Source organism: Streptomyces sp. NPDC091292, assembly GCF_044757265.1.
Taxonomy (GTDB): Bacteria; Actinomycetota; Actinomycetes; order Streptomycetales; family Streptomycetaceae; genus Streptomyces.
Window position 1 is genome coordinate 528,349 of record NZ_JBIVUQ010000003.1, and the last position, 57,671, is coordinate 586,019.

General features: G+C 71.7%; 47 protein-coding genes (2 of these 47 only partly in view). 19 read left to right on the top strand and 28 right to left on the bottom strand.

The annotated features are described in order from the left end of the window. Positions 1-160, top strand: the final stretch of a protein-coding gene (locus tag ACIQNU_RS13725) for a Clp protease N-terminal domain-containing protein (RefSeq protein ID WP_401365454.1). 434 nt of this gene lie to the left of the window's left edge; only the last 160 of its 594 coding nucleotides appear in the window; its start codon lies off the left edge, out of view; the stop codon is at positions 158-160. 85 nt (positions 161-245) lie between these two features. On the opposite strand, the gene ACIQNU_RS13730 is transcribed toward ACIQNU_RS13725, so the two are convergent. Then, positions 246-1,322 (bottom strand): helix-turn-helix transcriptional regulator, encoded by a 1,077-nt coding sequence (locus tag ACIQNU_RS13730; protein ID WP_401365456.1) that lies wholly within the window; start codon positions 1,320-1,322, stop codon positions 246-248. 1 nt (position 1,323) lies between these two features. Beyond that, positions 1,324-2,211, bottom strand: coding sequence for a DUF4097 family beta strand repeat-containing protein (locus ACIQNU_RS13735; protein WP_401365458.1), 888 nt, complete (start codon positions 2,209-2,211; stop codon positions 1,324-1,326). A gap of 247 nt (positions 2,212-2,458) precedes the next feature. Here ACIQNU_RS13735 and ACIQNU_RS13740 point away from each other — a divergent pair, with 247 nt between their 5' ends. Further along, positions 2,459-3,301 carry a hypothetical protein gene (locus tag ACIQNU_RS13740; protein WP_401365460.1) on the top strand — a complete coding sequence of 281 codons (843 nt, stop codon included), beginning with the start codon at positions 2,459-2,461 and terminating at the stop codon, positions 3,299-3,301. A gap of 50 nt (positions 3,302-3,351) precedes the next feature. On the opposite strand, the gene ACIQNU_RS13745 is transcribed toward ACIQNU_RS13740, so the two are convergent. The 5 genes from ACIQNU_RS13745 to ACIQNU_RS13765 form a co-directional block, all read right to left on the bottom strand. Beyond that, positions 3,352-3,534, bottom strand: coding sequence for a DUF6104 family protein (locus tag ACIQNU_RS13745; RefSeq protein ID WP_362778931.1), 183 nt, complete (start codon positions 3,532-3,534; stop codon positions 3,352-3,354). A gap of 138 nt (positions 3,535-3,672) precedes the next feature. After that, positions 3,673-7,536, bottom strand: coding sequence for a multifunctional oxoglutarate decarboxylase/oxoglutarate dehydrogenase thiamine pyrophosphate-binding subunit/dihydrolipoyllysine-residue succinyltransferase subunit (locus tag ACIQNU_RS13750; RefSeq protein ID WP_401365462.1), 3,864 nt, complete (start codon positions 7,534-7,536; stop codon positions 3,673-3,675). A gap of 295 nt (positions 7,537-7,831) precedes the next feature. Continuing rightward, complete coding sequence (locus tag ACIQNU_RS13755) at positions 7,832-9,028, bottom strand: sensor histidine kinase (RefSeq protein ID WP_401365464.1); 1,197 nt, start codon at positions 9,026-9,028, stop codon at positions 7,832-7,834. Next, entirely contained in the window at positions 9,025-9,756 is a 732-nt protein-coding gene (locus tag ACIQNU_RS13760) for a response regulator transcription factor (RefSeq protein WP_401365466.1), read from the bottom strand. The genes ACIQNU_RS13755 and ACIQNU_RS13760 overlap by 4 nt, the downstream gene beginning before the upstream one ends. Positions 9,757-9,869: 113 nt before the next feature. Beyond that, positions 9,870-10,574, bottom strand: coding sequence for a spermidine synthase (locus ACIQNU_RS13765; protein ID WP_401365467.1), 705 nt, complete (start codon positions 10,572-10,574; stop codon positions 9,870-9,872). 133 nt (positions 10,575-10,707) lie between these two features. On the opposite strand from ACIQNU_RS13765, the gene ACIQNU_RS13770 reads away from it, so the two are divergent. Then, entirely contained in the window at positions 10,708-11,496 is a 789-nt protein-coding gene (locus ACIQNU_RS13770) for a rhomboid-like protein (protein ID WP_401365468.1), read from the top strand. A 340-nt stretch (positions 11,497-11,836) separates the two neighbouring features. On the opposite strand, the gene ACIQNU_RS13775 is transcribed toward ACIQNU_RS13770, so the two are convergent. The 3 genes from ACIQNU_RS13775 to ACIQNU_RS13785 form a co-directional block, all read right to left on the bottom strand. Next, positions 11,837-13,186, bottom strand: a complete 1,350-nt coding sequence (locus ACIQNU_RS13775) for an MFS transporter (RefSeq protein WP_401365469.1) — start codon at positions 13,184-13,186, stop codon at positions 11,837-11,839. A gap of 67 nt (positions 13,187-13,253) precedes the next feature. After that, entirely contained in the window at positions 13,254-14,909 is a 1,656-nt protein-coding gene (locus tag ACIQNU_RS13780; RefSeq protein WP_401365470.1) for an amidohydrolase, read from the bottom strand. A gap of 111 nt (positions 14,910-15,020) precedes the next feature. Further along, positions 15,021-15,938 carry an Lrp/AsnC family transcriptional regulator gene (locus ACIQNU_RS13785; RefSeq protein ID WP_401365471.1) on the bottom strand — a complete coding sequence of 306 codons (918 nt, stop codon included), beginning with the start codon at positions 15,936-15,938 and terminating at the stop codon, positions 15,021-15,023. 126 nt (positions 15,939-16,064) lie between these two features. On the opposite strand from ACIQNU_RS13785, the gene ACIQNU_RS13790 reads away from it, so the two are divergent. The 3 genes from ACIQNU_RS13790 (at position 16,065) to lon (ending at position 21,901) form a co-directional block, all read left to right on the top strand. Beyond that, positions 16,065-17,033 (top strand): C-terminal binding protein, encoded by a 969-nt coding sequence (locus ACIQNU_RS13790; protein WP_401365472.1) that lies wholly within the window; start codon positions 16,065-16,067, stop codon positions 17,031-17,033. Positions 17,034-17,076: 43 nt separating this feature from the next. Continuing rightward, a complete protein-coding gene (locus ACIQNU_RS13795) occupies positions 17,077-17,868 on the top strand; it encodes a class II aldolase/adducin family protein (protein ID WP_401365473.1) in 792 nt (263 codons plus the stop codon). Between the two features lie 1,621 nt (positions 17,869-19,489). Next, positions 19,490-21,901, top strand: a complete 2,412-nt coding sequence (gene lon / locus ACIQNU_RS13800) for an endopeptidase La (protein WP_401365474.1) — start codon at positions 19,490-19,492, stop codon at positions 21,899-21,901. An 86-nt stretch (positions 21,902-21,987) separates the two neighbouring features. On the opposite strand, the gene ACIQNU_RS13805 is transcribed toward lon, so the two are convergent. Further along, positions 21,988-22,836 carry a lysozyme gene (locus ACIQNU_RS13805; protein ID WP_401365476.1) on the bottom strand — a complete coding sequence of 283 codons (849 nt, stop codon included), beginning with the start codon at positions 22,834-22,836 and terminating at the stop codon, positions 21,988-21,990. A gap of 276 nt (positions 22,837-23,112) precedes the next feature. Between ACIQNU_RS13805 and ACIQNU_RS13810 the strand changes: the two genes are divergently transcribed. Beyond that, positions 23,113-23,616, top strand: coding sequence for a MarR family winged helix-turn-helix transcriptional regulator (locus ACIQNU_RS13810; RefSeq protein WP_401365477.1), 504 nt, complete (start codon positions 23,113-23,115; stop codon positions 23,614-23,616). A 149-nt stretch (positions 23,617-23,765) separates the two neighbouring features. Here the strand turns inward: ACIQNU_RS13810 and ACIQNU_RS13815 are convergent, their stop codons facing one another. Next, entirely contained in the window at positions 23,766-24,554 is a 789-nt protein-coding gene (locus ACIQNU_RS13815; RefSeq protein ID WP_401365479.1) for a protein phosphatase 2C domain-containing protein, read from the bottom strand. Positions 24,555-24,912: 358 nt separating this feature from the next. Here ACIQNU_RS13815 and ACIQNU_RS13820 point away from each other — a divergent pair, with 358 nt between their 5' ends. The 5 genes from ACIQNU_RS13820 to ACIQNU_RS13840 are packed head-to-tail and all read left to right on the top strand — an operon-like array spanning position 24,913 to position 30,376. Beyond that, positions 24,913-27,588, top strand: coding sequence for a nitrate- and nitrite sensing domain-containing protein (locus ACIQNU_RS13820; protein WP_401365481.1), 2,676 nt, complete (start codon positions 24,913-24,915; stop codon positions 27,586-27,588). Beyond that, positions 27,585-28,064, top strand: a complete 480-nt coding sequence (locus tag ACIQNU_RS13825) for a roadblock/LC7 domain-containing protein (RefSeq protein ID WP_401365483.1) — start codon at positions 27,585-27,587, stop codon at positions 28,062-28,064. The genes ACIQNU_RS13820 and ACIQNU_RS13825 overlap by 4 nt, the downstream gene beginning before the upstream one ends. Then, a complete protein-coding gene (locus tag ACIQNU_RS13830) occupies positions 28,061-28,516 on the top strand; it encodes a DUF742 domain-containing protein (protein ID WP_401365484.1) in 456 nt (151 codons plus the stop codon). The genes ACIQNU_RS13825 and ACIQNU_RS13830 overlap by 4 nt, the downstream gene beginning before the upstream one ends. Then, positions 28,497-29,123: a GTP-binding protein gene (locus tag ACIQNU_RS13835; RefSeq protein WP_401365486.1), complete on the top strand. Its 627-nt coding sequence runs from the start codon at positions 28,497-28,499 to the stop codon at positions 29,121-29,123. The genes ACIQNU_RS13830 and ACIQNU_RS13835 overlap by 20 nt, the downstream gene beginning before the upstream one ends. 20 nt (positions 29,124-29,143) lie before the next feature. Next, positions 29,144-30,376: a styrene monooxygenase/indole monooxygenase family protein gene (locus ACIQNU_RS13840; RefSeq protein WP_401365487.1), complete on the top strand. Its 1,233-nt coding sequence runs from the start codon at positions 29,144-29,146 to the stop codon at positions 30,374-30,376. Positions 30,377-30,403: 27 nt separating this feature from the next. On the opposite strand, the gene ACIQNU_RS13845 is transcribed toward ACIQNU_RS13840, so the two are convergent. After that, positions 30,404-31,543: an NlpC/P60 family protein gene (locus tag ACIQNU_RS13845; protein WP_401365489.1), complete on the bottom strand. Its 1,140-nt coding sequence runs from the start codon at positions 31,541-31,543 to the stop codon at positions 30,404-30,406. Positions 31,544-32,065: 522 nt separating this feature from the next. After that, positions 32,066-32,350 carry a hypothetical protein gene (locus ACIQNU_RS13850; protein ID WP_401365491.1) on the bottom strand — a complete coding sequence of 95 codons (285 nt, stop codon included), beginning with the start codon at positions 32,348-32,350 and terminating at the stop codon, positions 32,066-32,068. Positions 32,351-32,604: 254 nt separating this feature from the next. Between ACIQNU_RS13850 and ACIQNU_RS13855 the strand changes: the two genes are divergently transcribed. Next, positions 32,605-33,285, top strand: coding sequence for a carbonic anhydrase (locus ACIQNU_RS13855; protein ID WP_401365649.1), 681 nt, complete (start codon positions 32,605-32,607; stop codon positions 33,283-33,285). Between the two features lie 36 nt (positions 33,286-33,321). On the opposite strand, the gene ACIQNU_RS13860 is transcribed toward ACIQNU_RS13855, so the two are convergent. Together ACIQNU_RS13860 and ACIQNU_RS13865 are read right to left on the bottom strand one after the other, a co-directional pair. Further along, the gene (locus tag ACIQNU_RS13860) at positions 33,322-34,047 is read right to left on the bottom strand and encodes a TetR/AcrR family transcriptional regulator (RefSeq protein ID WP_401365493.1); all 726 of its coding nucleotides are present in this window, start codon (positions 34,045-34,047) and stop codon (positions 33,322-33,324) included. 81 nt (positions 34,048-34,128) lie between these two features. Continuing rightward, complete coding sequence (locus tag ACIQNU_RS13865; RefSeq protein WP_401365495.1) at positions 34,129-35,058, bottom strand: diiron oxygenase; 930 nt, start codon at positions 35,056-35,058, stop codon at positions 34,129-34,131. A gap of 219 nt (positions 35,059-35,277) precedes the next feature. On the opposite strand from ACIQNU_RS13865, the gene ACIQNU_RS13870 reads away from it, so the two are divergent. Beyond that, positions 35,278-35,913, top strand: a complete 636-nt coding sequence (locus ACIQNU_RS13870; protein WP_401365497.1) for a Uma2 family endonuclease — start codon at positions 35,278-35,280, stop codon at positions 35,911-35,913. Here ACIQNU_RS13870 and ACIQNU_RS13875 read toward each other — a convergent pair. The 5 genes from ACIQNU_RS13875 to ACIQNU_RS13895 all read right to left on the bottom strand — a co-directional run bounded on the left by ACIQNU_RS13875 (position 35,867) and on the right by ACIQNU_RS13895 (position 41,446). Next, positions 35,867-37,360 carry a peptidoglycan D,D-transpeptidase FtsI family protein gene (locus ACIQNU_RS13875; RefSeq protein WP_401365499.1) on the bottom strand — a complete coding sequence of 498 codons (1,494 nt, stop codon included), beginning with the start codon at positions 37,358-37,360 and terminating at the stop codon, positions 35,867-35,869. The genes ACIQNU_RS13870 and ACIQNU_RS13875 overlap by 47 nt on opposite strands. Next, complete coding sequence (locus tag ACIQNU_RS13880) at positions 37,357-38,712, bottom strand: FtsW/RodA/SpoVE family cell cycle protein (RefSeq protein WP_401365500.1); 1,356 nt, start codon at positions 38,710-38,712, stop codon at positions 37,357-37,359. The genes ACIQNU_RS13875 and ACIQNU_RS13880 overlap by 4 nt, the downstream gene beginning before the upstream one ends. Before the next feature lie 89 nt (positions 38,713-38,801). Then, entirely contained in the window at positions 38,802-39,239 is a 438-nt protein-coding gene (locus tag ACIQNU_RS13885) for an SH3 domain-containing protein (RefSeq protein ID WP_401365502.1), read from the bottom strand. 126 nt (positions 39,240-39,365) lie between these two features. Beyond that, positions 39,366-40,643: an ATP-binding protein gene (locus ACIQNU_RS13890; protein ID WP_401365504.1), complete on the bottom strand. Its 1,278-nt coding sequence runs from the start codon at positions 40,641-40,643 to the stop codon at positions 39,366-39,368. Further along, on the bottom strand, positions 40,640-41,446 hold the full coding sequence (locus ACIQNU_RS13895; protein WP_401365506.1) for a hypothetical protein: 807 nt from the start codon (positions 41,444-41,446) through the stop codon (positions 40,640-40,642). Before ACIQNU_RS13895 ends, ACIQNU_RS13890 begins: the two co-directional genes overlap by 4 nt. Positions 41,447-41,685: 239 nt before the next feature. Here ACIQNU_RS13895 and ACIQNU_RS13900 point away from each other — a divergent pair, with 239 nt between their 5' ends. Then, the gene (locus ACIQNU_RS13900) at positions 41,686-42,495 is read left to right on the top strand and encodes a nuclease-related domain-containing protein (protein WP_401365508.1); all 810 of its coding nucleotides are present in this window, start codon (positions 41,686-41,688) and stop codon (positions 42,493-42,495) included. Between the two features lie 688 nt (positions 42,496-43,183). Here ACIQNU_RS13900 and ACIQNU_RS13905 read toward each other — a convergent pair. Together ACIQNU_RS13905 and ligD are read right to left on the bottom strand one after the other, a co-directional pair. Beyond that, the gene (locus ACIQNU_RS13905) at positions 43,184-43,918 is read right to left on the bottom strand and encodes a phosphotransferase family protein (protein WP_401365510.1); all 735 of its coding nucleotides are present in this window, start codon (positions 43,916-43,918) and stop codon (positions 43,184-43,186) included. Positions 43,919-43,937: 19 nt separating this feature from the next. Then, positions 43,938-44,831, bottom strand: a complete 894-nt coding sequence (gene ligD, locus ACIQNU_RS13910) for a non-homologous end-joining DNA ligase (RefSeq protein WP_401365511.1) — start codon at positions 44,829-44,831, stop codon at positions 43,938-43,940. A gap of 71 nt (positions 44,832-44,902) precedes the next feature. Between ligD and ACIQNU_RS13915 the strand changes: the two genes are divergently transcribed. Continuing rightward, positions 44,903-45,868, top strand: a complete 966-nt coding sequence (locus ACIQNU_RS13915) for a Ku protein (protein ID WP_401365513.1) — start codon at positions 44,903-44,905, stop codon at positions 45,866-45,868. A gap of 21 nt (positions 45,869-45,889) precedes the next feature. Here the strand turns inward: ACIQNU_RS13915 and ACIQNU_RS13920 are convergent, their stop codons facing one another. The 5 genes from ACIQNU_RS13920 to ACIQNU_RS13940 form a co-directional block, all read right to left on the bottom strand. Then, positions 45,890-47,125 carry a damage-control phosphatase ARMT1 family protein gene (locus ACIQNU_RS13920; protein WP_401365515.1) on the bottom strand — a complete coding sequence of 412 codons (1,236 nt, stop codon included), beginning with the start codon at positions 47,123-47,125 and terminating at the stop codon, positions 45,890-45,892. A gap of 3 nt (positions 47,126-47,128) precedes the next feature. After that, positions 47,129-47,944, bottom strand: a complete 816-nt coding sequence (locus ACIQNU_RS13925; RefSeq protein WP_401365516.1) for an ABC transporter permease — start codon at positions 47,942-47,944, stop codon at positions 47,129-47,131. Between the two features lie 46 nt (positions 47,945-47,990). After that, positions 47,991-48,917, bottom strand: a complete 927-nt coding sequence (locus tag ACIQNU_RS13930) for an ABC transporter permease (RefSeq protein WP_401365518.1) — start codon at positions 48,915-48,917, stop codon at positions 47,991-47,993. Positions 48,918-48,924: 7 nt separating this feature from the next. Beyond that, the gene (locus tag ACIQNU_RS13935; RefSeq protein WP_401365520.1) at positions 48,925-50,127 is read right to left on the bottom strand and encodes an ABC transporter substrate-binding protein; all 1,203 of its coding nucleotides are present in this window, start codon (positions 50,125-50,127) and stop codon (positions 48,925-48,927) included. Positions 50,128-50,191: 64 nt separating this feature from the next. Next, positions 50,192-51,244, bottom strand: a complete 1,053-nt coding sequence (locus ACIQNU_RS13940) for an ABC transporter ATP-binding protein (protein ID WP_401365522.1) — start codon at positions 51,242-51,244, stop codon at positions 50,192-50,194. Positions 51,245-51,765: 521 nt separating this feature from the next. Between ACIQNU_RS13940 and ACIQNU_RS13945 the strand changes: the two genes are divergently transcribed. The 3 genes from ACIQNU_RS13945 to ACIQNU_RS13955 form a co-directional block, all read left to right on the top strand. After that, complete coding sequence (locus ACIQNU_RS13945) at positions 51,766-53,712, top strand: BTAD domain-containing putative transcriptional regulator (RefSeq protein ID WP_401365524.1); 1,947 nt, start codon at positions 51,766-51,768, stop codon at positions 53,710-53,712. Positions 53,713-53,818: 106 nt separating this feature from the next. Next, a complete protein-coding gene (locus ACIQNU_RS13950; RefSeq protein WP_401365526.1) occupies positions 53,819-56,155 on the top strand; it encodes a TOMM precursor leader peptide-binding protein in 2,337 nt (778 codons plus the stop codon). Next, positions 56,145-57,671, top strand: partial view of a TOMM precursor leader peptide-binding protein gene (locus ACIQNU_RS13955; RefSeq protein ID WP_401365527.1) — the 5' portion only. The gene runs 471 nt beyond the window's last position; the window shows 1,527 of its 1,998 coding nt (coding positions 1-1,527); it begins with the start codon at positions 56,145-56,147; the stop codon falls past the right edge of the window. The genes ACIQNU_RS13950 and ACIQNU_RS13955 overlap by 11 nt, the downstream gene beginning before the upstream one ends.

Sequence of the window (57,671 nt, forward strand, 5' to 3'; positions counted from 1 at the left end):
CGGCCGGCGCCACCGCTCCATCGGCGACGAGCATCTGCTGCTGGCGCTGGCCTCGCGCGGGGGAGTGGTCGCCGAGATCCTGGCCGATCACGGCGTGACCGTGGCCTCGGTGGACCGGGTGCTGCACGGCACCCCGGGCGAGGGCCGGGCGGCGAGCTGACCGCACTTCGACGACAGGCCCTGGGTGGGTCTCCCCCCGCGAGACCCACCCAGGCCTGTCCGGTCGAGGGCTGTCCGGTCGAGGCTCAGTGCCTCGGCATACGGAGGACCACGCCGATATGGGCCGCCGCCTCCGACAGACGGCGCCGCGTCTCCCGCAACTGGTCTTCCGTGACACCGCCGTCCCGCGCCGCGTCCCTGATGTCGTCGCGGAACCGGTCCAGGAGTCGGTCCAGGTCGCGCGACGGGTTGCCGGTGGAGTCCTCATGGGCCCATGACGGCTCATAGCTCGCGGGGAAGTCGTCCCGGGTGACCGTGAACTCCGGCGCCGGAGCCGGCCGCTCGCTCCCCTTGGACGTGTCCGTGGATGCGGATGTGTCCTTGGGGGTGTCCTTGCCGAAGAACTTGCCGAAGTCGCCGAACTCCTTGGCCAGTTCGGACAGGCCCTCCCGGACGCCCGTCGGCCAGTCGCCGCGCTGGAAGTGGTCCTGCACCTGGTCCTGGACCTGCTTGGCGATGCGCTGCATCTCGGCCTGGGCCTGGACCCGGGCGTTCTCCGTGGCCTCCTTGGCCTGGCGGCGGGCCCGCTGGGCCTCCTCGCGGGCGCGGCGGCTCTCGTCCTTCGCCCGCCGGGCCTGCTCCTTCCACTCCTGCTTGGCGCGCTTCAGCTCCTCCTTGGCCTGGCGCCACGACTCCTTGTCGGTCCAGCTCCCGTCGACGTAGTCCGAGGCGTCCGGGTACGGAGTGTCCGCGCCGGCGCCTGCTCCGGACCGGGTGCGTGCCGCCTGGGCCGCCGCCCGCATGTCGCGGCGAAGATCGCCGGCCGCTCCGCGCACGTCGTCCCGGATCTCGGCGGCCAGCTCCGCCACGGACTCGCGGATCTCCAGCTCCAGATCGGCCAGTTCACCGCTGCGGTCGGCCAGTTCGGCGCGGCCCGCGTCGGTGATCGAATAGACCTTCCGGCCGCCCTCGGTGGTGTGGGTGACCAGACCTTCCGCCTCCAGCTTCGCGAGCCGGGGGTAGACGGTGCCGGCCGAGGGTGCGTAGAGCCCCTGGAAGCGCTCCTCCAGGAGACGGATCACCTCGTACCCATGGCGGGGGGCCTCCTCCAGGAGCTTCAGGAGGTAGAGGCGGAGGCGGCCGTGGGCGAAGACGGGAGGCATGTCAGAGCACCTTCCTGTCGGACGGGCCGGTCGGGGCGTCCGTGGTCGTGGGCGGCTCGGATGGCGGGGCGTCGTACGGATCGGTCTGCGGCCTGCGCAGGAGCGCGATCGAGCCGGAGACCGTGGTGGCCTTCAGCTTGCCGTTTCCCGAGCCGAGGCGGCCCGTGATCCGCTTGGCGCCCCACTGGCCGCTCACCCGCAGGTCCTCGAAGGCGTTCGAGACGCTGCCGCTCGCGGTGTTCGCCTCCACCTCGGCGTCCGCCGGGTGCGGCAGCCGGATCGCGATCTCACCGGAGACGCTGGTCAGGCTGATGTCGGTGGGGCCGATCGTCGGGTCCAGGTCGACGATCATCGATCCGCTCACCGAGTCGGCCCGCACGGACGAGCCCGAGCCCTCGACGACCGTGAGATCCCCGGACACGGAGTTGAACCGCAGATCGCCCATGACCGCCTGTGCCTCGATGTTGCCCGAGACCGTGTCGGCGCGGACCGGGCCCGAGAGGCCGACCAGGGTCGTGTCCCCGGTGACGCCCTTGACCTCCGCGCGGCCCTCGATGCCCGAGAGCATGGCGCCCGCGCCCACCACGCCGACCTCGACGCGTGTGTCCGCCGGAACGGCCAGCGAGACCACCGCGCTGCGGCGCCAGCCCTTGCGGTCCAGCCACTTGAGGAAGCCCTTCCAGGGCAGGTCCTCATAAGCCACGGTCAGACTGCCGTCCTCCTGGGTCACGATCAGGGGCGGGCCCTCGATCTGCGAGATCTCCAGCCGGGCGGAACTCTCGTCCGTACCCACCACGTTCACCGTTCCGTTGACGATGCGCACATGGAGTGCCGTCACCGGGGCGTCGAAGGTGAGCTTCCTCGGCTCTGCGACGGACCACTCGGACATGGTGCGACCTCCCTGTGCGGCCTGGATGGCGTGTCGAAACGGCTGACGGATCGGGACGGGATCGGGATCGGGTCGGCCGGGCGACGCGGCATATCGCGTCTCCTGAGATACACGATATATCGCGGATACGGGAAGTCAAGACATATCCGGGACCCGCGCCCCACTCGCGCCCCACCCACGCCCCCCTGGTGCCCGCCGTGGACCTGATCTGCGCGCCGATCGTGCCGATTTGTCCTAGCGTGGGGCCATGTCGTCCGACGCCACCGCCACCTCCCGCAGCGCATCGGCGCGTAACGCCGGCGCACTGCTGCTGTGCCGCGCGACCCCCGCGACGGTCACACCCGCCGCGCATCTTCTGCGGGAGCGGATGCTGGTCGCGCCGGCGGGCCCCGAGTGGACCGCGCTCGTCCCCGAGGGCAGGCCCTGGCTGGACGACGGCGAACCGGTCGACCGCGTCCTCACCGGCTGGGCCACCGCGCTCGCCGTCGGCGCCTCCTGGCCCGTACTCGCCCTGTGGTGGGACACCGGCCACAGCGGCTACACGCTCGCCTCCGGCTTCCGCCGCACCGTCGGCTACGTATGGCTGGCGAACGGCACCCCTGTCGGCGAGGACGAGGCCATGCGGACCTTCGCGGCCCGCCTCGGCCTGGACCCCGTACTCGACATGCAGTCCCTGGACGCGCTGACCCGGCCCGACCCGGACGCCGACGCGCGCGCCCGGCTGGTGGCCCTGCTCGCCGTCCTCGCCCGTACGGGCCTGCTCCTGCCGCCCGGACTGGCGCCCGGCGAACCGGCCGGGCGGATGCGCGAGGCCGCACGCACGCACGCGCACGTACGCCAGGTCGAACGGTCCGGCCGGCGGGACAGCGTCCGCGCGGACTTCGACGCCGTGGCCCGTACCACGCTCGGCCCCTGGCTGTGCGGCCCCCGGGTCCGCGCCCTGTCCGCCGCCCAGCTCGCCGTGGGGCTGCCGCTCACCGTGTGGGGCGCCCGCCGCCGCAGCCCCGGCTGGGCGGTCGCAGGGCTCGTCCTCGTCGCCCAAGGGGTGCTCGGTCTCGCCTACGACAGGTTCCGCGAGCGACGCGGCTGACACCTCACCTACGCGTCACCCACGCGCCCGCGCGCTGACCGTCGTACGCGCTACTCCTCGTCGTCCTCGTCGTCCAGCCGTGCCAGCCAGGTGGCGAGCCGTTCCACCGGGACCTCGAAGTCCGGGTTGAGGTCGACGAAGGTGCGCAACTGCTCGGCAAGCCACTCGAAGGTGACCTCCTCCTGGCCGCGCCGCTTCTCCAGCTCCTCGATGCCACGGTCGGTGAAGTACAACTCTCGCTCCTGATACGCGACGGATCTTCCCCTCAGGGTAGGCCGAAACGCCGGAGGCCCGGCACCCTCCCGAGAGGAGAGGGCACCGGGCCTCCGTAGGACGACGCAGGACGACGACCCCCGCGCGCGGGGGACGCCTTACGCCTCGAACACCTCGTTGAGAAGCTGTTCCTGCTCCGCCTGGTGGCGCTTGGCCGAGCCGACCGCCGGGGACGAGCCGTGCGGGCGCGAGATGCGCCGCAGCCGCTCGCCGTGCGGGATGTCGGCGCCGACCGCCAGGTCCAGGTGGTCGATCAGGTTGAGCGCGATGAACGGCCAGGCACCCTGGTTCGCCGGCTCCTCCTGCGCCCACAGGTACTTCTCGGCGTTCGGGTACTTGGAGATCTCCGTCTGCAGCTCCGCACCCGGCAGCGGGTACAGGCGCTCGATGCGGATGATCGCCGTGTCCGTGATGCCGCGCTTCTTCCGCTCGGCGTCCAGGTCGTAGTAGACCTTGCCCGCGCAGAAGACGACCTTGCGGACCGCCGCCGCGTCCACGCTGTCGTCGCCGATCACGGGGCGGAAGCCGCCGGTGGTGAACTCCTCGGCCCTCGACGCCGCCGCCTTCAGACGCAGCATCGACTTCGGCGTGAAGACGACCAGCGGCTTGTGGTGCGGGTTGTGGACCTGCCAGCGCAGCAGGTGGAAGTAGTTCGACGGCAGGGTCGGCATGGCGACCGTCATGTTGTTCTGCGCGCAGAGCTGGAGGAACCGCTCCGGGCGGGCGGACGAGTGGTCCGGGCCCTGGCCCTCGTAGCCGTGCGGGAGCAGCAGCGTGACGCCGGACGTCTGGCCCCACTTCTGCTCGGCCGACGAGATGAACTCGTCCACGACCGTCTGCGCGCCGTTGACGAAGTCGCCGAACTGCGCCTCCCACATCACCAGCGACTCGGGACGGGCCAGCGAGTAGCCGTACTCGAAGCCCATCGCCGCGTACTCCGAGAGCAGCGAGTCGTAGACGTTGTAGCGGGCCTGGTCGTCGGACAGGTACAGCAGCGGGGTGTAGTCCTCGCCGGTCTTGCGGTCGATGAGGACCGCGTGCCGCTGGCCGAAGGTGCCTCGGCGCGAGTCCTGCCCGGACAGCCGGACCGGGGTGCCCTCCATCAGCAGCGAGCCGATGGCGAGGGTCTCGCCCATGCCCCAGTCGATGGTGTTGTCCTCGACCATGGCCGCGCGCCGCTGGAGCTGCGGCAGCAGCCTCGGGTGCACGGTGACCCGCTCGGGGATGTTCACCTGGGACTCGGCGATCCGCTTGACGACCTCCTGCGAGACCGCCGTGGTCACCGCGACGGGGAACTCGGCCTGCGGGTCCGGGCTGTGCACCTCGGACGGCTGCGAGGTGGCCTCACGGACCTCCGTGAAGACCTTCTCCAACTGGCCCTGGTAGTCCTGGAGCGCCTGCTCCGCCTCTTCCAGGGTGATGTCGCCGCGACCGATCAGGGACTCGGTGTACAGCTTGCGCACGGAGCGCTTCTTGTCGATCAGGTCGTACATCAGCGGCTGCGTGAACGCCGGGTTGTCCGACTCGTTGTGCCCTCGGCGGCGGTAGCAGATGAGGTCGATCACGACGTCCTTGTTGAACGCCTGACGGAACTCGAACGCGAGGCGTGCCACGCGTACGACGGCCTCGGGGTCGTCGCCGTTGACGTGGAAGATCGGCGCCTCGATCATGCGGGCCACATCGGTCGCGTACATCGACGAACGCGACGACTCGGGCGCCGCCGTGAAGCCGACCTGATTGTTGATGACGATGTGGACCGTGCCGCCGGTGCGGTAGCCGCGCAGCTGCGACATGTTCAGCGTCTCGGCGACGACACCCTGGCCCGCGAAGGCCGCGTCACCGTGCAGGGCGACCGGCAGGACCGTGAAATCGGTGCCGCCCTTGTTGATGATGTCCTGCTTGGCGCGGGCGATGCCTTCGAGGATCGGGTCGACGGCCTCCAGGTGCGACGGGTTCGCCGCCAGGGAGACCTTGATCTGCTCGCCGTCCAGGCCCGTGAAGGTGCCTTCGGCGCCCAGGTGGTACTTGACGTCGCCGGAGCCGTGCATCGACTTCGGGTCGAGGTTGCCCTCGAACTCGCGGAAGATCTGCGCGTACGACTTGCCGACGATGTTGGCCAGGACGTTCAGCCGGCCTCGGTGGGCCATGCCGATGACGACCTCGTCGAGGCGGGACTCGGCCGCCGAGTCGATGACCGCGTCGAGCAGCGGGATGACGGACTCGCCGCCCTCCAGCGAGAACCGCTTCTGGCCGACGTACTTCGTCTGGAGGAACGTTTCGAACGCCTCAGCGGCATTCAGCCTGCGGAGGATGCGCAGTTGCTCCTCGCGCTCCGGCTTCGCGTGCGAACGCTCCACGCGGTCCTGGATCCACTTGCGCTGCTTCGGGTCCTGGATGTGCATGAACTCGATGCCCGTGGTGCGGCAGTACGAGTCGCGCAGCACACCGAGGATGTCGCGCAGCTTCATCATCGCCTTGCCGGCGAAACCGCCGACGGCGAACTCGCGCTCCAGGTCCCACAGGGTGAGCCCGTGCTCGGTGATGTCCAGGTCGGGGTGCTTGCGCTGGCGGTACTCCAGCGGGTCCGTGTCGGCCATGACATGGCCGCGCACCCGGTAGGAGTGGATCAGCTCGAAGACGCGGGCGGCCTTGGTGACGTCGTCGTCGTGCGAGGCGTCGATGTCCTTGAACCAGCGGACCGGCTCGTAGGGGATGCGCAGCGCCTCGAAGATCTCGTCGTAGAACCCGTCCTGGCCGAGCAGGAGGTTCGCCACGACGCGCAGGAACTCGCCGGACGCGGCGCCCTGGATGACGCGGTGGTCGTACGTCGACGTGAGCGTCATGACCTTGGAGATGCCGAGCTTGTTCAGGGTGTCCTGCGAGGTGCCCTGGAACTCCGCCGGGTAGTCCATCGAGCCGACGCCCATGATGACCGACTGACCGGGCATCAGACGCGGGACCGAGTGGACGGTGCCGAGGCCGCCGGGGTTGGTCAGCGAGACGGTGACGCCCGTGAAGTCGTCCATCGTCAGCTTGTTGTCGCGGGCGCGGCGGACGATGTCCTCGTACGCCTGCCAGAACTCGAAGAAGTTCAGCGTCTCGGCCTGCTTGATGCCCGCCACGACGAGCTGGCGGTCACCGTTGGGCTTCACCAGGTCGATCGCGAGACCGAAGTTGATGTGCTCCGGCTTGACCAGGGTCGGCTTGCCGTCCCTCTCCGCGAAGGAGTGGTTCATCGACGGCATGGCCTTGATGGCCTGCACCATCGCGTACCCGATGAGGTGCGTGAAGGAGATCTTCCCGCCCCGGGCGCGCTTGAGGTGGTTGTTGATGACGATGCGGTTGTCGAACAGCAGCTTCACCGGGACCGCGCGCACGGACGTCGCCGTGGGCAGTTCGAGCGAGGCGTTCATGTTCTTCGCGACGGCCGCGGACGGGCCGCGCAGCGTCACGTACTCCGGGCCCGCGGCGGGCTCGGTCGCGACGGCCGGCGCGGTGGCCGGGGCGGCCTTCGCGGCGGGCTTGGCGGGCGCGGCCGGGCGTGCGGGCGCCGCGGGGGCGGCCGGGGCCGCGGGTGCGGTGGCGCGCGCGGCGGGGGCCGCGGGTGCGGGGGTGCTCGCCGGGGCCGGTGCGGCCGGTGCGGCCGGTGGGGCCTGGGGGGTCGGAGGGGCGGCGGGGGCCGTGGTGGCCCCGCCGTTCGCCGAGGCGCCCGTAGTGGTGCCCGTGGTGTCCGCGGCCCCCGCGGCTGCGGCACCCGGCTTGGCGGGGGCGACCGCGCCGCCCGGCTTGTAGTCGGCGAAGAAGTCCCACCAGGCGCGGTCTACCGAATTCGGGTCCTGGAGGTACTGCTGATAGATCTCGTCGACGAGCCACTCGTTGGGACCGAAGGCGGCGGCAGGATCGTGGCCCTGGCCCGCTCGGTCGGTGGAGACGCTCGAATTACTGGGGGACTGTGGCGACACGGCGGCAACCGCCCTCTTCCGCTTCACAAGGTGATGGACAGCGGGAATCAAGGCTACGCCCACCTGGCCTGCGGATGCAGACCGGGCCGGTCATCCGTCGCGTAAGTCACATCGGATCCCGTGTTTCGCGCCGGGAATTGGCGGGAAACAAGCGGGGTTCCGTGTCACTCGGGCGCGTCGGGGCGTGCCAGGACACCGCCGGACGTGGGTTCACGGACCGTCCACGGGCACCCTACGGCCACCGGGTGTCGGCCCGGCGTCAACCTTGTGTACGCGGTCAACCTCGTGTGCGCGGTCAACCTTGTGTGCGCGGCAGACGCGCCAGGCCGGGCAGGAGTACCTGGATCCGGCACCCCTTGGGTGATTCGGCCACGCCGATGTGGCCGCCGTGCAGGTCGACCGCCCACCGCGCGATGGCGAGGCCGAGTCCCGTACCGCCGTCGCTGCCGGGGCCGTGCGGATACTGGGCGGCGCCCGGTGCCGTGTTCGAATGGGTGCCGCGGTTGAACCGCTCGAAGACCCGGTGCCACTCCGACTCCGGGATGCCGGGACCCTCGTCCAGGATCTCCAGGTCCAGCGATTCCGGGTGGGCGCCCCGGCGCGCCTTCACGGTGACGCGGCCGTGCGGAGGGCTGTGCTTGACGGCGTTGTCGATGAGGTTCGCGACGACCTGGTGGATGCGCTCCGGGTCGGCGTGCGCGGTCAGCTCGGGCGGCGACACGTCCAGATGCAGATGGACGTCCGTACGGGTGTGGCTGCCGGAGCCCGACGCCATCCCCGCGCGCGCGGAGGCGACCATGTTGGCCTCCTTCAGGACGCCCGACAGATACGGCCACACCTCGAAGCGGCGCGCCTTCAGGGGCACCACACCGTTGTCGAGGCGGGACAGGTCGAGCAGGGTCTCGACCAGGCGGCCCAGGCGCTCCGTCTGCTTCAGCGCGGTCCGCATGGTCTCCGGATCGGCGGCGGAGACTCCGTCCACGACGTTCTCCAGGACCGCCCGCAGCGCCGCGATGGGGGTGCGCAGCTCGTGCGAGACGTTCGCGACCAGTTCCTTGCGCTGCCGGTCCTGCGCCTCCAGGTCGTCGGCCATGCGGTTGATCGTGATCGCCAGGTCGCCCAGCTCGTCGCGGCGGTCGGCGCCGAGCACCCGGCGCGTGTAGTCGCCGTGCGAGATGGAGCGCGCCACCGTGGTCATCTCGTCCAGCGGCGCCGTCAGCGAGTGCGCGACGAACTGCGTGATCAGGAGGGTCGCGATCACCGAGAACACGGTGATGAACCGCAGCTCCGTCTCGGTGCGCAACGCGATCATCAGCAGGCCCGTGGTGATGAAGACGGACACCACGACGAGCGTGCCGAGCTTCGTCTTCACGGAGAACGGCCGCAGACCGTGCGGGCGGCCGGGCGGGGGTGTGCCGGCGCGCGCACCGGGGGGTCCCCAGGCGCCGGTCGTGTTCCGGGTGCCGTCGGGCCCGGCGCCCTGCCCGCTCATGGCGTCGGTGTCTCCAGCGCGTACCCGACACCGTGGACGGTACGGATCCGCTCGGCGCCGATCTTCCTGCGCAGGGCCTTGATGTGGCTGTCGACGGTCCGGGTGCCGGACGCGTCCGCCCAGTCCCACACCTCGGCGAGGAGCTGCTCACGCGAGAGCACCGCGCGCGGGGTGTTCGCCAGGCACACCAGGAGGTCGAACTCGGTCGGCGTCAGGTGTACGTCCTCGCTGCGCACCCGTACCCGGCGCTGCGCGTGGTCGATCTCCAGCTCGCCGAGGCGGAGGATGCCGCTGCGCGGGGTCGTGGCGGCGAGCGCGGCGCGCTCCACGCGGCGCAGCAGGACGTGCACCCGGGCCGCCAGCTCCCGCATCGAGAACGGCTTCGTCATGTAGTCGTCGGCGCCGACACCGAGGCCGACCAGCATGTCCGTCTCGTCGTCGCGGGCCGTCAGCATCAGGACCGGGACCGGGCGCTGTGCCTGGACGCGGCGGCAGACCTCCAGGCCGTCGAAGCCCGGCAGCATCACGTCGAGGATGAGCAGATCGGGCTGCCACGCCTCGGCGGTGTCGACGGCCGCGGGGCCGTCTCCGGCCGTTTGCACCAGGAATCCCTCGGCGCGCAGCCGGGCCGCGATGGCGTCCACGATCGTCGGGTCGTCCTCGACCACCAGGACCCGCCGTTGCGCGCCCGCCGTCGCCGTAGACGTACTGGTGTGTGTCTGCTCCATCGCCCCGCCCCTACTGTGCTGTCCGGAATCCGTGGGGTGATCCCATGGCTGCGCACGGCACGGGAGTGATCCGCGCGCCGGTCAGCAGCGTAAGGGCAGGGAGCGTGCGGAGGCTATCCAGGTCTTACCGCGAGATGCACGACGTCCGGTACGCCCCGGGCAACCGCGATCTCTTCGGTACGGACCCCTTGGAAACCGGCATTCCGCAATGTTCTTTCGAAAAGAGACGAGGGCTGCGCGGACCAGACCGCGAGGACACCGCCCGGGGTGAGCCTTGCCCGGCAGGCCGCGATGCCTTCCGGGGTGTACAGGCCGCCGTTGTCGTCGGTGACCGTCCAGTCGGGGCCGTTGTCGATGTCCAGACAGAGCGCGTCGTAGCGGTGTGCCGGGTCGCGGAGGTGGGTCAGGAGGTCGGTGTGCGCGATGGCGGTACGGGGGTCGGCGAGGGCGTCGGCGGAGAGCGCGGACAGGGGGCCCTCGCGGTGCCAGTCGATGACGGCGGCCTCGCGCTCCACGACGGTGACGCGGCCCCAGCGGGGGTTCGCGGTGGCGTGTGCGAGCGAGAATCCGACGCCCAGGCCGCCGAGCAGGAGCGACGGCTCCGCCCGGTCGTCGAGGGTGGTCAGCGCGGCGTCCACGAGCAGCCGCTCGGAGCGGCCGTCGGACGTGTCCATGAGGAAACAGCCGTTGGCGATGATCTGGAGGAGGTCGCCGTGGCGCCGGAGCACGACCTCGCCGTAGGGCCCGTCGCGCCGGTCGAGCACCACGGGTCCGGCGCTCTCCCGACTGTTCTTTTCGATGTCGTACGGGGTGGGCATGGGGTTCATCCTGGGGGAGCGGTGTGGACGTGCGCCATGAGGTTTCTGTGAATCGGCCCGAGCGTGGTGCCGGTCATAGACACCGGGTGGTGCGGGGGCGAAGGGTGGGCCGGAACGGAAGGAGTCCTCCACGGTGACGACGGCCTCTGCTGCGGACACGGCGACCGGACCCGACGGTGAGACGGAGGGTTCCGTGCCGGTGCTCGACGGCATTCCGGGACAGCCGGGCGCGGTTGCGGTCCGGGCGCCCGAGCCGAGGCCCGCCCCGGCCCTGGTCCTGGCCCGCGCGGCCGTCCGCCTCCTCCCGACCCCCACCGGCACCCCTTTCACCTTCTTCTACGGGCTGGTGCTGGCCCTGACCTCCCTCTTCGCGCAGTACGCGGAACCGTCGCTGGTGTCGGCGCTGCTGCACGGCTCCAGTACGGATGTCGCCCATCTGGCGGCGCGGCCGGGACTCGTCCTGATGGCCAGCGCGCTGTGGATCGCCGGGGGGATCACCTCGCCTTACACGATCGGCTTCCTGGTGGTGCTCACGGCGCTCGAACGGCGGGTGGGGGCGTGGCGGACGGCCGGTGTCTTCCTGCTGGGACACGTGGTCGCGACGCTTGCGACGGAGTTGCCGGTCGGAGCGTCGGTCCTCCTCGGAGATCTGCCCGACACCTCGCTGCACCGCCTCGACTACGGCATAAGTTTCGGCGTCGCGGCGGGCGTCGGCGCCCTCGCGGGCTTGCTCCGGCCCTGGCTGCGGTGGCTGGTACTGGCGGCTACCGGCTGGTACCTGCTGACCGACCTCCTGACCCTCTCGGACCCGATCTCCAACTGGGGGCATCCGCTGGCCCTGGCATTGGGCATCTGTACGTGGCCGCTGCTGAGGGGTGGGACCCCGGCGGACCGGGAGGAACGTGCCCTGCGGGCGGCTTGATCGGGGCGGTCGTGGATGAAGCCAACTCTCGCCGGCTTTGCGCCGTTCCCCGCGCCCCTTGTGAGGCTTGCGGCTGGTGGGGATCTGCGGGTTGTCCGGGGGTGGGTGCGCAGTTCCCCGCGCCCCTTTGTGGGGCTTGGGGGCGGTGGGGATCTGTGGGTTGTGTGGGGGTGGGTGCGCAGTTCCCCGCGCCCCTTTGTGGGGCTTGGGGGCGGTGGGGATCTGCGGGTTGTCCGGGGGTGGGTGCGCCGTTCCCCGCGCCCCTTGTGAGGCCGCGCTTCCTGCGGGGTGCCGCGATGGCGGCTCTGGCGCCTTCCGCCGTCGGTGGTACGTGCTTGGGTCAGCTACCTGCCGGGATTCGGGTCGGAGAGTCGTCGAGCCGGAGGCTCGGGATTCGGGTTCGGGCCCGTGCCAAGCGGCTCGTGCAGAAGATGCCCACCGCCGATGTCGCCATGAGCATGGCCGCCGCCGGCCAGTACGAGCCGCCCGCCCACGCCGACAGGGCGACCGCCGCCATCGGGCCGAGGCCCGCGAAGATCATGTTGCAGACCTGGTACGACAGGGAGATTCCCGTATAGCGGACGTGCGGTTCGAAGCCTTCGGCCAGGATCGACGCGATCGGCCCGTACAGCGCCGACATCACGAACCGCATCGCCAGCATCATCAGCCAGATGAGGGCAATGCTCTCCGTCCGCAGGATCAGGAACTGCGGGATCGACAGGACGATCACCCCCGCCAGGCCGAAGATCACCACCTTGTGCGCCCCCACCTTGTCCGCCAGCCACGACAGACCGGGGGTCACGACGAGTTCCAGGAACGCGGCCAGTGTCAGGCCGTTCAGGAGCATCGACTCGGACAGGTGTAGTTCGCCGGTGCCGTACGACAGCAGGTAGCTCGTCACCACGTAGTAGCCGCCGGTCGCCGTGGCCAGCGCGAAGACGCCGGTCAGGACCGTGCGCCAGGCCGTACGGAACACCTCGACCACCGGCAGCGGCGCCGCCTCGGCCGCCGCCTTCTCCTCCGCCGTCCGCCCCGCCGTCACCGGCGAGTCCTCAAGCCGGGTCCGGATCAGCAGCCCCACCACGACCAGCACCGCCGACGCCAGGAACGGCACCCGCCACCCCCAGCTGGTGAACGCCGCGCTCCCGAAGAGGTTCATCAGCGCGAACGCCCCCGTCGAGAGCAGCGCCCCCACCGACGACCCGAGCTGCGCGAACGACCCCCAGAACGCCGCCTTCCCCGGCGGCGCGCTCTCCACCGCGATCAGTACGGCGCCGCCCCACTCCCCGCCGATCGCCAGCCCCTGGATCAGCCGCAGCACGATCAGCAGGATCGGAGCCAACACGCCGACCTGCTCGTACGTCGGCAGCAGACCGATCGCGAACGACGCGATGCCCATCATCATCAGCGTCACCACGAGCGTCTTCTTGCGGCCCACCCGGTCGCCGATGTGCCCGAAGATGATGCCGCCCAGCGGGCGCAGCAGGAACCCGACGGCGAACGTGCCGAACGCCGCCAGGGTCTTCATCAGCGGCGGCATGTCCGACGGGAAGAACACGTCGTCGAAGACGATCGCCGCCGCCGTGGCGAAGGCGTAGAAGTCGTACCACTCGATCGAGGTACCGGCGAGGGCCGCCGCCGCGGCCCGTCTCGGGCTCTGGCTCTTTCGTGCGCTGGTGCGGTCGGTCATGGCGAGTCTCCGGAGGGAAGATAAGAGGATAAGGGGGACGGAGCGGGCGGAGAGTGAGAGGTGGGTCTCAGTGGGGCGTGCGCGTCCACGCGCGGGTGCCGGCGATCCACGTCTGCTCGACCGTGATCCCGGGGAGCGCGTCGGCGGGTGTCCGCAGCGGGTCCGCGTCGAGGACGACGAAGTCGGCGAGCATGCCGGGCGCGAGGGCGCCGACGGAGTGTTCGGCGTGCAGGGCGCGCGCGGCGGCGGCGGTGTGCGCGTGCAGCCCGTCGGCGACCGGCAGCCGCAGTGAGGCGTCGCCGAGGACCGTGCCGAGTACGGTCCGCCGGTGCGCGGCGGCGGCGACCGCCTCCAGCGGCGCGGGCGGCGCGACGGGCGCGTCCGAGCTGAAGACCACCGGCACGCCCGCCGCGGCGCACCGCCCCGCCGGGTTGTACCGGTGCCCGAGGTCACCGAGCGCCGTCACCGTGCCGTCACCCGTCCGCAGATGGTGCTGCGGCTGCATCACGGGCACGACCCCCAATTCACCCATCCGGGTGATCTGCTCGTCGGTCGGCAGCCCGCAGTGCTCGATCCGGTGCCGCATCCCCGGCCGGTCCCGGTCGGCCCGCGCCTTCTCGACCGCGTCGAGGACCATGCCGATGGCGTACGGGGACTGTGCGTGCGTCGCGGTCTGGAGCCCCGCGCGATGGGCGCGGCCGAGGAGTTCCGCGTACTCGTCGGCCGAGTGGTACAGCTGCCCGTGGTGGCAGCAGTCCGCCGCGTACCCCTCCGGGAAGTACGCGGTCCAGCCGCCGAGGGTGCCGTCCGCGTAGAACTTCACGCCCTGCACCCGGAACAGGTCGTCGCCGAAGCCGTGCACGACACCGAGGTCGAGCGCGGTGTCCAGGAGCGCCGATGTCAGATACGCGGAGACCCGCATCCGCAGCGACCCGTCCGCGTACGCCCGCAGATACGTCTCCATCTCGCGCCGGGAGACCTGCGCGTCGCCGACCGTGGTGACACCGGCCGCGAGGAACACCTCCTGGGCGCGGGCCAGATGGTCGGCCATGATCGCGTCGGGCTCGGAGAGGTGGAAGTTCGGGCCGTGGTTGCCGATCTTCACGCCGGCTGGCCCGGTGAGCAGGTCGCAGGCCGCGTCCCACAGCTGTCCGTCGGGCTCACCGGCGGCGGTGCGGCCGATGCTGCCGCCCTCGGGGTCGGCGGTTCCGGCGGTGATGCCGCAGGTCCGCAGGGTGCGGGAGTTGACGACACCGCCGTGGCCGGAGGCGTTCATGACGTACACCTCGCGGTCGGTCGCGACGCGGTCGAGGTCGTGGCAGGTGGGGTGGCGGCGCTCGGCGAGCCGCCGGTGCTCGTAGCCGAAGCCGCGTACCGGGACGCCCGCGGGCAGGTCGCGGGCGGCCTCGGTGAGGACCGTGACGAGCGTGTCGATGTCGGGGACGCGCTCGGGGCGGCAGTCCACCCAGGCGAGGGCCTGCCCGTACATCACCGGGTGGCAGTGCGCGTCGACGAAGCCGGGGTGCACCAGGCCGCCGTCGAGCGTCAGGGTCTCGTCGGCGCGTCCGCCGAGTGCGGCGCGGGCGTCGGCGGCGGTCCCGACGTGCACGATCCGGTCGCCGCGTACGGCGAGGGCCTCGGCGCGGACGGGGGTGCCGGCGGCGGCGACCTCGGCCCCGGTGACGAGGAGGGTCCGCTCGGGGGCGGCGGTGCTCTGGCGCATGGCGTTCCTGTCTGTGCAACTGATTCGTTCGCGATGAAGGTAAAACACGAACGCCAGGTGCGCCAGATGATGCGCTCTTAAATTTTTCGACAAGTCGAGCGAGCTATCTGCCTACGTATCGTCCGAGAGGTCGGTGGGTGGTGTGCCCATGTCGTACCGCTCCTTCACCAGCTCCATGTGCAGCCAGCTCTCCACGCCCCGTACCCCCGCCACGTCCCGCATCCGCTCCTGGGTCTCCAGGACCGCGCCCAGCGACTCCGCCGTGATCGTGCCGACGAGCTGTGCGCGGCCGATGCACGTCGACAGGAACGACACCCGCTCCCAGCGCGCGAGGCGCCGGGCGACCGGTGCGGCCGGGCCGTCCACGCGGACCGCGAAGCCGCACAGGTGGCCGAGCCCCAGTACCTCGGGGCGGACCAGCGCGACGACCTTGGCGACCCCGGCGTCCAGGAGGCGCAGGGTGCGGGAGCGGGTGGCGCCGGGGGAGAGGCCGACCCGCTCGGCCAGCTCCGCGAACGGCAGCCGCCCGTCGTGCTCCAGCTCCGCCAGGATCCGGTGGTCCGTGGCGTCGAGGTCGAGCGCGTCCGGTTCGTCGGGCAGGAGGTACGGGTCCTTGATCTGGCCGGTGGACAGGAGCGGGTCGACCACGGTCACCCCGGGCAGGCTCCGTACCCGCTCGATCGCCTCGTCCAGGGCGCCGAAGCCCGCCGTCCGCAGCTCGGCCATGACCGGGCGCTGCCCCGCCGTGAGCGTCACGAACGGGGCCTGCGGGAGCGCCGCGACGGCCCGTGCGACCGGGGCTGCCGCGCCCTCGACGTCGATCGACAGATGGGCGGACGCGGTCAGTCCGCGTACCGCCGGGTGCACGATCGCGACCACCCGGACCGCGCCGGTCGCGAGCAGCCGCTGCACCCGCGCGCGGGTCGCGGGCCGGGACAGGCCCACGCGCTGCGCCAGCGTCTCGTACGTGAGCCTGCCGTCCTCCTGGAGTTCGCGGACGACGGACAGATCGGTCTGGTCCAGATCCACCGGACGGGTCTCCTCGCGTAGGGCAGTACGGGCGGGCGGTACGGGCTGTACGGTCGAAACGTAAGTTCAGGATACTGTTCACGGACGAATCGTCCGTCGAGGAATCGTCTATCGAAGAAGGTGGGGGTGGTTGCTGTGGGTCGTCCGGTGGTGGTGTTCACGGATCCGGCGGAGCTGGATCCGGGTCCCGGTGTCCGGCTGCTCCAGGACGCCGGGTTCGAGGTGCGGGTCGCGCACAGCGTCGACCCGGACGTGATCGCGTCCGTCGCGTACGACGCGGACGCGCTGATCGTCGGGTACGCGCGCGTGGACGCCGCCCTCCTCGACCGGCTGCCCCGGGTGCGCATGATCGCGACCATGTCCGCGGGCCACGACATGGTCGACCCGCGCGCGGTGCGCGACCGGGGCTGCTGGCTCGCCAATCTGCCGGGCGCGGCGACCGAGGACGTCGCCGTGCACGCCCTCGCGTCGGCGCTGTCGCTGGTCCGCCGGCTGCCGCAGGCCGACGCCGTCGTACGCGGCGGGGGCTGGAGCACCGACTTCCGGGAAGTGCCGCGCCGGGCGGGCGAGGTGACACTCGGCCTGGTCGGCATGGGCCGGATCGCCCGTACGCTGGCCCGCCTCGCCGCGCCCGTCTTCGGGACCGTCGTGGCCTACGACCCGCGCGCCGCCGACTGGCCCGACGGCGTCGAACGCGCCGACTCGCTGGACGCGTTGCTGCCCCGCACCGATGTGCTCTCGCTGCATGTGCCGCTCACCGACGAGACCCGGGGACTTGTCGACGCCGCCTTCCTCGGCCGGCTGCGGCCGGGCGGCTTCCTGGTCAACGTGTCGCGGGGCGAACTGGTCGACCCCGGTGCGCTGCTCGCCGCGCTGGACGAGGGGCGGCTCGCCGGTGCGGCGCTCGACGTGCTGCCGGTCGAGCCGCCGCCCGCCGGTGATCCGCTGCTCACCCATCCGCGTATCCAGCTGTCCCCGCACAGCGCGTTCCTCTCCGATGCCTCGATCCGGGCTTATGTCACGGGCCCGGCGGAGAACATCCTGGCCTGGCAGCGCACGGGCCGACCGCTGACCCCCGTCGTCGACCCGACCTGAGCGACTCGACCTGAGTGATCCGACCTGAGTGAGGAGTACGAGCATGACGAGTACGGCAGAGAAGACCGCCGTGGAGAAGACCGTCTCGGTGAGCGCCGCCGAGTGGGAGCTGCGGTGTCAACTGGCCGCCGTGTACCGGCTGGTGGCGCACTTCCGGATGACCGACCTCATCTTCACGCACATCTCGCTGCGGCTGCCGGGGCCGGACCATCACTTCCTGATCAACCCGTACGGGCTCCTCTTCGAGGAGATCACCGCGTCCAATCTGGTCAAGATCGACCTCGACGGGAAGGCGGTGGAGCCGAGCCCGTATCCGGTGAATCCGGCGGGGTTCGTGATCCACAGCGCCATCCACCGCGCGCGGGAGGACGCCCAGTGCGTGCTGCACACGCACACCAAGGCCGGGTGCGCGGTCGCCGCGCAGGAGGGCGGGCTGCTGCCGCTCAACCAGATGTCGATGGAGTTCTACGACCGCGTCGGCTACCACGACTACGAGGGGGTCGCCCTCAACCTGGACGAGCAGAAGCGGCTGGTCGCGGACATCGGGGGGCATCCGGCGCTGATCCTGCGCAACCACGGGCTGCTGACGGTCGGGGAGAGCGCGGCGCAGGCGTTCCTGCGGATGTACTACCTGGAGAAGGCCTGCGAAATCCAGGTCACGGCACAGGCGGGCGGCAGCGCACTGGTGATCCCTCCGGCCGAGATCTGCGACTACACGGCCCGCCAGCTCACGGGCGAAGCGGAAACGGACCTGGAGGACGCGGACGCCTACGACCTGGCGTGGTCGGCGATGCTCCGCCTCTTGGACCGGGTGGCTCCGGACTACCGGTCCTGACGAGTACGGGGGGCCGGTGACCGGCATTCGGCGGCCCCTGACCGGCCACCGCGAACTTCGCCTGCGGCGGGCTGGGGGGTGTGGAGGGGGTCGCGGATTCCGCCGGACACGCGCCGTCGTGGCGGTGCGCGGTTGCGGCGGGGAGTGTTTCGCCGGGGGCGGGGGAGGTCTGGGGCTGGCGGCAGTGAGGTCGGCGGCCCTTGACCGCCTGCGGCGAGCAGTGTCTGCGGTGGGGTGTGGAGGGGGTTGCGGGTTCCGCCGGTTACGGGCCGCTGTGGCGGTGCGCGGTTGCGGCGGGGAGTGTTTCGCCGGGGGCGGGGGAGGTCTGGGGCTGGCGGCAGTGAGGTCGGCGGTCCCTGACCGCCTGCGGCGAGCAGTGCCTGTGGCGGTGGGCTGGGGGGTGTGGAGGGGGGCGCGGATTCCGCCGGACACGCGCCGTCGTGGCGTAGCGCCGTTGCGGCGGGAAGTTTCGCCTGCGGCGAGCACCGGCTGTGGCGGCTGGCGGCGGGCTCGGATTTCGCCGGACGCGCACCGTCGTGGCGATGCGCCGTTGCGGCGGGAAGTGTTCCGCCGGAAATGGGCGACCCCTGACCGGCCGCGCGAACTCAGCCTGCGGCGGGCTGGGGGGGGAGGGGGTCGCGGATTCCGCCAGACACGCGCCGCTGTGGCGTAGCGCCGTTGCGGCGAGAAGTGTTCTGCGGAGACGGGAGGGGGGCTGGGGCAGGCGGCAGCGAGGTCGGCGGCCCCTGACCGCCCGCGGCGAGCACTGCCTGTGGCGGTGGGCTGTGGGGGTGTGGAGAGGGTTGTGGATTTCGCCGGTCATGCACCGTCGTGGCGACGCGCCGTTGCGGCAGGGAGTGTTCGGCTGGAGGCGGGAGGAGGTCTGGGGCAGGCACAGCAAGGTCGGCGGCCCCCTGACCGCCTGCGGCGAGCATCGGCTGTGGCGGCTGGGTGTGGAGGGGGTTGTGGATTTCGCCGGTCATGCACCGTTGTGGCGATGCGCCGTTGTGGCGGGGAGTGTTCTGCCGGAGGGGGAGGAGGTCTGGGGCAGGCGGCAGTGCGGCCCCTGACCGGCTGCGGCGAGCACTGCCTGCGGCGGCGGGCTGCCGGGCGGAGGGGGTCGCGGCACCGCTGTGGCGATGCGCCGTTCTGGCGGGGAGTGTTCCGTCGGCGGGGAGCGCTCGCTGCCGCTGCCCCGAATCTCCGGTGGAGTACTTCCCGGCGCAACGGTGCTTCGCCACGACGGTGCGTGTCCGGCGGAAGTCCGCGACCCCCTCCGCATCCCGCCGCCACCCGCCCCAGACCTCCGTCCGCCCGGCGGCGGGCCGTGGCCTCCCGCCTCCGACGGCTGGTGGCGGGTCCGGCACCCCTCCCCCTGCCAGGTGGCGCCGCGCCGCAGGCGCATTTCTTCCCGCCGCAGCGGTGCTCCGCCACGGCGGTCAGTGTTCGGCGGAATGGGGGACGGCCTTGGGCTTGTTCCCGTGACAGAGCAGGCAGGTCGTGGGGGGTGCCCGGTCTGCCGCCGGGGGCTATCGCTGTGGGCGAACAAGGGGCCGGGAACATTCGCGGGGCGTTCTGCATTGAGTCGGTATAGCTCAACTTGATTGCCGAAGGGGAGATCATGGCTGCTGAGTCCACTCCGCTCGCCCTGCCCGTGCTGCCGCTCGATGACGAGGTCGTGCTGCCCGGAATGGTGGTTCCGCTCGACCTCAACGACACCGATGTACGCGCCGCGGTGGAGGCTGCCCAGGCCGCCGCCCTTTCGGCGCCCGGCAAGCCGCGGGTGCTGCTCGTCCCCCGTATCGATGGGACGTACGCGGGCACCGGCGTGATCGGCACCGTGGAGCAGGTGGGCCGGCTCGCCGACGGCGACCCGGGCGCCCTGATCCGGGGCCGTGGCCGCGTGCGGATCGGTGCCGGTACGACCGGACCGGGTGCCGCCCTCTGGGTGGAGGGCACCCCGGTCGACGAAACGGTGCCCGAGCCGCTGCCCGGTGCCGTCACCGAACTGATGAAGGAGTACAAGGCCCTCGCGACGAGCTGGCTGCGCAAGCGCGGCGCCTGGCAGGTCGTGGACCGCGTCCAGGCGATCGAGGACGTGTCGCAGCTCGCCGACAATTCCGGTTACTCACCGTTCCTGTCCCTCGCCCAGAAGGTCACCCTGCTGGAGACCGCCGACCCGGTGGCCCGGCTGAAGCTCGCCACCGATCAGCTCCGCGAACACCTCGCCGAGCAGGACGTCGCCGAGTCCATCGCCAAGGACGTCCAGGAGGGCGTCGACAAGCAACAGCGCGAATTCCTGCTGCGCCGCCAGCTCGAAGCCGTCCGCAAGGAGCTTCGGGAGCTGAACGGCGAGAAGGGTGACGAGGACGAGTCCGACGATTACTGGACCCGTGTCGAGGCCGCCGACCTTCCCGAGAACGTCCGTGAGGCCGCGCTCAAGGAGGTCGAGAAGCTGGAGCGCGCGAGCGACCAGTCGCCCGAGGGCTCCTGGATCCGCACCTGGCTCGACACCGTCCTCGAACTGCCGTGGCAGGAGAGGACCGAGGACCGCTACGACATCCAGGGCGCCCGTGCCGTGCTCGACGCCGAGCACGCGGGCCTGGACGATGTGAAGGAACGGATCACCGAGTACCTGGCGGTGCGCAAGCGGCGCGCCGAGCGGGGCCTCGGAGTCGTCGGCGGACGGCGCGGCGGCGCGGTGCTCGCGCTGGTCGGCCCGCCCGGCGTCGGCAAGACCTCGCTGGGCGAGTCCGTGGCGCACGCCATGGGCCGCAAGTTCGTCCGCGTCGCGCTCGGCGGTGTCCGGGACGAGGCGGAGATCCGCGGCCACCGGCGTACGTACGTCGGCGCGCTGCCCGGCCGGATCGTCCGCGCGATCAAGGAGGCCGGGTCCATGAACCCGGTGGTCCTGCTGGACGAGATCGACAAGGTCGGCTCCGACTTCCGCGGCGACCCCGCCGCTGCCCTGCTCGAAGTCCTCGACCCCGCGCAGAACCACACCTTCCGCGACCACTACCTGGAGGTCGAACTCGACCTGTCCGACGTCGTCTTCCTGGCGACGGCGAACGTCCTGGAAGCCATCCCGGAGGCCCTGCTCGACCGTATGGAGCTGGTCCGCCTCGACGGCTACACCGAGGACGAGAAGGTCGTCATCGCCCGGGACCACCTGCTGCCGCGCCAACTGGAGCGGGCCGGTCTGGAGAAGGACGAGGTCACCCTCGCCGAGAGCGCGCTGCGCAAGCTCGCGGGCGAGTACACCCGGGAAGCGGGCGTACGGAACCTGGAGCGGGGCATCGCCCGGCTGCTGCGCAAGATCGCGGCCCAGCACGAACTGGGCGAGCGGGACCTGCCGTACACCGTCACGGACGACGATCTGCGCGGGCTGATCGGCCGGCCGCACCATGTGCCGGAGGCCGCGCAGGACCCCGCCGAGCGGCGCACCGCCGTCCCCGGTGTCGCCACCGGGCTCGCGGTCACCGGCGCGGGCGGAGACGTCCTCTATGTGGAGGCGTCCCTCGCCGACCCGGAGACCGGCGCGGCCGGACTGACCCTGACCGGTCAGCTGGGCGACGTGATGAAGGAGTCGGCGCAGATCGCGCTGAGCTTCCTCCGCTCGCACGGCGCCGAACTGGAGCTGCCGGTCGGCGATCTGAAGGACCGGGGAGCGCACATCCACTTCCCGGCGGGCGCGGTCCCCAAGGACGGGCCGAGCGCGGGCATCACCATGACGACCGCCCTCGCCTCGCTGCTGAGCGGACGCCTGGTCCGTACGGATGTGGCGATGACCGGTGAGGTCTCGCTGACCGGACGGGTGCTGCCGATCGGTGGTCTGAAGCAGAAGCTGCTCGCCGCCCACCGGGCCGGGATCACGACGGTCGTGATCCCGAAGCGGAACGAGGCCGACCTGGACGACGTACCGGCCGAGGTCCTGGACAAGCTGGCCGTCCACCCCGTGACGGACGTCCGGCAGGTCCTGGACATCGCCCTCGCCCCGGCGACGAACGGCGCGGGACTTCCGGTCGCGGCGTGACGGACGCGGACGGGAGATGAGGAAGGGCCCGGCACCCCTCGTGGGTGCCGGGCCTTCCGCGTGGAGGAGTGCCCGCGGCGGTGGGGTCAGCCGTTGGCCAGTGCCTGGACGCGGTCCAGGGCGCCGTTGAACTTGTTGTGGTCGCCGACCGTCGGGCCCGACGAGGTGTACTGCCACATCGTGTAGAAGCCCCAGCCGGCCGGGAGGGCGCCCGGGTCGGCGGCGTACCGGGCCACCCACAGCGGGTTGGTCGCGCCGAACGCCGACGAGTTGCCGGTGCACTGCGTCCACCAGCTCGTCGCCGTGTAGATGACGGCGTCACGGCCGGTGCGGGCGCGGTACTGGTTCGTGAAGTCGCGGATCCAGTTCACCATCGCGCTCTGCGAGAGGCCGTAGCACGCGGCGCCGTACGGATTCCACTCTATGTCCAGCGCGCCCGGCAGGGTCTTGCCGTCGCGCGACCAGCCGCCGCCGTGGTCCACGAAGTAGTTGGCCTGCGTTGCGCCACTCGTGGTGTCGGGGGTGGCGAAGTGGTACGCGCCACGGATCATGCCGATGTTGTACGAGCCGTTGTACTGCTGCGCGAAGTAGGGGTTCGTGTAGTACGTCCCCTCGCTGGCCTTCGTATAGGCCCACTTGACTCCGCTGTTCCACAACGTCGACCAGGCGACGTTGCCCTGATGGCTGCTCACGTCCACGCCCTCGGTCTGGACGGCGCGGGTGTCACGGGGAAGGCCACCCTGGCCGTCGTGTTCGACGACGCCCATGCCCAGGTGGGCCGAGCCGCGCGGCGGATATGCGGGGGGAGCGGTCGCGTCGCTGTCGGCGGCCTGCGCGGCCGAGGGGAGGGTCAACAGCAGGCTGAGCGCCGCGAGAAGGATGCCGATGACGGACAGTCGGGAGCGATTGGCGGTTAAGGATCTGTGCACGGGCATATCGTGCCTCCGATGGCCTGATGTGGCTGGGTGGGGGATCAGGTGCGAGGAGTGCGGGGGCCGGGACGGCCGTGTGCGGTGACGGTGCGCGGTGTGGGCGCGCCCGACCAAGTGCCACCTTGTCGGTTGCATGTCACTGATACTGAAGCTACGCACGTAAAAGGGCGGGTGGGAAGAGGGTTCGGTGGCTGCCGTTGGTCTACTCCTGCGAAATACTGGCGGAGCTGCGGCGATGGCCGCGTATGAAAGAAACTTTCAGAGGTGGGAAACCGGGTCATGGCTGCTGACGTGCACGAGGGCGGGAACGGAGAGCGGCGGGCCGCCGAAATCAACGCGTCGGGAAATGGTGTGGACCACGAATTCCTCGCCCTTGAACGCGAGCTGACGGTCCTTCTGCGGAGGGCTCGGGCCTCCTCGGGGGAGATCGCCCGCGAAGTCCATCCGGACCTGGAACCGGCCGCTTACGGACTGTTGGTCCGGCTGGAGGAGCACGGGCGGCAGCGGGCCACCGAACTCGCCGCGTACATCGGGGTCGGCAAGGCCACGATGAGTCGGCAGTTGCGGGCGCTCGAAGATCTCGGGCTGGTCGCCCGTGAGCCTGATCCGGCGGATGGGCGTGCCTATCTGATCCACCTTACGGAGGAGGGGCGTACGCGGTTCCGGGCGGTGCGGGATGCTCGGCGGGCGCGGTATGTCCGCCAATTGGCGGACTGGGATCGGGGGGAGGTGGCGGAGTTGGCGCGGCTTCTCCACCATCTGAATGCGCGGTCCGCCACATAAGTGTTTTTTCGAGGGCCGGGTAGAGAGTGGGGGCTGGGGTGGTTGGCGGTGTGCGGGTCCGCCGTGGCTGGGTGCGCAGTTCCCCGCGCCCCTTAAAGGCGCCCCTGCGGGGCGCCCCCCTACAGACCCGCCCCCGTACATTCCGCCCCCTACAGCTCTGCGTACACCGCCGCCGCGTCGTCGTGCGGCTTGCTGTGGCCCAAGGCTGCCCGCCCCTCCCTTGAGCGTTCCAGGTCTCTGACTCTGTCGATCAAGGACTGGGTGCCCTCCTTGCGGACGATCGTGTGGCAGGCGTGCCAGTCGCCTGCTGTGAAGCGGTCCACCCAGCGTGTCGCGCCGTCCGTCAGGGCGAGCAAGGACCGGACCTCGTCCCGGGCCGAAGCGCCCGCCACGGCCCGCCCCGCCACCGTCGGATCCGCCGCCGCCGTGAAGAAGCCGCCCTCGCGGTTGCGCAGTACCGCGTCCACGTGCGCCGCCGACCCCAGCGCCGCCCTCGGCACCCGTGCCAGCCGGTCGTCGAGCACCGCGTCCACGGAGCCGTCCGGGCGCTCCAGGAGCAGCGCCGAGTCGGACAGGACCAGATGCTCCACGCGCTCCGCGTCCCACCGCGCCAGGACCACCGTCGCCTGAGGCGTCCTCGGGTGAGAAAGGTCACATGTGGCGCGATGTGTATCGGCCGTACGCACAATCGCCTCGGAAAGGACGTCCCGCAGCGTCAGATCTCGCCGCGAAACGGACAGTTCCCCGAGCGCGCCCCCCAGGTGTGCCGTGAACCACGGAACCGAATGGCGGCAGCCGTCGTCCCCGTCACGCGGCGGAGTCACGCCGTCCAGGACGACCAGGGATCCCCCTTGTCCGGAGGCCGGAACCGCCACCGATGCGAAGTCCTCGTTGGGGCGGCCGGGGTCACCGGGAGCGGTGGCGATGTCGATGCGCATACCGCCAGTCTGCCTGAGCCCCCGGGCCTCCCCGTGGACCCGGGTCGACCTCCCGGCATTGGACCGTACCTGCTGGTCACCCGCCGGTTTTGGGCGGTAATGATCAACTCCGGGGGAGGCGTGGCGGGGCATCCTGCCAAAGCCTGACGATCACGTCCAACCGGCTCCCCGTACGGCCGCTTTGCCCGTGCCACGGGAACTTGCCGCCCAACTCCCCGTCGATGTTCACTCCTTCGGGTGGCGGGCGAGGCGATGCGCGACCACTGCTCACCGGCACTGGAATGGTCTGGAGCCGTACCGGGTGGGACGCCTGAGTTGACGGATCGTCACCCGGGCCCATGGGTATGACGAGTCAGGAATGCGAGCACCGGTGCAGAAACTGCGGCCTCGGCGCAAGGGCGGGAAGTCGGCCTCTCAAGGGGCGCAAGGGGCACAAGGGGCAGCGGAGGGGACACCGGCCGCGCCGGGCGGGTCCGGCGGGTCCGGTGGGCCACCTCAGCCGGGGCCCCGGGGCCGCCGCAAGCGGGTACGCAGCCGTCTGATCATCTCCGTCGCCGTCGTGGCCGCCGCCATCGCGGGCGCCGGCGCCCCGGCGGTCGTGGCCGCTTCCGCGGACGCCAACGACGCCCAGAACCTGGTGGTACTCGCCGAGCGCACCCAGCAGGCCGTCACCCTCGCGAACGCGCTCGCCGACGAACGCGACGAGGTCACCGCCTGGATCGCCGCCGGACGCCCCGAAGGCAAGGGCCTCTCCGAGCAGCGCAGCGCCCGGGTCGACCGCCGCGTCCAGGAACTCCGCGCCGAGGCGCCCGCGCCGCTGCGCGACGACCTAGACGCCGTCGCCGCCGCCCGCCGCGCCGCCCTCACCGGCAAGGACACCGCCCTGGCGGCCCACCAGGCGTACGCGAAGGTCATCAGCGCGCTCCACCTGCTCACCGAGGACCTGGCCGAGCAGACCCCGCCGGACGCAGGCTCCGGGCTCCGCGCGTTCGGCGACCTCGACCGGGCCGTCGAACAGGCTTCCGCCGCCCGAGGGCTGCTCCTCGCCGCCTACGCCGTACCGCACGCGACCGGCAGCACCACCACCATCGACCCGGTCACCGGCCTCGCGGTCACCGTCCCCAACGAGTCCGAGGCCGACACCCGCGCGCGCGGGCTGCTCAGCGCCGCCGCCCAGGAGGCGCACGTCCGCGAGCGGGCCGCGCTCGCCGACTTCCACGATTCGGCGCCCGCCGCCGACGCCTCCTCGTACGACTCCACCGTCAACGGCCCCTCGGTCACCGCCGCCGAGAAGTACCTCGCCGACCTCACCGACCAGCCCACCCTCAGCGACGGCGATCTGAAGCTGAGCGCGAAGAAGATCGACGCCGCGCTCACCGCCCGCGTCGACCTGATGCGCGGCGTCGAGGCGTCCTTCGGCACCGCCCGCGTCAAGCAGCTCGAACAGCTACGCGACGACGAGGTCACCGCCCTGGAGATCCGGGTCGCGGTCACCGGAGTGCTGCTCCTGCTCGCCGTCGGTGTGTCCATGGGCATGGCCCGCTCGCTGACCCGCCCGCTCTCCGTCCTGCGCCGGGGCTCCGCGCGCCTCGCCGCCGACCCGGCCACCGACGAGCCGATCCGCTTCACCGGGCGCAACGACGAGTTCGCCGAGGTCGTCCGCTCCGTCAACGCCCTGCACGCGCACGCCCTCGCGCTGCACGAGCGGCTCACCACGCTGGAGTCCGACCGCAGGCACCTCGTCGGCCAGCGCGAGTCCATGGCCGACGAGCGCGCCCGGACACAGGCCGAACTCGCCGACGCCGCCGAGCGGCTTGAGCGGGCGCGCGGCTCCATCCAGGGCACGTTCGTGAACCTCGCCCTGCGCACCCTCGGACTGGTCGAGCGGCAGCTCGCCGTCATCGAGAACCTGGAGGACCGCGAGCAGGACCCGGACCGGCTCGCCACCCTGTTCAAGCTGGACCACTTCGCGACCGTCATGCGCAGGCACAGCGAGAACCTGCTGGTACTCGCCGGCGCCGAGCATGTGCACCAGCACCCCGGTCCCGTACCGCTCGTGGATGTCGCGCGCGCCGCCGTCAGCGAGATCGAGCGGTACGAGCGGGTCCGTATCACCTCGCTGCCGCAGCACGCGCATGTCGCGGGGTTCGCCGCCGACGACCTCAGCCATCTCGTCGCCGAACTCCTGGAGAACGCCACCTCCTTCTCGCCGCCGGACGCGACCGTCGAGGTCTCCGGGTGGCTCCTGGAGAACGGTGAGGTGATGCTCTCCGTGCAGGACGAGGGCATAGGGATGACCTCGGAGCGGCTGCGCGAGCTGAACGTACGGCTGTCCGATTTCGACCCCGAGGACGCCGGTTCCGAGCACGGGGCGCAGGACGACGGGAGCGGGCTCGGGCTCGGCCTGTACGTGGTCGCGCGGCTCGCGCACCGGCACGGCGTGCGGGTGCAGTTGCGGGAGCAGAAGCAGGGCGGGGTCGCGGCGGTCGCCGTGCTGCCCAAGGCGCTCCTCGCCGCCGAGCCGGCCGCCGCGGTGGCGCCCCGGCAGCGGAGCGCCCCGCCGGTCGCGGGGGCGGCCCCCTCGGTCGCCCTTCCCGGGTCCGAGGCCGAGGCCAACTCCAATGTCCTCCCCGTACGCAGAGGCCATGATCCGCTGATCGCCGCGGCGGAGCGTGCCGTGCACGCGCGGGAGTCCGAGACGACGCTCGAATTCACGGCGCCCGTTCCCCCTGATAGACCGGCGCCCGAGCCCGTACCCGGACCCGTAGTCGCAGCCGGAGTCCCCGACGCCGACGCCCATCATCGTGCCGCCGACGAGGCTCCGCGCGTCACCGGGAAGGGGCTGCCCAAGCGGACGCCCAAGATCAGTGAGACCGGCGGCGCGCCCGTACCGCAGGGCGGTGGTGTCGACGCCGAGGCGCTGCGGCGTAAGCTCGGTGGGTTTCATCAGGGGGCCAAGGCGGGACGGCGCGATGTGGAAGCCGAACTCACCGCGGAAGTCGAGGGGGACATTGTCGAGGAGGCAAGCAGTTGACTGCGCCCAGTACTTATGGACTGAGCAGTGAAGCCCGCAATCTGCACTGGCTGTTGACGAACCTCGTCGAGGAGGTGCCCGGCCTGCTCTCGGTCGCGGTCGTCTCCTCCGACGGACTGCTGCTGCTCTCCTCCGACCCCGGGAGAAGAGCGGAGCGCCCCGCCGGACGGACCACCGGCCCCAAGGGATCGGCGGCCGACCTCGCCACCATCGTCTCCGGGATCGGCAGCCTCACCATCGGCGCCGCCAAACTCATGGACGGCGGCGGTGTCAAGCAGACCATGGTCGCCATGGCGGAAGGTGCCCTCTTCATCATGTCGATCAGTGACGGCTCCCTCCTCGGCGTGCACGCCACGCCCGACTGCGACATGAGCGTCGTCGCGTACCACATGGCCCTCTTCGTCGGCCGCGCCGGACATGTCCTCACCCCCGAACTCCGCAGCGAGCTGCGCCAGTCGATGGAGAGCGCCCAGTGAGTACGCCGAACGCCCAGCCCCCCTCCGGCGCGGCGAAGCTGCCGGTGCGCGGCGGCGACCGAAAACCCGCCCGGGTCAGGCCCTATTCGCTCACCGGCGGACGCACCCGGTTCGGGCACGTCCTGCTGGTCGAGACGTTCGTCGCCGCCCTGGAGGCCCCCGACGAGCGCCTTGAGCTGCCTGGGGGTACCTCCCAGGCTTTCGGCTTTGGGGGAGGCTCGCTCTCGACCCGGGTGATGCCCGAGATGCGGGCCATTGTCGAACTCTGCCGCCGTATGCGCACGGTGGCCGAGATCGCCGCGCTGCTGAAGATGCCGCTCGGCGTGGTCCGCGTACTCCTCAGTGACCTGGCGGACCAGGGAAAGATCCGTGTATACGGAACCGGTCACGGCCCGGGACAGCCGGACCGCGCGCTGCTGGAAAGGGTGCTGAGTGGACTCCGTCGTCTCTGAACCACTGCCGTCCGTCGGGACAGGAGAACGGCTCCAGCCCTGGCAGCTCGACCGGACGCGCGCGCCGATCGCCACGAAGATCGTGGTCGCGGGCGGCTTCGGCGTCGGCAAGACCACGCTCGTCGCCACCGTCTCGGAGATCGAGCCCCTCCAGACGGAGGCGCTGATGACCGAGGCGAGCGAGGGCACCGACGATCTGACGGCGACCCCGGAGAAGACGACCACCACGGTCGCCATGGACTACGGCCGGATCACCCTGGACGACGACCTGGTCCTGTATCTCTTCGGTACGCCGGGCCAGCAGCGGTTCTGGTTCATGTGGGACGACCTGGTGCGGGGCGCGATAGGCGCCGTCGTGCTCGCGGACACCCGCCGCCTGGACGACTGCTTCCCGGCCCTGGACTACTTCGAGAGCTGCGGGCTGCCCTACGTGGTGGGCGTCAACCACTTCGACGGCAGCGAGCGGTTCGAGACCGAGGACGTACGCGAGGCCCTGACGGTCCCGCCGCACGTCCCCGTGCTGATCATGGACGCGCGCCGGCGGATCTCGGTGGTCGAGTCGCTGCTCGCCCTGGTCGGCCACGCGCTCGACGCCAGTCCCGAATAAGTCCACAGGAGAGCACCCGCATGCGGAAGATACTCATCGTCGGAGCCGGTCAGTCCGGGCTCCAGCTCGCCCTCGGCCTCCAGTCGCGGGGGTACGAGGTCACCCTGATGTCCAACCGCACGGCCGACGAGATCCGGTCCGGCCGCGTCATGTCGACCCAGTGCATGTTCCACACCGCGCTCCAGCACGAGCGGGACCTTCAGATCAACTTCTGGGAGTCGCAGGCCCCGAGGATCGAAGGGCTCGGCGTCTCCGTCGCGGGGCCCGAGTCGCAGCGGGTCATCGACTGGGTCGGCCGGCTCGACGGCTTCGCGCAGTCCGTCGACCAGCGGGTGAAGATGGCCGGCTGGATGGACACGTTCGCGCAGCGCGGCGGCCAGCTCGTCATCCACGGCGCGGCCGTCTCCGACCTGGACTTCTTCTCCCGCACCTACGACCTGGTGCTCGTCTCGGCGGGCAAGGGCGAACTGGTGTCGATGTTCGGCCGCGACGCCTCCCGCTCCCCGTACGCGGAGCCGCAGCGCGCGCTCGCCGTCGCCTACGTCCACGGGCTGGGCGTACGGCCCGAGCACCCCGACTTCGACGCGGTCCGCTGCAATCTGGTGCCCGGGGTCGGCGAGCTGTTCGTGATGCCGACGCTCACCACGTCGGGCCGCGCCGACATCCTCTTCTGGGAGGGCGTCCCCGGCGGCCCCCTCGACGCCTTCCAGGGCGTCAAGGACCCGGCGGAGCATCTGTCGCTGACGCTGGAGCTGATGGAGCGGTTCACTCCGTGGGAGTACGCGCGCGCCACGAAGGTCGAGCTGACCGATGCCCACGCGACGCTCTCCGGGCGGTACGCGCCGACCGTCCGCAATCCGGTCGGGCGGCTGCCCGGCGGGGGAGCGGTCCTCGGTGTCGCGGACGTCGTCGTCGCCAACGACCCGATCACCGGGCAGGGTTCCAACTCGGCGTCGAAGTGTGCCGCCGCGTATCTGGAGTCGATCGTCGCGCACGGTGACCAGCCCTTCGACGAGGCGTGGATGCAGGCCACGTTCGACGGCTACTGGGAGACGGCGCAGCACGTCACCAAGTGGACCAACGCGATGCTGGGCGTCCCGCCGGAGCACGTCCTCAACCTGATCGGCGCGGCAGGCGCCCTCCAGCCGGTGGCCGACCGCTTCGCCAACGGCTTCAACGACCCGTCGGACTTCGAGAACTTCTTCTATGACCCGGAGAAGACGGAGAAGTACTTGGCCGGGGTCTCCGGCTGACCGCTCCCGTCGGGGTGCCGGGTACGGCTAGGAAGACGGTGCCGCATCCAACCCGTACCCGGTGTCGGACCCTTCCCGAGCGCCGTCGGGCAACACGGGCGGCCGGTACCCCGACATCCCCTCGGCCGACGGGTCAGGTCGCACCGCGCCCAGTACGGGATTCGCCGCGACGGGCGACACCTTCACCACCGCCCCCGGCCTCGGCGCCTGCACCACCATCCCGTCCCCCAGATAGATCCCGACATGCGTCGCCCCGGGGAAGTAGAGCACCAGATCCCCGGGCCGAAGCTCCCCCAACGGCACCCGCTCCAGCGACTCCCACTGCTCCTGACTGGTCCGCGGAATCTCCCGCCCCGCATGCGCCCACGCCTGTGAGGTGAGCCCGGAGCAGTCGTACGAGCCGGGCCCCTCGGCCCCCCACTCGTACGGCTTGCCGATCTGCTCCACCGCGAACCGCAGCGCCCGGTTCCCGGCCTCGGACGGTGGCCGGGCGCTGCTCAGGGCGCCGGACGCGACGAACTTCCGCTGGGCGTCGGCGGCGCCGTCGGCCTCCAGGCGGGCGAGTTCGGCGAGCTGGCCGGCGGTCAGGGACGCGAGCAGCTTCTCGACGTCCTTGAGTTTGTTCTGGACGTCGTCCCGCTCCTTCTTCTGCCGTTCGGCCAGGACGAGTTGGTCGTCCAGCGCCTTGCGGGCCGACGCCGCCAGGTCGTCGGCCTGCCTCGCGCCGTCGGCCAGCCGGTCGACGGTCTCGACGCGTTCCAGCGAGACCCGCTGGAGGACGTGCGTCTGGTCGAGGGCCTGCTGCGGGTCGCGGGCGAGCAGCAGCCGTACATAGGGCGAGAAGTCGCTGCTGCCCTGATACTGCTGGCGCGCGAGGCGCCCGGCGGCGCCCCGGCTGTCGTGGAGGGCGGCCCGCGCCTTGGCCAGCCGGGCGTTCAGCCGGTTCGTCTGGTCCCGCTGCTGCTTGAGCTTCTCCTCGGTGCCGTTGTACCGCTCGGTGGCCTCCTCGGTCTGCCGGAACAGCTTCTGAAGATCGGTCAGAAGCTTGGGTACGGACCGCCCTTCGGGTCCGGGCGCCGCCACAGCCGACCCCGGAGCAAGGAGCGCACCCGCCACCAGCGCCACCACGACCGCCGTACCCGCCCTGCGCACCAGCCTGCCTGACATACCGTCACCTCCACCGAGAGGGCACCGCACGAACCCCGCAGGGTGAGCATCGGCCGCACCGCCCCCGAACCATTCCTGCCGCAGGGCGATCCGGCCCAAGGAGGTCACTCGTCCGGGTACACGGTGGGCAGATTTTCGGATCGGGACAGCGCCCCCGCAGGGGCGCGGGGAGCCACGATGGCGCTGCGGACGATGGACTGCATTGCGTCCCACTGCCGATCGATCGGGCGGCGGCAGCGCCCCCGCAGGGGCGCGGGGAACTGCGCGACTAGCCACGACGGCGCTGCGGACGATGGACCACACTGCGCCCCACTACCGGCCGATCGGGCGGCGGCAGCGCCCCCGCAGGGGCGTGGGGAACTGCGCGACTAGCCACGACGAGGCTGCGGACGATGGACCACACTGCGCCCCACTGCCGATCGATCGGGCGGCAGCCCAACCGCAGGGGCGCGGGGAACTGCGCGACCGGCCACGACGGCGCCGCGGACGACCGCACCGCACCGCACCCCACCGACCGAGCGCCTACGTGAGCCGTCCGCCAGGACCCCGCTTTGACCACGGCCACCGCAGCCCCCCACCCGACTCACCCTCGGCGTCGTACTCGTACGTCCAGCCCCGGTGCAGGGCGAATCGCCGGCCCGCGGTGACGGCGACCCGCCGGTAGACGAGTACGGTCGGCGGGCCGCCGGTCGCGTCGGGGACCGGGACCCGGTACACCTTCGGCGGGTGGCCGGTCGGGCCGAGCAGGACGGGCAGGACACGGCCGTCCAGGGGCCCGCCGACGAACGGGGTGTCTTCGCTCTTCACCTCTCCAGTGTCACCCGGACCCACCCGCCCCGATGACATCGGCGCCACGCGTCGCATACCGGGTCAAATTCGGCCTGTCCAGACGCCATGCCGTAAGGCGTTGGTGAAACATTCTCCATCAGTGCGCAAAGTCGGATCGGGGCCGGGGCGCCAGGACTAATTTCCCGGCCGTGATCCTCAACCGTGAACTCTTCCGGAGCGGCGGCCGATCCGCCGCCCTCTCCGGCTCCGGCGACACCAAGCGCCGTACTCTTCTGCGCGCCGCACTCGGCGGAACCGCCGCCGTGGGCGCCGCCACCGCCCTCGGGACCGGCACCGCCACCGCGGCGCCCCGGCCCACGTCCGGGGACGTCAGCACACCTCAGGGCGCGCTGCGGGAACTCGTCAGGGGCAACCAGCGCTGGCACGACTTCCGGCAGCGCCACCCGCACGAGAACGGGGTGACCCGGCAGGAACTGATAGCGGGACAGCACCCGTTCGCGGTGGTGCTGAGCTGCGTCGACTCACGGGTACCGCCCGAGCTGGTCTTCGACCAGGGGCTCGGCGACCTGCTGACGGTCCGCTCGGCGGGCGAGGTCCTGGACGAGGCGGTCCTGGGCAGCGTCGCGTACGGGGTGCTCGAACTGGGGATTCCGCTCGTCCTCGTACTCGGCCACCAGTCCTGCGGGGCGGTCAAGGCGGCCGTCGAGGCGGACGAGTCCGGTACGCATCTGCCCGCGCACATCCAGTACCTGGCGGACCAGATACGGCCGGCCATAGACCACAGCCAGACCGGGAGCGCGCGGATCGACGCGACGATCACCGCACAGACCCGGCTCGTACGCTCCCGGCTCGCCGCCGAACCCGATCTCGCCCCGCTGATCGCCTCGGGCAAGCTCGGCGTGGTGGGCGCGCGCTACGAACTCAGCGACCAGTTGGTGCGGGTGCTGAGCTGACACCCACCTGACGGCCGGAGGCCCGGCGCACCCGTCTCACAGCAGGTGCGCCGCGTCGCCCGCCAGCGGCAGCAGCCCGCGGAGCAGGGCGCCGAGCGGGCCGTCGGGGGTCTCCAGGGACAGCGCGTACCGGACGACCTCCGCGGCCCGCTCGTCGCGCGTCGCCGTCGCCGCGAGCGCCATCACGAACTGCTCGACCAGGCCGTCCCGCAGCTCGTCCAGCGGCGGCTGCTTCTCCTCGTCCAGCCAGATCAGCGAGGCCGCCTCGACGGCCGTGATCCACATCCGTACGGTCATCCGCAGCCGGGGGCCGGGGTCGTCCGCGCCGAGGTGGGCGAGGATGTGGTCGGCGGCCGAGCGGCGTACCTCGTCCACGATCGCGGTGGTACGGGAGGTCTCCACGACGCTGCCGCCCTGGAGCAGGGCGCTGAATCCGGCGTCGTGCTCGTCGACGAAGGCGAGATAGCGGTCGAGGGCACGGGAGAGGCGGCGGGTGAGCGGGCCGTCCTGGGGCTCGGCGAAGCACTGCCGCAGGTCGTGCGCGGCCGAGCGCAGTGCCGCCTCGTAGAGCTGCTGCTTGCCGCCCGGGAAGTAGCGGTAGACCAGGGGCCGGGAGACGCCCGCCGCCTCCGCGACATCATCGAGCGCGACCTCCTCGGGCGCGCGCTGCGCGAAGAGGCCCAAGGCCGCTTCGAGGAGCTGGCCGCGCCGCTCCTCCACGCTGAGGCGTCGGTACGCGCGGGTGCCGGCTGCCGAGGTCATACCGCAGCGTAACCCGCTTGCCGTACCGGACATATATGCCCGGTTGCGGTCCTGGCCGCCGGGGCCGGGCCCGCGGACGCGTCACGCGAGCAGCCCCGACGACCGCCACAGCCGCCGGCCGACGCCTTGGAGGACGCCTATGTCGTCCAGGAAGTCGGTGAGGCGCTTGGCGCCGGTCTGCATGACCTCGCGGCGGTGGCCGCTCGCCTTGACCTGGGCGACGGCTTCGCGGCGGTCCAGGCCGACGTCCGAGTACACCCGCGGGTTGACGAAGGCGATGGAGAAGACGCGGGCCGCCTCGCCGCAGCTCAGCCGGGTCAGTTCGCGCTCCCAGCGGGGCGCGGTGACCATCTGGCGCCGCAACTCCTCGCGCGCGTACCGCACATGGCGGGCCTCCTCCACGACATGGATGCGGGTCACACCGCGCACCAGGGTCTGGACGCGCTCGTCCGGAAAGGTCAGCCGCTGCATCCAGTCGAGGATCTCCTCACCGAGCAGCGTGGCCGCGAACGAGCCGGGCGTGGTCGACACCGTCTTGAGGACCCGCCCCAGATTGTGGTTCAGCCGCGAGACGGGGTACGCGGGTGCGCCGGTCTTCTCGACCAGGCGGGCGAACATCATGGAGTGCCGGCACTCGTCCGCGATCTCCGTGAGCGCGTACCGCACATGGGCGCTGGTCGCGGACTTGTCGTAGATGTGCCGTACCAGGAGCTGCATCAGGATGATCTCGAACCAGATGCCGAGCGAGGCGAGCGAGGCGGCCTCGTGCCGTGCCAGGTCCTGGCGCTGCTCCTCGGACATCTTCTTCCACAGCGGGGTGTCGTAGAGCGAGGCCAGCTCCGGCGGCAGGAACCACTTGCCGACCTCGACCGGAGCGTCCCAGTCCAGCTCCTTGTCCGGGTCGAAGGAGTGCTTGGCGGAGGATTCGAGCAGCCGCCCGGCCACCTGCTCCCGGTCCTTGAGAAGCCCGAGCGAGTCCCGCAGCATCCCCGGTTCCCTGAGGGTCGTCATGGGTGTCCCCCTGTCGTCATCACCGCACGCCCGGGAAAAGACGCACGAGTTACCGGCGGTTACCCCTTATGAGACTCCGCGTCAGCAAGCCCGTCAATCCCTTGTACGGCACTTGTTACCCGACCCACACGGGCCCTCCGGGCCGACGCCATCACCCGTTCGGGCGACGCTTCGCCATTCCCGCTGGGTACGCTGGCTTTACGAGGCAGGCTCCGACGCATGGGAGCGATCATGACGAGCGCCGGGCGGGACTACGGGCTGGACGACAACCATGTCTGGGCCCGCCCGCCCGCCGGCGGCTGGACGGCGGACGATCTCGACAGGCTCCCCAATCTCCCTCCGCACACGGAGCTGATCGACGGGAGCCTCGTCCTCGTGAGTCCGCAGACCCTGTTCCACGCGCTCGCCATGCGTCTGCTGGAGAACGAACTGCTGGGGCAGGCGCCCGACCATCTGACCGTGCTCCGGGAGATGACGGTCCGGCTGGACAGCAGGAACCGGCCGGAGCCGGACGTCCTCGTGGTCCGGACGGATGCCGTCACCGGACCGTCCCAGACCTGGTTCGATCCGGCGGACGTCCTGCTGGCGGTCGAGGTCGTGTCGGAGGACTCCGTGGACCGCGACCGCGAGGTCAAACCCCGTAAGTACGCGGGCGCCGGCATCCCCCACTACTGGCGTGTCGAGCAGAAGGACGGGCTCCCCGTCGTCTACGTGTACGAACTGGACCCCGCCACCGGCACCTACGCCGTCAACGGCATCCATCACGACCAGCTCAAGCTGTCGGTCCCGTTCCCGATCGGGATCGACCTCAGGGCGAGCGGTCGTCGCGATCGTCCCGGTTCTCAGGGCGTTTGAGGACCGCCTCCATCACCGCCTTCGCGACGGGGGCCGCTGTGCCGCCGCCGCTGATTTCTCCCCGGATCGCCGACGCGTCCTCCACCACCACCGCCACCGCCACCGCCGGGTCCGTCGCGCGGTCGGGTCTGGCCCAGGCGATGAACCAGGCGTAGGGCGTGCCGGCGTTGCCGATGCCGTGCTGGGCCGTGCCTGTCTTGCCGCCTACCGTGGCGCCGGGGATGGCCGCGTTGGCGCCCGTGCCCTCCTCGACGGCGTCCGTCATCATGTCCCGCAACTGGGACGCGGTGCGCGCGCTCATCGCCTGGTGCAGGGTCTTCGGGCTCGTGGACCGGAGCGTGATCCCATCGGGCGTGGTCGTACGGGCCACCAGGTAGGGGGACTTGACGGTGCCGCCGTTCGCCACTGCCGACGCGACCATCGCCATCTGGAGCGGTGTCGCCCGGGTGTCGTACTGGCCCACCGAGGAGAGCGCCAACTGTGCCTGGTCCATGTGCTGGTCGAAGCTGCTCGACGCCACCGAGAACGGGATCCGCAGCCCGGGGTCGTTGAACCCGAACCTCCGCGCGGTGTCCACCATCGCCTTCAGACCCACGTCCGCGCCGAGCTTCGCGAACACCGTGTTGCACGACCAGGAGAACGCGTACCGCAGCGGGGCGTCCTCGCAGCCGTCCACCTCGTTGCTGAGCGAGGTGGACGTGCCGGGCAGCCGGAACGGGTCCGGTGACACCGTCGGATCGTCCGGATTCCGTACCGCGCCCGACTCCAGCGCCGCCGCCGCCGTGACCACCTTGAACGTCGAACCCGGCGGATACGTCTGCCGGATCGCCCGGTTCAGCATCGGTTTCTCCGGGTCCGCGTTCAGGCGGGCCCACTCGCCCTCCACCGCCTGGCCCGTTCCGGACAGCCGCTGCGGGTCGTAGGAGGGCGCCGACACCAGCGCCAGGATCCTCCCCGTCGTCGGTTCGATCGCCGCCACCGCGCCCCGCCGCCCGGCGAGGCCCGTGTACGCGGCCCGCTGGGCGTCCGCGTCGATCGTCGTGACGACCTTGCCCGCCGGACTGCGCCCCCGCGTCACGTCGTTCCACAGCGGCAGCGGCGCCAGCATCGGATCGGTGCCCGACAGGACCGCGTCCTCCGTGTGCTCCAGGAACGTCGTTCCGTACACCTGCGACGAGAAACCTGTCACCGGCGCGTACAACGGGCCGTCCGCGTACGTGCGTTCGTACCGCAACTGCTCCCGGGTGTCCGTGGAGCCGGTGACCGGGCTCCCGCCGACGACGACGTCCCCGCGCGGCACCCCGTACCGGGCGATGGCCTGGCGGCGGTTGGCCGGGTTGTCGTCCAGCGCGGCCGACTGGACGACCTGGACCCGGGCCGCGTTCACCAGCAGCGCGGCGAGCAGCAGCGCGCAGAACACCGCCGCGTGCCGGATGTGACGGGTCACTCGGAAGCCCCCTCCTCGTACGGTCGGCGCGAGGAGTCGCTGAGCCGGATCAGCAGCGCCACGATGATCCAGTTGGTCACCACCGACGAGCCGCCCTGCGCCAGGAACGGCATCGCCATGCCCGTCAGCGGGATCAGCCCGGTCACCCCGCCTGCGATCACGAACACCTGGAACGCCACGATCGACGCGAGCCCGATCGCCAGCAGCCGCCCGAACGGGTCCCGCAGCGACAGGCCCGCCCGGAACCCCCGCTCCACGAGCAGTCCGTACAGCAGGAACAGCGCCGACAGGCCCGCGAGCCCCAACTCCTCGCCCGCCGTCGCCAGGATGAAGTCCGACTTCGCGGCGAAGCCGATGAGGATCGAGTGGCCGAGGCCGAGACCGGTGCCGAACATGCCGCCCGCCGCGAACGCGAACAGCGACTGCGCGATCTGGTTCGGGCCCTGGCCCGCGTCGATCGACGCCATGGGGTGCAGCCAGTCCTGCACCCGCACGTGGACGTGCGGCTCCAGCCAGCCCACCGCGAACGCGCCCACCGCCGCGAGCAGCAGACCCACCGCGATCCAGCCGGTCCGGCCGGTCGCCACGTACAGCAGGATCACGAACAGGCCGAAGAACAGCAGCGAGGTCCCGAGGTCCCGTTCCAGGACCAGGACGACGACGCTCAGCAGCCAGATCGCCACGATCGGCCCGAGCACCCGGCCCGTCGGCAACTGGAGCCGCCAGATCCGGCGGCCCGTGTACGCGAGGGCGTTCCGGTTCGCCGCGAGATAGGTGGCGAAGAACACCGCGAGCAGCACCTTCGCGAACTCGCCCGGCTGAAGGGAGAATCCGCCGAAGCGGATCCAGATCCGGGCGCCGTTCACGGCCGGGAAGAAGATCGGCACGATCATCAGCACCAGCGCGGCGACCACCGACAGATACGCGTACCGCTGGAGCACCCGGTGGTCCCGCAGCAGCGTGACGACCGCGATGAACAGGCCCACGCCCAGCGTCGACCAGATCAACTGGGCCGGCGCCGCCTGGTCGCGCGGGGTCTCCAGGTCGAGCCGGTAGATCAGGACGAGGCCGACGCCGTTCAGCAGGACCGCGATCGGCAGCAGCAGCGGATCGGCGTACGGGGCGCGGAGCCGGACCGCGCCGTGCGCGACCAGCGCGAGTACGCCGAGCCCGGCGCCGTAACCGGCGGCGTCGGGCGGTACGGAGCCGCTCTTGCCGAACCCGACCGCGCAGTAGCCGAAGACCGAGAGCAGTACGGCGAGGACGATGAGGGTCAGCTCGGTGCCGCGGCGCCGGGGGGCGCGTACGGCGGGGGCGGACGCCGCCGGTGCCTTCGCCGTCGTTCCGGTCATGCCGTCGTTCCGGTCATGGCGGGAACGTAGCAAGCGGTGTGCCTGATGTCCCGTTATGTCGTGATAGTCGGCCTGTCAGTGCAGGCGTGTCAGCACCAGCGCGGGACCTTGCCGATGTTGTCGATGTAGCGGGCCGAGCCCCATGCCCAGGTGCCGTCCGTCAGGAGGTACCAGAGGCGGGTGCCCTCGACGCGCTCACCGTTCGACTTGCAGAAGATCGACACGATCGCCCCCCGTGGCTCGACCCGGAGGATCCGGGCGCCCCGGTCGGGCCGGTCCCGCAGGATGAGCCCGCCGTCCGCCGTCACACGGCCCTTGTAGATCGGGTACCGGTCGTGCTCGCGGCCCCCGTTCCCGTAGCCCTGTCCGTGCTCGCCGTCGGCGCCGGGGCGGGGGTCGGGGCCGGGTTCGGCGGCCGTCGCGCCACCGGCCCCGGCGAGCACGGTGACCGCGGCGAGCGCACCGCCGGCCGCGACCGTGCCGAGCCGGGTGGCGAGGGTGCGGAGGGAGCGCGGGGCCAGGGGCATGGGGTCTCCTCGGGGAGGGGGTGCGCTCTCACCGTAAGAGGGGGTCCGGTGCCGCGCCCGTCGCACTGCGCCATAGGAGGCCGCGCTCCACGGGGACGCTCCACGGGGATGCTTGAAGGGGACTGTCTACGAGGATCCGTCCGGCCGGTGCGGCAGGGTCAGTGTCGCCACCGCGCCGCCGCCGTCCGGCGCGTTCGCGAACGTCAGCCGGGCGCCCAGCACCTCGGCCTGCCCCGCCGCGATCGTCAGCCCGAGACCGTGCCCCTTGGCGCCGCCCTCGGTACGGAACCGCTGCGGCCCGTGCTCCACCAGATACTCCGGATATCCGTCCCCGTGGTCGCGGACCGTCACCACCGGGCCGTCCACGGACACCTCCACCGGCGCACGCCCGTGTTTGTGCGCGTTCGCCACCAGATTGCCGAGGACCCGCTCCAGGCGGCGCCGGTCCGTCTCCACGCACACGTCCCGCCCGATCCGTACGTCGACCGGCGCCCCCGACGCCCGTACCACCCGCTCCGCCAGCGGTCCCAGCAGATGCGCCCCGAGGTCGACGCGTTCGCTGCGCGCGTCAAGGCGGGAGATCTCCAGAAGGTCCTCGGTGAGCGTGCGGAGCGTGGCGACCCGGTCCCGTACCAGCTCGGTCGGGCGGCCCGGCGGGAGCAGTTCGGCCGCCGCGTGCAGACCGGTCAGCGGGGTGCGCAGCTCGTGCGCCACGTCCGCCGTGAACCGCTGCTCGCTCTGCAACTTGCGCTGGAGCGACGACGCCATCGAGTCCAGCGCCCCCGCGACCGCCGCCACCTCGTCCTGCGGGCGCGCCGGGTCCTTGGTGCGCGGATCGTCCACGCGCGCGTCCAGGTCGCCCGCGCTGATCCGCCGCGCCACCTGCGCCGTCGTGTGCAGGCGCCGGGTCACCCGGGTCACCGCGAAGGCGCCCACCAGGAGGGTCGCCCCGATCGCGAGCGCCGACGAGCCGAGGATGGCCCGGTCGAGGCCGTCGATGGTACGGACGCCCTGGGCGTAGTCGACCTGCACGGCCAGCACCCGGTGGCCGTCCGCCGGGCCGGCCGCCCACATCGTCGGGTGCGGGGACGCGCCGACCATCGTGCCGCGCCGCCCGTCGAGCGCCAGCTCCCGCAGCGGGCCCGGCAGCCCCGCCGGGTCCAGGCCGGCGCCGGGACCGAACCTGTCCCCGTCCTCGAACGCCCGCGTGGCCTCGGTGAGCCGGGTCAGCGCCCGGTCGCGGGCCTGGCCCGCGGTCTGCTTGGTCACCGCCGTGTGCACGAGCAGCCCGAGCAGCGCGGCGAGTGCGCAGCACATCACCGTGATGAAGGCCGCCGCCTTCCAGGTCAGGGTTGCGGTGCGGGAGCGGAGGCGGGTGCGGAGGCCGGGGAGCGGGTTTCTCATGGGGCGCTCTGAGAGGCGTTGGGGGTGGCGGAGGGGGAGGGGGTGGGAGTGGTCAGGGGCGGCGGGGTCACCCGGGGGCGGACCGGCTTCGTCGACGACCCGCCCACGCGCAGGATCTCGTCCTTCGTCGGCAGCATCGCGTGCTGGTGCCGGTCCCAGGCCCATACCGTCCGGTACTCGTACCCTGCGATGCCCGACACCGCCCGGATCACCAGGTCGCGCCCTGCCACCTCCACGCCGATCACCGCGTCCGACGTGCCCATGATCTGGGTGAGCGTGTGCTGCTCGAAGGCGTAGACGCGGACGGCGAGCTGTCCGTCGTGCATGCGGATGCCGATCACCAGGTCGTCCCTGCCGTCGCCGGTGAGGTCCCGGTAGTAGGCCCGCAGTACCGGGCAGTTCCCGCTCCCGGCGGCGTCCTCGCCGCCGTCCTCGTCGCCGCACTCGGTGATCTTCCGCGCGGTGTCCGCGTCGAGCGCGTCGTCGCCGGTGAAGGTGTCCGGGTGCTCCTTGGCCTGGGTGCGCAGGACGGTCAGCGGGTCCAGCTTGCGGATGTCGTCGCCCGGTGCCGTGAGGCCCTTGATGGTCTCGGTGTGCGCCTCGTCGTAGTCGTAGGCGGGGGTCGACGCCGGGGTCAGGTCCGGCCAGAGCCTGGCGGGGCCGACGGCCGTCGGGGTGGCGCCCGCCGCCTCCAGGCCACCGCTGTCACCGCACCCGGTCAGGACCGCGCCGCCGCAGGACGCCAGCAGCAGGGCGGTGACGGTCGCCTTGCGGCGCGCTCGGACGGGGTGGCGGGGGGACACGGGGCTGCTCCTGTGGGGGTACGGGTATGGGTATCGGGCTGTCGGTGGTCCGTGTGCGTGGGGGGCGGACCTCGTACACCTTATTAGTAAGGATTTCCTTTTTGTTCGCCCGGTGGTGGGGCCGTGATGGGGCCGTGATGGGACGGGGCACCACGGCCGGCCATCGGTCGGGGTGACTTCCCGTCTTCTGCTTGCTCTCGGGCAGACGGGCTGTTCCCATGGTCATGGGGTGATGGTGCATGACCGCACTGCGCGTCATACCGACCTGGCGCCACGGCCGGGAACGGCTCTACGTCTGTCTGCCCGACGGCAGGAACGTCGCGTGGTACGACCGCGACGCGGCCCGGGTCAGTGTGGTGCACCGGCAGTACGGCGAGGGGGCCCTCGACGCGCTCGCCCCCTTCCTGAGCGGGGACGTCACGGTGGGTCCGCCGCCCGTACCGAACGCCGCCGAGCTGGCCCGCCTCACCCTCCACCCCGACGACGACCTCGCCCCGAACCGGCCCGGCGAGGCCCTTCAGATCGCCATCGAACGCGAACCCGGCCGCGTCGCCGGGGGCCGGTTCCTGCGCGCCGATCCCCGGCGGCTCGCCCTGGAGGCGGAAGAGGCGGTCGGCGGGGCGCTGGACGGGTTCGAGGGCGCGGGCTGGCGCACCCTGCATTCGATCCCGCTTCCCGGCGGCGACCGCATCCCGCACCTGCTGATCGGCCCCGGCGGGATCTTCGCCCTGCACTCCCTGCACGCACGGCGCCGCCGGGTCCGGGTCGGGGACCCGGTGGTGAGCGCGGGCCGGACGGCGGCGCCGCTGATCCGGCTGGTACGGGGGCTCGCCGACCGGGCGTCCTACGCACTCACCGCCGATGTCCGACCGGTCCTCGTGGTGGTCGGGGCGACTGAGATCCTGGTGTCGCCGGGGGTACGGGACATACGGATCCTCCGCGACACCGACCTCGGGGGCCTCGCCCGGGAGGGGGGCGTCCTGAAGACGGCGGATGTGGAGGCGGCGTACGGGGTCGCACGGGACCGGCAGACGTGGCTCCGCCTGTGAATCGGTGACCGCTTTTGGTGAACGGTGTTCCCACCCACCCACCCTTGTCGGCTCCGGGCGCCTTCCGGCGCGGTATGGCTGCGCCTGGCTCTTGGGGGCTGGGATGGGCTCGGCACCGCCGGTGAGGGGCGCGGTGGCTGAGCGCCGCTGCGGCGGATGTGAAGGGCGGGGCCCTTCATCCAACCCGGTCGGGTGGGCGTGTGGGGTGGGTTTGGTGGCGTCGGTGAGTGCTGGTGCGGTGGATGTGAAGTGAAGGGGCGGGCCCTTCATGCGATCCGGTTGGGTGGTGCTGTGTGCGGGTGTTTTCCGGTGTGGTGTGGGTGTGCTCGGCCTCCGGCCTGGGGCGGGCTCGGCACCGCCGGTGAGGGGTGTGGTGGTTGAGCGCCGCTGCGGCGGATGTGAAGCGAAGGGCGGGGCCCTTCGCCCAACCCGGTTGGGTGGGTTTGGTGGCGTCGGAAAGTGCCGCTGCGGCGGATGTGAAGTGAAGGGGCGGGCCCTTCGCCCAACCCCGTCGGACACCGCCGCCCCCGTGGGCACCCGCACCGCATAGGCCGGCCCCCAGCACCGGCTTGCGACGGTCCTTCCCCGCCGGGCGGATCTCTCGGCTGAACTGGAACTCCCGCACGTCCCGCCGGTCCACGACCCTCTCCGGTCCCGGACCCGCCCCTGTGCGGAGGGTCACCCAGGGTTACAGGGAGGCGGAGAGGGCTGTGGTGTGGGCGGTCAGCCAGTGGGAGGCCGCGCGGATCTTCGTGGGGACGTCCCGGGACCGTAGTGCTGTCATCGCCGGGTCGCCCCGGTCCGCCGCTGCCTCGATACCCCGGGCGCAGCGGTCCTGCCACCACAGGATCGTCGGGATCAGGTCCGTCCGTTCCGTGAGGCCGTACGCGTCGCAGATCAGGCGGAGGCGGCGGGCCGTGGCGGGCAGGTCCGTCACGGTGGGGCCCAGGTCGAGGTACTGCCAGCACACATGGGCCACGTCGTGGACGCGGGCGCCGGGGGCCGCGAGGTCCCAGTCGATGAAGGCGACGGGGCGCCAGGCGCCGTCCCCGGTGGCGTAGACCGTGTTCCTCGGGGAGAGGTCGTTGTGGCAGACCACCTCCTGGTCGCCGGACAGCGGCGAGTCGGCCGTCAGGTCGTGGAACTCCCGGACCATCCGCGCGACCCGCGCCAGCGCGCTGTCCGAGGCCGCCGCCCCGGCCTCGCCGTCCCGCAGCGGAACCTCGCCCTCGATATGACCGAGCACCTCCCGCCCCCGCTCGTCCAGGCCGAGGAAGCGCGGCGCCCCCTCCCAGCCCCGCTCCGCGAGAAACCCGAGCAGGCCGTGCGTGAACGCGGCGCGGGGCGAGGGGCGGCGGCGGACCGTCGCGCCGACGCGCACCACGTCGTTCACGAAGCCACCGGGCAGCGGGGTTTCGGGCATCCCTCCAGCCTGCCAGGCCCTACGGAAGGGTTCCCGCGCTTTTCTCGTCCAGCAGCGGTGCCAGTAGATCTCCGTACCGTTCCAGGCGGGACGGTAGGTCCGGGGCCTCCACCGTCACGTCGGTCGGGGTCGTGCACGACTCGATTTCGTTCCAGGTCAGGGGGGCCGAGACCGTGGGGGTTGGTTGGGCGCGGAGGGTGTATGGGGTTGCCGTTGTTTTCGCGGCTGCGTTCTGGCTGAAGTCGACGAAGACCTTGCCGGGGCGCAGGCTCCGTGTCATGCGGTGCGTGACCTGCTGCGGCAGCGCCCGTTCCGCGGCGACCGCGAGCCGTTTCGCGTATGCCGTGACCTCGCCGGACGGCGTCGGCCGCAGCGCCGCCAGCAGATGCAGCCCCTTCGCGCCGGAGGATTTCACGTAGGCGTCCAGGCCGTCGGCCGCCAGCCGCTCCCGCAGCCAGAGCGCGACCTCGCAGCAGTCCACGACCGTCGCCGGCGGCCCCGGGTCCAGGTCCAGGACGAGCCGGTCGGCCTGCCCCGGGGAGCCGTCCCGCCACTGGGGCGTGTGGAACTCGGTCACCAGATTCGCCGCCCACATCAGCGTCGCCAGATCCTGTACGACCACTTGCCGCTGAACCCCCTCCGTATGGGGGACCTCGGCCGTGCGCACCCAGTCGGGTGTTCCGGGCGGCAGGTTCTTGGCGAAGAAGCGCTGCCCCTCGACCCCGTCGGGGAAGCGGAGGAACGACACGGGACGGTCGCGGAGATGGGCGAGGAGCGGGTCGGCGGTGGTCGCGTAGTGGTGCAGCATCTCGCCCTTGGTGAAGCCGGGCCCCGGATACAGCACCTTGTCGAGATTGCTCAGCGCCAGCCGCCGCCCCTCCACCTCGATGAGAGGCGGCGTACGAGGCGACATACCATGAGAATCCCACGTAAAGGGACTTTTGGGATGGCAAGGGACGGCGACCTCAGAGGTAGGGAACGAACGTGCGATCCATCTGGAACGGCTCCATCGCCTTCGGCCTGGTCAACATCCCCGTCAAGCTCATGAGCGCCACCGAGAACCACGCCGTGTCCTTCCGGCAGATCCATACGGAGGACGGCGGCCGGGTCCGGTACCGGAAGGTGTGCGAGCTGGAGGATGTCGAGGTCACCGCCGCCGAGACCGGCCGTGGCTACCAGAGCCCGGACGGCACGATCATCCCGATCACGGACGCCGACCTGGCCTCGCTGCCGCTGAACACGACCAAGACCATCGAGGTCGTCGCGATCGTCCCGGCCGACCGGATCGACCCGCTCCAGATGGACGCCGCCTACTACCTGGCGGCGAACGGCGTGCCCGCGACCAAGCCGTACACCCTGCTGCGCGAGGCATTGAAGCGCACCGACCGGGTCGCCATCGCCAAGTTCGCGCTGCGCGGCCGTGAGCGGCTGGGCATGCTCCGCGTGGTCGACGACGTGATCGCCATGCACGCGCTGCTGTGGCCGGACGAGATCCGGGTCCCGCACAGCGCGGCCCCGGACGCCCGGGTGAAGGTACGGGACGCCGAACTGGACCTGGCCGACGCCCTGATGAACACGCTCGGCGAGGTCGACCTGTCCACGCTCCACGACGACTACCGCGCGGCGCTCGAAGAGCTGATCGCGGCGAAGCTCGCGGGCACCCTGGAGGAGCACCCGGCGGCGGCCGAACCCACCGGCGGCAAGGTCATCGACCTCGTCGCGATCCTCCAGCAGTCCGTGGACGCGGCGAAGACGGCCGCCACGAAGAAGACGGCGGCCACGAAGAAGACGACGGCCACGAAGAAGACGGCGGCTACGGAGGAGAGGGCGGCCACGAAGAAGACCGCCAGTGCGAAGAAGACGGCCGCTGCGAAGGAGACGGCCGCGAAGACGCCTGCCAAGAAGACGCCTGCCAAGAAGACGACCCCGCGCAAGCGCCGCTCCGCCTGACCCCGAGGTCCGAAGAACTCCTTACGCGCTCACCTGGATCAAGCCGTACCGCCCACTCGTACGCCAGCCGCCCCCGCCCCCGCCCTCGTCACTACCCCCGGCCGCCGCCTCCAGCTCCGCCACCGTCTCCTCTTCCAGCCCCGTGATCACGTCCGACTTCAGGGTTCGCAGCGCGGCCACCGGGCCCGGGAAGTAGCCGGTCGCCTCCGCGAACGGAGTCGTGGGTGGCCAGAGCCGGTCACCGGCCAGGCGGCGGTAGTTGAGGTCGCCCTTCATCACGGTGAGGGTCGCCGACGCGAAGTCCTCGCGGAGGTCGTCGGGCATGTCCGCGTAGGGGAGGGGTGCGCAGGAGAAGGGGTGGGCGCGGAGGAGCAGCCTCCCGCCCGCGACGGCGTCCCCGAGGCGCCGCCCCGTCTCCGCCGCCCCGCCCGGCCCGGCGGTCATGCGTCGCAGACAGGCGAGTACGTCGTCGACGGTCGCGTCGGAGACGTAGTACGGGTGCGGCTTGACGTGCAGGACGACCGTCGCGGCGCGGCCCGTGGTGAGAAGGTCGTCGGCGAGGACGAGGTCCGGGAGGAGTTCGGGCCCGGCGTTGTCGGCGACCAGGCAGACCGTGCCGGGGGACGGGGCCCGGTCGAGTACGTCCCAGAGGGCCGTGCTGTCGTCGTGGACCAGCCGGTGCACCCGCTCAACCACGCCGGCACCGCCCGCCGAGATCCGGAAGCCGAGGTCGGCGCGGTTGCCCCAGAGGGAGGACAGGAGGAGTGCCGTGTCGCGTTCGGCGCGGGTGCCGGGTGACCGGGACGCCTCGTCCAGGGACACCAGTTCGCCGGCCACTCCCTCGCCGTGCAGCTCGGCCGCCTTGAACGGCGCGAAGGGGTCGACGGCGCGAAAGGGGCCCGTACCGAAATAGCCCAGGACGCCGAGCAGGCGGCGGTAGAAGTAGCTCTCCGACCACAGGAACGGGGCGTCTGCCCAGGGGCGGCCCACATGTTCGGACGCGCCCCAGCCCCACCAGTCCGCCGCGTCCGCCTCGTCGTCGCCGAGGCCCCGCATCACTCCGCCCGCGCCGCCCCCGGCGGTCTCGGCGAGCAGCGCGTCGAGGCCGCGCTGTACGGCGGGCGGATACGGAGTGGCGCCCCTGACCCGTTCGATCAGCGCCGGATGCCGCTTGTGCAGCACGCTCCAGGCGAAGGAGTCGCGGTCGTTGCCGAGGATGACGGGGGCGGTGGGGGCGGGATTCGCAGGGTGACTCATGCGTCAGAGTTTCCCGCCGGACGCCGTGTCCGACGACAGGCGCTGCGCCAGATAGATCGGGATCACCGACAGCAGGACGAGCACGGCGGCGACCACATTGACGACGGGGGCCTGCTGCGGTCGGGCCATGTTGGAGAAGATCCAGATCGGCAGCGTCTGCACCCCAGGGCCCGCCGTGAACGTCGTCACCACGATCTCGTCGAACGACAGGGCGAAGGCGAGCAGCCCGCCCGCCACCAGCGCCGACCGCACCATCGGGAACGTGATGTCCGCGAACGCCCGGAAGCTGTGCGCGCCCAGATCCATCGCCGCCTCCTCCAGCGCCCCGTGCGTCCGGCGCAGCCGGGCCACGACATTGTTGAAGACGACCACGACGCAGAACGTGGCGTGGCCGACGACCACCGTGAACATCCCGAGCCCCACCCCGAGCGGTTCGAGGACCGTACGGAACGCGGTGTTCAGCGCCACGCCCGTCACGATGCCCGGCAGCGCGATCGGCAGCACCACCACGAACGACAGCGCGTCCCGCCCGAAGAACCGGTACCGCGCGACCGCGAACGCGATCAGCGTGCCGAGCACCAGCGCGATCGCCGTCGCGCCCAGCCCGGCCTTGACCGACGTCCACAGCGCGTCACGCGCGCCCGCACTCTCCCAGGCCGTCCGCCACCAGCGGAACGTCAGCCCCGGCGGCGGCCATCCCGAACTGCGGTCCGGATTGAGGGAGTTCACCAGGACGAGCAGCAGCGGAACGTAGATCACGGTGAAGCCGAGCCCGGCGGCGACCCGCAGTAGGACCCGCGCGGTACGGGAGAGAATCATCGGGGCCCCCGGGGTTCGGCGGGATGGGCGGCGGGTGTCGGAGGTGTCATAGGTTGCTCAGCGCCCCGGTCCGGCGTACCGCCAGCAGATACAGCACGATGATCACCACCGGCACCGTGCCGAGCGCGGCGGCCAGCGGCAGATCGAGCGTGATGTTCGCGTAGATGAGGTTGCCGATCAGCTGGGTCTTGCCGCCGACGATCTGCACGGCGATGTAGTCCCCGAGGCTCAGCGAGAACGTGAACACGGAGCCCGCCGCCACCGACGGCAGGATCAGCGGCAGCACCACGGACCACAGGGTCCGCCCGGTCCCGGCCCCGAGGTCGGCGGACGCGTCGAGCAGCGGGGACGGGACCTGTTCGAGCCCCGCGTGGATCGGCAGGATCATGTAGGGCAGCCAGAGATACGTGAGCACGATGACGGTGCCGGTCAGCCCGTACCCGGGGGATGACACGCCCAGCGGCCCCAGCGCCCAGTCGAGCAGCCCCCCTTCGGCGAGGATCAGCCGCCACGCGTACGCCTTCACCAGATAGCTCGCCCACAGCGGCGTGAGGATCGCGACGACCAGCAGCGGGCGCCACTTCGGCGCCGCGATCCGCGCCGTGTACAGGGCGATCGGGAAAGCGATCAGCACGCACAGGACGGTGACCGCGAGGGCCACGCCGACGCTGCGCAGGGCGACTTGGCGGTACACACCGGTCGTGAACAGCGCGGTGAAGTTGTCCGTGTTCCAGATCCGCACCACGTCGGACGTGAAGGAGTCCGTCGCCCAGAACGCGGACAGGAACAGCACCGCGAGCGAGCCGAGATAGGCCAGGACCAGCCAGGCGAGCGGCGCGCCGAGCAGCAGCGAGAGGCGCAGCCGGGGCCGCCGGTGCAGCGCCCCGGCGAGCCGCCGGACGGATCCGGCGGCTCGTGGGGCGGGTGGTGCCGGTTCCGTGGGCGGTGCGGTGGCCGGCGCGGTGGGCGTCATCGACAGGTCAGCCCTTGATCTCGGTCCACGCCTGCACCCACTTCGCGTACGGCACACAGGTCGTGTCGGTGCGGCCGTCGACGCACTGCGCGATCGGCGTGGTCCAGAAGTGGACCTGCTTCCAGTACGGCTCGTCGGCCGCGTGGAAGGTGGTGCAGTGGTTCTTGTCCACCGTGGCCTCGCACGCCTTGGCGTTGGACGGCGCCTCCCCGAAGTACTCGGCGACCTGCGCGTTCGCCTCCGGCGAGATGATCCAGTCCAGCCACTTGTACGCGCAGTTGGGGTTCTTGGCCTTGGCCGCGAGCATCCACGTGTCGGACCAGCCGGTCGCCCCCTCGGTCGGCAGCACCGCCTTCACGGGCACCTTCTCGGCCTGCGCGGTGTTGAGGATGACCTGCCAGGTCGTGCCGATCACGGAGTCACCGCTCTTGAACGCGGAGACCTCCTTGAGATAGTCGCTCCAGTACTCCCCGATGTTGGCGTGCTGCTCCTTCAGCAGGTCCACGGCCGCGTCGAACTGCTTCTGGTCCAGGGCATACGGGTTCTTGATCCCGAGCGACGGATCGCTCTTCATCAGATAGAGCGCGGCGTCGGCGATGTAGATCGGCGAGTCGTACGCGGTGACCTTGCCCTTGTACGCCGAGCCCTTGTCGAAGACGGCCGACCAGGAGGTGGGCGCCGGGGTGACCTTCTCGGTGTTGTACATCAGCAGGTTGGCGCCCCGGCCGTGCGGGATGCCGTACGAGACGCCCTTCACGGTGTTCCACTGCTGGTTCTTCAAGTCCGGGAACACATCGGCGTAGTTGGGCACCAGATCGGTGTTGACGGGGGCCGCGTCTCCGGCGGCGATCAGGCGCAGGGCCGCGTCGCCGGACGCGGACACGGCGTCGTACTCGCCCGTCTTCATGAGGCTGACCATTTCGTCGGACGTGGCGGCCGTCTTGCTGGTGACCTGACAGCCGGTCTTCTTCTCGAACGGGGTCACCCAGTCGACCTCGGGGTCGTTGGAACCGTCCTCGGCGTATCCGGCCCAGGCGATCAGGTTCACCTTCCCCTCCGTCGCGCCGAGGGATTTCTGCGCGGTCATCTTCGGCGGCTCGAAGCCGCTGCCGCCCGGGTTCTTCGACGGGGTGTCGGACGAGCCGCACGCGGCGGCGAGCAGCAGCACTCCTGCGGCGGCCACGGCACGGGAGGTTCGGTTCAGTCGCACGGGGACTCCTGGGGAGGGGGACGGAGTGGAGGGAGGAAGGGGGCCCGGCAATGGGGAGTGGGCGTCAATTCGCGTCTGGTACGCGGAAGTTGTGGCGGTGGTGCCAGCGGAGCGCGACCCGGGAGCCGCGCAGCGCGGCGACGTCCTCGGACGAGGTCTCCAGGTTCTGCTGGAGCGCGGTGAGCCGCCCGCCCGCATCGAGGCCGACCAGGAAGCGGGTCGTGTCGCCTAGGTAGACGACCTCCGTGACGGTCCCCGTGGTGGTCGAGTGGTCCGGCTCCGGCGGGCCGTCCGCCGCCGTACCGCTCAGCACCCGGATCTTCTCGGGCCGCACGCTGTACGTACCGGCGCGGCCGACGATCTTCTCGGCGGTGGCGCCGGTCAGCAGGTTCGACGTACCGACGAAGCCCGCGACGAAGGCGGTCGCGGGCCGTTCGTAGATCTCGGCCGGGGTGCCGACCTGTGCGATCCGGCCCTCGTGGAGGACGGCGATACGGTCGCTCATCGTCAGCGCCTCCTCCTGATCGTGCGTGACGAGGACGAAGGTGATGCCCACCTCCCGCTGGAGCGCCTTGAGTTCGACCTGCATCCGCTCGCGGAGCTTCAGGTCGAGGGCGCCGAGGGGTTCGTCGAGCAGCAGCACCCGGGGCCGGTCGACCAGGGCGCGGGCGAGCGCCACGCGCTGGCGCTGGCCGCCGGAGAGCTGGGCGGGGCGGCGGGGCCCGAGGTCCGCGAGCCCCACACCGTCCAGAGCCTCCCGGGCCTGCCGCAGCCGTGCGGCCCGGGGGACCCTGCGGACCTTGAGGCCGTACGCGACGTTCTGCTCGACGGTCATGTGCGGGAACAGCGCGTAGTCCTGGAACACGGTGTGGACGTCCCGCTCGAAGGGGGCGAGCCGGGTGACGTCGCGGCCCGCCAGCTCGACCGTGCCGGCGGTGGGCGGTTCGAATCCGGCGATCATCCGGAGCACCGTCGTCTTGCCCGAGCCGGACGGGCCGAGGAGCGAGAAGAACTCGCCGTCGGCGATCTCCAGATCCACTCCGGCGACGGCTTCCGTCCGGCCGAACGACTTCCGCAGACCCGACAGCCGGATGGCCTTGCCCTCTACGGGATTCATGGCCGGGAACCTTCCCGGCGCGGTCGGGCGTTACTCATCGATCACTCCCCGTGATCGCGGGCGCGGGCCGACCGCGCCCCGCCGCTCGCCGCCGCGAATCCGGCCCACCGTCATTACCCTCCCTTTTCCGGCGGAAAAGGTGCGACCTCGCCTCAGATGGGGCGCCGCGTACTTCACGGCGAATTCAGTTCCACTCCGTGCCGCGTTGCACCCGATGTGCTCTCCCGGTGGCGCGGGAATGCGGTTCGACCGCAGGGTCGACTTTCGTTCAACGAGTTACTAGGATGCCCAACGAGTTCTTGGCAGTTGCTTTGTTGAGTCTTGGTGAACGCAGTCGGTAAAGGTCCACTGCGGTCCACTGCGGTCCACTGCGGGTGGCGGCACTTTGTTGCGGGGAAGTAGGGAATCAGTGCGCCTGCCAGAGGTCTGTACCAGTTCAGGGAGTGTTCCGACGACCGGCCCACCGTCCGATTTCCGCAGTTTCGGACGCCGCGGATACGAATGCTGATATAGGGGCGGGAGTGTATCGTTTCCAGCTTTTGGGTCCCCTGGGCATTGCCGAGGGACATGAAGTCGTCGTTCTCAAACCTTCCAAACCGGCGAGTCTGCTCGCGGCTCTCCTCATTCATCCGGGTTCCGTCGTTTCGACCGATTACTTGCTGCGCGCGCTGTGGGACGAAAATCAACCGGCGACCGCGCGGGCCGCGCTGCAGAGCTGTGTACTCAGGCTGCGCCGAATCTTCACCAAATACGGGATCACCGGTAATGCCATCGAGACGGTGCCCGGCGGCTACCGCATGCACGCCGACGCGGCCACGCTCGACCTCGTGCGGTTCCGGCTGCTCGTCCGCGCGGCCGACGACGCGTCCGACGCCGAGAGCAGGCTCTACCGGCTCAAGGAGGCCCTGACCCTCTGGCAGGGCTCCCTCCTGGCGAACGTGCCGTCCCCGATGCTGCACCGCGACGAGGTCCCCGCGCTCACCGAGGAACGGCTGCGCACCCTGGAGCGCGCCTGCGACATCGAACTCGCCCTGGGCCGCTGCCGTCAGGTCCTCGTGGACGTGTGGGAGCCCGCGCGAAGACACCCGGGCCGTGAACGGTTCTCCGAGCAACTCATCGAAGCGCTCTATCGCACCGGCCGGCAGACCGAGGCCCTCTCCGAGTACCGGGCCGTCAAGCGGCGCCTCAAGGAAGAGCTGGGCATCGACCCCGGGCCCGCGCTCCAGCGGCTCGAACTCGCGATCCTGCGCGGCGACGACCTCGGGCCCGCCACCGCCGACCAGCGGATACAGCTCGTGGAACGCCCGGCGCCCGCCCTCACCGCCGCACCCGCACCCGTACCCGTATCCGCACCCGTGGCCATGGCCTCCGGGACCACCGCGCCCGCCCCTTTCGGCCCCGCCGCCGACCGGCCTCTGCCAACACCCCCACTCTCCGTCCCGGTTCCGCCGCCGCTCCAACCCGTGCCGACCTTCACCGGACGCGCCGTCGAGCGGGCCGCCATCACCGGGCGCCTCACCGCCGAAACCCCGGGCACCCCCGGCACCCCCGACACCACCGGCACCACCGTCGTCCTCATTTCCGGCGCCCCCGGCATCGGCAAGACCGCCCTCGCGCTTCAGGCCGCGTACGACACCCAACACAGCTTCCCCGGCGGCGTTTTCGTGCTCCCGATGAACCGGCCGGACGGCACCCCGCGTACCCACGACGACGTCCTCGCCGACCTGCCCGCGCCCGGCACGGCGCGCGGTCGCGCGCTGCTCGTCATCGACGGTGTCTCCGGCGCCGACCAGGTGCGCCGCCTGCTGCCGGCCGCCGCCGGAGGCGCCGCGATCGTCACCAGCAGGCGCGGCCTCGCCGGGCTCGTCGCCACGCACGGCGGCAGCGTCCACCGGCTGTCCACGCTGGAGCCCGCCGACTCACGGCAACTGCTCGCCGCGACCCTCGGGCCCGAACGCGTCGGCGCCGAACCGGCCGCGGCGGACGAACTTGCACGTGTATGCGGGCACTTCCCGCTCAGCCTGCGGATCGCCGGTGCGCGGCTGCTCACCCGCCCCGGACTGCGGATCGCGGACTGCGTCGCCTGGCTCGCCGAGAACCTGCCCGCCCGGCTCACCCTCGCCGACGAGCCCGGCATGTCCGTCCCGCGCGTCTTCGGCAGCGCCCTGCACGGACTGGAGCCGCGCTGGCAGGAGGCGTTCCGGCGGCTCGGCACCCACGACGGGCTGGTGTTCACCTCGTCGGCGCTCGGCGACTTCGCCGATGCCGGTGCCGAATCCGGTGCCCCTGCTGACGCCTACGCCGATGAGGCGCTGGAGCGGTTGGCGGAGGCCGGGTTACTGGAGGAAGGCCCGCCCGGCCCGTACCGCATGCATTTTTTGCTCAAAATCTACGCGCGTCAGCTCGCGTACGCGGCCGGGCGGAGCGACAGCGCCCCTGTCGTCTCCGCGGCCCCCACGCCCCGCTGAACCGCGGCCCCCGCCCGTCCCCGTCCGACCTCGCCCGACCCGTTCGACCCCGCCCGACCTCGCACGATCCGGCCACCTTGACCACGCATCCAGGGGTGTCATCCACATGGGCTCAGCCGCCTACGAAGCCGTCGCCGCGACCCGGCCGCGCATCCGCAGGGACGTCCTGTTCACCGAGATCGCGGAAGGAGTGCTGTTCCACAACGCCGACGGCGGATTCCAGCTGACCGCCAAGTCCGCCTACCGGTTCGCCACCCTGATCGTCCCCCACCTCACGGGCGAACACGCGGTATCCGACCTCTGCGAGGGCCTGGGCGACGGGCAGCGGGCCATGGTCGGGGAGCTGGTGAAGAGCCTGTACGAAAGGGACTTCGCCCGCCCGGTCGCGCACCCGGAGCCCACCGGGAGCACGGAGGGGGCGGCCCCGGACGCCCTCAGCACCACGGCCGCCGTCGCCCGCCGCTACGCCCCGCAGATCGCCTACGCCGAGCACTACGCAGACGATGCCGAGGCCCGCTTCCGGCGCTTCCGTACCACCCGGGTCGCCGTCCTCGGGGACGACCTCGTCGCCCGCTGGTGCGCGCTCGGGCTGATCCGCAACGGCTGTGCCACCGTGGCGACTTCGCCGGGCCTCGGCGCCGCGTCCCGCGAGGCCGTCGAGGCGGAGGCCGCCGAAGCCGCCGCCGACGGCTGCCCGGTGGACCTGCCCACGCTCCCCGCCGAACGCCCCGGCGCCCCGCTCGGCTGGGCGGACCTCGACGGGTACGACGTCGTCGTGGTGACCGGCGGCGCGGCGGCGCCCCGCAGACTGTTCCCGCTGCTCGGCGCGGGGGTGCCCGAGGGCCGTACGCTCCTGCCGGCCTGGTCCTACGGCGGCCAGGCCGTCGTGGGGCCGCTGTCGACCTCCACGTCCACCGGCTGCTGGGCGTGCGCGGTGCTGCGCGTCGGGTCGCGCGGCTCCCGGGATCCGCGCGAGGTCCAGGGCGCGGCAGCGGCGGCGGCCGACCTCTGGCACGCGGTTGCCGTGCCGGACGCCGAGCCCGTCGGTGAGCGGCCGAACCAGCCGCAGTCCGCGATGCTCGGCAACCTCCTCGGCTACGAGGTGTTCCGCCTCACCACCGGCGCCCTGCCCGCCGAGACCGCGGGGCAGCTCGTCGTCCAGGACATGCGGTCCCTCGACGTCAGCACCGAACCGCTGCTTCCGCATCCGCGCTGCACGGTCTGCGTACCCGTGGGAGTGGTGGACCCGGTGGCTGTCCCGGTGGCCGTCCCGGTGATCGACCTCACCGCCGCGGGGAGCGGGACCCTCCCGATGCCCACCCTCGCCACCGCCCGGGAAGCGGACGCCCTGGTCGAGGAGTTGAACCGCCGCTCGGTCCTGGTCCGGCCGCGCGCCGGGGTCTTCACCCGGTTCGCCGACGAACCCCTCACCCAGATCCCGCTCAAGGCCACCCTTGTCGAGTTCGGCACCGGACACGGCGTGTCCCGCCGGGTCGCCGCCTTCGACGTGCACCATGTCGCCGGTGCCCGGCTGCGCGCCCTCGACGCAGCCGCCGAGGTGTACGCCGACCATGTCGTCCCCGACGCCGACATTCTGACGGAGGATCAGCTCGCTGCCGCACGGGCCGCCGGTACGAGGGCCCTGGCGCCCGCCACCCTGACCACCGCACTCGGCCTCGCCGCCGATCACGCCGATGCCTGGCGCCCCGCCACCTCGCTGCTCAGCAAGGAACAGGTCCTCGTCCCGGCCGCCGCCGTACGGACCTTCGGCCCCCACAACGCCGACCGGCTCTTCGAGGCGACCCGGGCCGGGACCGGCGCCGGAGCGACCCTCGCGGACGCGGCGGCCGACGGGCTGCTCTCGGCCCTCGCCCACGACGCGCTGCTGCGGGCCCTGCGCGGCGCGGGGCCGGTGCGCCGGGTGCCGCTCACCGCGCCGGACGAGCCCGAGCCCTCCGGCGATGCGCCGGGTGCCGACGCCGAACTCACCTTCCTCGTCCGCTCGGCGGCCGTACTCGGCGTGGACCTCGACCTGCTCGACCTGGGCGAGAGCGACCGCACGGGCGTCCATGTGCTGCTCGCCCGGGGCGCCGGCACCTGGGCCGTCGGCAGCGAGACCGACCGTCTGCGCGCGGCCGTGGCCGCCGTACGGGACCTCGTCGGGCAGGTGCAACTCGCGGGCGAGGACACGGCCGTCCCGTACGACACCGGGGACCCGCTGCTGCGGGATCTCGACGCGGAGACGATCGACGTCACGGACGCCACCGACGCGCCGGGTGTGTCCGGTGACGAGGCCGAGACCGGCTGGGCCGACGTCCTCGACCGGCTCGGGGCCGCCGGACGCGACGCCCTCGCCGTCCCCACCGGCTCCGCCGATCTGGCCGCCGCCGGCATCAGAACCGTGCGCGTCCTGCTCACCACGGAGGACGTTCGTGGCGCCTAGTCCCAGTCCTGGTCCGAGTCCTACTACGGTCGCCGAACACCCGCCGGGCCCCCCGGCACCGGGCCCCGTACGCCACCCCCTCCACGACCTCCTCACCCCTGCCCTCGCCCGGCTCGGCGGACCCCGGGTGAGCGTCGGCGCGCTGGGCATCCGTAACGCCTTCGCGCTCGGCCAGACCGGGGACGAGCTGCCACGGGCGGCTGTTCCGGTCCAGGTGTACGGCGCGCACGTCGTCATAGGACCGATGCCCGCGTCCGAGGGGCCGGACGGTACCGGCTGCGCCCACTGCCTTGCCCGGCGCTGGCAGGCTGTGCGGTCGGTGGCGCTGCGGGACGCGCTGGAGCTGGGTGGGCCGACCCGCGCGGCGGGGGAGTGGCCGTACGCGACACCGTTCGTGGCGGACGCGCTCGCCGCGCTCATCACCGGACTCCGGGACCAGAAGGACCATCGGCGCGGGGAAGAGGGCCCGTTCCCGCTGATCCGCCTTGTCGATCTGCGGACCCTCACCGCCCGCGCGTACCCGCTCGTCCCCGACCCCGAGTGCCCGCGCTGCGCCACACCCCGTGCCGACACGGCCGACGGCGCCCGGATCGTGCTGCGTCCGGCGCCCAAGTACCGGCCCGGGACCTTCCGGGTGCGGCCCGTCGACGCGTACGCCGTCGAGGTGGCCGCGTTCGCGAACCCGGTGTGCGGGGCGCTCGGGCCCTCGCTGGTGCAGGACGTCTCGTCCACCTCCACATCGGCGACCATCGGCTGCTTCTCGATGCGCTCGGGCGAGTATCTGCGCGAGACCTTCTGGGGCGGGCACGCCGACACCTTCGGGCACAGCAACCGCATCGGCGTCCTCGAAGGCATGGAGCGGTACGCGGGGATGCGGGCGCGCTCCCGGACCACCAGCGTCACCGGCACCCTCGACGGCTTCGGCCCGGACGCCGTCGACCCGCGCGAAGTCGGCCTGTACGCACCGGAGTTCTACCGCGCGAATCCCCACGTACGCCCCTTCGCGCCCGACCGTGAGATCCCCTGGGTCTGGGGCTACTCGCTGCGCGACGACAAGCCGCGCCTGGTTCCGGAAGTGCTGACGTACTATCACGCGCCGGGTCTGGAGAACCGGTTCGTGCAGGAGAGTTCCAACGGCTGCGCGTCCGGGGGCTGCCTGGAGGAGGCCGTCTACTTCGGCCTCATGGAGGTCATCGAGCGGGACGCCTTCCTGCTCGCCTGGTACGGGCGGCAGCCGCTGCCCGAGATCGACCCGGCCACCAGCACCCGCGCGAGCACCCGGCACATGGTCGACCGGCTCGCGATGTACGGCTACCGGGCCCGCTTCTTCGACACCCGGATCACCTTCCCCGTACCGGTCGTCACGGCCGTCGCCGAGCGCTACGACGGCGGCCCCGGCCGGATGTGTTTCGGCGCGGGCGCCGGGCTCGACCCCGAGTCGGCGCTCGACTCGGCGCTCTGCGAGATCGCCACCGACGCGGTGAACCTCCAGGGGCGTACGGAGCGCGACGAGGCC

Bases quoted from the DNA above. Each gene is read 5' to 3' on its own strand.
- ACIQNU_RS13885 (WP_401365502.1), bottom strand. From the start codon at position 39,239: ATGCCCCTGGCCCCGCGCTCCCTCCGCACCCTCGCCACCCGGCTCGGC.
- ACIQNU_RS13930 (WP_401365518.1), bottom strand. From the start codon at position 48,917: ATGACGCCCACCGCGCCGGCCACCGCACCGCCCACGGAACCGGCACCA.
- ACIQNU_RS13920 (WP_401365515.1), bottom strand. From the start codon at position 47,125: ATGAGTCACCCTGCGAATCCCGCCCCCACCGCCCCCGTCATCCTCGGC.
- ACIQNU_RS13760 (WP_401365466.1), bottom strand. From the start codon at position 9,756: ATGGAGCAGACACACACCAGTACGTCTACGGCGACGGCGGGCGCGCAA.
- ACIQNU_RS13780 (WP_401365470.1), bottom strand. From the start codon at position 14,909: ATGCGCCAGAGCACCGCCGCCCCCGAGCGGACCCTCCTCGTCACCGGG.
- ligD (WP_401365511.1), bottom strand. From the start codon at position 44,831: ATGTCGCCTCGTACGCCGCCTCTCATCGAGGTGGAGGGGCGGCGGCTG.
- ACIQNU_RS13820 (WP_401365481.1), top strand. From the start codon at position 24,913: ATGCGAGCACCGGTGCAGAAACTGCGGCCTCGGCGCAAGGGCGGGAAG.
- ACIQNU_RS13870 (WP_401365497.1), top strand. From the start codon at position 35,278: ATGGGAGCGATCATGACGAGCGCCGGGCGGGACTACGGGCTGGACGAC.
- ACIQNU_RS13865 (WP_401365495.1), bottom strand. From the start codon at position 35,058: ATGACGACCCTCAGGGAACCGGGGATGCTGCGGGACTCGCTCGGGCTT.
- ACIQNU_RS13840 (WP_401365487.1), top strand. From the start codon at position 29,144: ATGCGGAAGATACTCATCGTCGGAGCCGGTCAGTCCGGGCTCCAGCTC.
- ACIQNU_RS13730 (WP_401365456.1), bottom strand. From the start codon at position 1,322: ATGCCTCCCGTCTTCGCCCACGGCCGCCTCCGCCTCTACCTCCTGAAG.
- ACIQNU_RS13755 (WP_401365464.1), bottom strand. From the start codon at position 9,028: ATGAGCGGGCAGGGCGCCGGGCCCGACGGCACCCGGAACACGACCGGC.
- lon (WP_401365474.1), top strand. From the start codon at position 19,490: ATGGCTGCTGAGTCCACTCCGCTCGCCCTGCCCGTGCTGCCGCTCGAT.
- ACIQNU_RS13890 (WP_401365504.1), bottom strand. From the start codon at position 40,643: ATGAGAAACCCGCTCCCCGGCCTCCGCACCCGCCTCCGCTCCCGCACC.
- ACIQNU_RS13765 (WP_401365467.1), bottom strand. From the start codon at position 10,574: ATGCCCACCCCGTACGACATCGAAAAGAACAGTCGGGAGAGCGCCGGA.
- ACIQNU_RS13900 (WP_401365508.1), top strand. From the start codon at position 41,686: ATGACCGCACTGCGCGTCATACCGACCTGGCGCCACGGCCGGGAACGG.
- ACIQNU_RS13880 (WP_401365500.1), bottom strand. From the start codon at position 38,712: ATGACCGGAACGACGGCGAAGGCACCGGCGGCGTCCGCCCCCGCCGTA.
- ACIQNU_RS13805 (WP_401365476.1), bottom strand. From the start codon at position 22,836: ATGCCCGTGCACAGATCCTTAACCGCCAATCGCTCCCGACTGTCCGTC.
- ACIQNU_RS13775 (WP_401365469.1), bottom strand. From the start codon at position 13,186: ATGACCGACCGCACCAGCGCACGAAAGAGCCAGAGCCCGAGACGGGCC.
- ACIQNU_RS13940 (WP_401365522.1), bottom strand. From the start codon at position 51,244: ATGAATCCCGTAGAGGGCAAGGCCATCCGGCTGTCGGGTCTGCGGAAG.
- ACIQNU_RS13740 (WP_401365460.1), top strand. From the start codon at position 2,459: ATGTCGTCCGACGCCACCGCCACCTCCCGCAGCGCATCGGCGCGTAAC.
- ACIQNU_RS13810 (WP_401365477.1), top strand. From the start codon at position 23,113: ATGGCTGCTGACGTGCACGAGGGCGGGAACGGAGAGCGGCGGGCCGCC.
- ACIQNU_RS13795 (WP_401365473.1), top strand. From the start codon at position 17,077: ATGACGAGTACGGCAGAGAAGACCGCCGTGGAGAAGACCGTCTCGGTG.
- ACIQNU_RS13845 (WP_401365489.1), bottom strand. From the start codon at position 31,543: ATGTCAGGCAGGCTGGTGCGCAGGGCGGGTACGGCGGTCGTGGTGGCG.
- ACIQNU_RS13735 (WP_401365458.1), bottom strand. From the start codon at position 2,211: ATGTCCGAGTGGTCCGTCGCAGAGCCGAGGAAGCTCACCTTCGACGCC.
- ACIQNU_RS13905 (WP_401365510.1), bottom strand. From the start codon at position 43,918: ATGCCCGAAACCCCGCTGCCCGGTGGCTTCGTGAACGACGTGGTGCGC.
- ACIQNU_RS13925 (WP_401365516.1), bottom strand. From the start codon at position 47,944: ATGATTCTCTCCCGTACCGCGCGGGTCCTACTGCGGGTCGCCGCCGGG.
- ACIQNU_RS13815 (WP_401365479.1), bottom strand. From the start codon at position 24,554: ATGCGCATCGACATCGCCACCGCTCCCGGTGACCCCGGCCGCCCCAAC.
- ACIQNU_RS13860 (WP_401365493.1), bottom strand. From the start codon at position 34,047: ATGACCTCGGCAGCCGGCACCCGCGCGTACCGACGCCTCAGCGTGGAG.
- ACIQNU_RS13950 (WP_401365526.1), top strand. From the start codon at position 53,819: ATGGGCTCAGCCGCCTACGAAGCCGTCGCCGCGACCCGGCCGCGCATC.